The sequence below is a fragment of the Streptomyces sp. NPDC052040 genome (assembly GCF_044548405.1).
Lineage (GTDB): Bacteria > Actinomycetota > Actinomycetes > Streptomycetales > Streptomycetaceae > Streptomyces.
The window spans coordinates 57672-114586 of the sequence record NZ_JBIUBV010000007.1; the positions used below are offsets into that span (position 1 = coordinate 57672).

The 56915-nt window shown below is 71.4% G+C and carries 49 protein-coding genes and 3 pseudogenes (2 of these 52 cut by a window edge); 13 read left to right on the forward strand and 39 right to left on the reverse strand.

The features are described from left to right. A protein-coding gene (locus ACIHAA_RS16420) for an SCO5717 family growth-regulating ATPase (RefSeq protein ID WP_399817541.1) crosses the window boundary here: on the forward strand, window positions 1-851 show its end. It extends 2392 nt beyond the left edge of the window; 851 of the gene's 3243 nt are visible here — the last part of the coding sequence; its start codon lies off the left edge, out of view; it ends in the stop codon at window positions 849-851. A 105-nt stretch (window positions 852-956) separates the two neighbouring features. Here ACIHAA_RS16420 and ACIHAA_RS16425 read toward each other — a convergent pair whose 3' ends face one another. The 9 genes from ACIHAA_RS16425 to rimP all read right to left on the reverse strand — a co-directional run bounded on the left by ACIHAA_RS16425 (window position 957) and on the right by rimP (window position 9940). Further along, entirely contained in the window at window positions 957-1187 is a 231-nt protein-coding gene (locus ACIHAA_RS16425; protein WP_399817543.1) for a DUF397 domain-containing protein, read from the reverse strand. Between the two features lie 189 nt (window positions 1188-1376). Further along, on the reverse strand, window positions 1377-2333 hold the full coding sequence (locus tag ACIHAA_RS16430) for a bifunctional riboflavin kinase/FAD synthetase (RefSeq protein WP_399817545.1): 957 nt from the start codon (window positions 2331-2333) through the stop codon (window positions 1377-1379). 379 nt (window positions 2334-2712) lie between these two features. Continuing rightward, the gene (gene truB, locus ACIHAA_RS16435) at window positions 2713-3618 is read right to left on the reverse strand and encodes a tRNA pseudouridine(55) synthase TruB (RefSeq protein WP_399817548.1); all 906 of its coding nucleotides are present in this window, start codon (window positions 3616-3618) and stop codon (window positions 2713-2715) included. Continuing rightward, a complete protein-coding gene (gene rbfA, locus ACIHAA_RS16440; RefSeq protein WP_399817551.1) occupies window positions 3615-4067 on the reverse strand; it encodes a 30S ribosome-binding factor RbfA in 453 nt (150 codons plus the stop codon). The genes truB and rbfA overlap by 4 nt, the downstream gene beginning before the upstream one ends. A 38-nt stretch (window positions 4068-4105) precedes the next feature. Then, window positions 4106-4399 carry a DUF503 domain-containing protein gene (locus tag ACIHAA_RS16445; protein ID WP_399817552.1) on the reverse strand — a complete coding sequence of 98 codons (294 nt, stop codon included), beginning with the start codon at window positions 4397-4399 and terminating at the stop codon, window positions 4106-4108. Between the two features lie 221 nt (window positions 4400-4620). Next, window positions 4621-7767: a translation initiation factor IF-2 gene (gene infB, locus ACIHAA_RS16450; RefSeq protein ID WP_399817554.1), complete on the reverse strand. Its 3147-nt coding sequence runs from the start codon at window positions 7765-7767 to the stop codon at window positions 4621-4623. 148 nt (window positions 7768-7915) lie between these two features. Further along, on the reverse strand, window positions 7916-8227 hold the full coding sequence (locus ACIHAA_RS16455; RefSeq protein WP_399817556.1) for a YlxR family protein: 312 nt from the start codon (window positions 8225-8227) through the stop codon (window positions 7916-7918). Between the two features lie 178 nt (window positions 8228-8405). Then, entirely contained in the window at window positions 8406-9428 is a 1023-nt protein-coding gene (gene nusA, locus ACIHAA_RS16460) for a transcription termination factor NusA (RefSeq protein WP_399817559.1), read from the reverse strand. A 2-nt stretch (window positions 9429-9430) separates the two neighbouring features. Next, a complete protein-coding gene (rimP, locus tag ACIHAA_RS16465) occupies window positions 9431-9940 on the reverse strand; it encodes a ribosome maturation factor RimP (protein ID WP_399817561.1) in 510 nt (169 codons plus the stop codon). A gap of 245 nt (window positions 9941-10185) precedes the next feature. Between rimP and ACIHAA_RS16470 the strand changes: the two genes are divergently transcribed. From ACIHAA_RS16470 to ACIHAA_RS16480, 3 genes are all read left to right on the forward strand, one after another. Continuing rightward, window positions 10186-10866, forward strand: a complete 681-nt coding sequence (locus ACIHAA_RS16470; RefSeq protein WP_399817563.1) for a hypothetical protein — start codon at window positions 10186-10188, stop codon at window positions 10864-10866. Continuing rightward, window positions 10863-11345 carry a ferritin-like domain-containing protein gene (locus ACIHAA_RS16475; protein ID WP_399817564.1) on the forward strand — a complete coding sequence of 161 codons (483 nt, stop codon included), beginning with the start codon at window positions 10863-10865 and terminating at the stop codon, window positions 11343-11345. Before ACIHAA_RS16470 ends, ACIHAA_RS16475 begins: the two co-directional genes overlap by 4 nt. A gap of 89 nt (window positions 11346-11434) precedes the next feature. After that, entirely contained in the window at window positions 11435-12337 is a 903-nt protein-coding gene (locus ACIHAA_RS16480; RefSeq protein ID WP_399817567.1) for an aminoglycoside phosphotransferase family protein, read from the forward strand. Between the two features lie 74 nt (window positions 12338-12411). On the opposite strand, the gene ACIHAA_RS16485 is transcribed toward ACIHAA_RS16480, so the two are convergent. The 5 genes from ACIHAA_RS16485 to ACIHAA_RS16505 form a co-directional block, all read right to left on the reverse strand. After that, window positions 12412-14112, reverse strand: a complete 1701-nt coding sequence (locus ACIHAA_RS16485) for a proline--tRNA ligase (RefSeq protein ID WP_399817570.1) — start codon at window positions 14110-14112, stop codon at window positions 12412-12414. A 108-nt stretch (window positions 14113-14220) separates the two neighbouring features. Further along, the gene (locus ACIHAA_RS16490) at window positions 14221-14769 is read right to left on the reverse strand and encodes a GNAT family N-acetyltransferase (protein WP_399817572.1); all 549 of its coding nucleotides are present in this window, start codon (window positions 14767-14769) and stop codon (window positions 14221-14223) included. A 51-nt stretch (window positions 14770-14820) separates the two neighbouring features. Further along, window positions 14821-15669, reverse strand: a complete 849-nt coding sequence (locus tag ACIHAA_RS16495) for a GNAT family N-acetyltransferase (RefSeq protein WP_399817574.1) — start codon at window positions 15667-15669, stop codon at window positions 14821-14823. A 93-nt stretch (window positions 15670-15762) separates the two neighbouring features. Continuing rightward, window positions 15763-16005, reverse strand: a complete 243-nt coding sequence (locus tag ACIHAA_RS16500) for a DUF397 domain-containing protein (protein WP_399817576.1) — start codon at window positions 16003-16005, stop codon at window positions 15763-15765. Next, entirely contained in the window at window positions 16002-16817 is an 816-nt protein-coding gene (locus ACIHAA_RS16505; protein ID WP_399817579.1) for a helix-turn-helix domain-containing protein, read from the reverse strand. Before ACIHAA_RS16505 ends, ACIHAA_RS16500 begins: the two co-directional genes overlap by 4 nt. Window positions 16818-16953: 136 nt before the next feature. Here ACIHAA_RS16505 and ACIHAA_RS16510 point away from each other — a divergent pair, with 136 nt between their 5' ends. Beyond that, window positions 16954-17418, forward strand: coding sequence for an ATP-binding protein (locus ACIHAA_RS16510; protein WP_399817581.1), 465 nt, complete (start codon window positions 16954-16956; stop codon window positions 17416-17418). A 32-nt stretch (window positions 17419-17450) separates the two neighbouring features. Here the strand turns inward: ACIHAA_RS16510 and ispG are convergent, their stop codons facing one another. The 4 genes from ispG to ACIHAA_RS16530 all read right to left on the reverse strand — a co-directional run bounded on the left by ispG (window position 17451) and on the right by ACIHAA_RS16530 (window position 23415). Next, entirely contained in the window at window positions 17451-18608 is a 1158-nt protein-coding gene (gene ispG / locus ACIHAA_RS16515) for a flavodoxin-dependent (E)-4-hydroxy-3-methylbut-2-enyl-diphosphate synthase (RefSeq protein WP_399817583.1), read from the reverse strand. A 170-nt stretch (window positions 18609-18778) separates the two neighbouring features. After that, a complete protein-coding gene (locus ACIHAA_RS16520) occupies window positions 18779-20083 on the reverse strand; it encodes a M50 family metallopeptidase (RefSeq protein ID WP_399817585.1) in 1305 nt (434 codons plus the stop codon). Then, entirely contained in the window at window positions 20080-21336 is a 1257-nt protein-coding gene (gene dxr, locus ACIHAA_RS16525; protein ID WP_399817589.1) for a 1-deoxy-D-xylulose-5-phosphate reductoisomerase, read from the reverse strand. The genes ACIHAA_RS16520 and dxr overlap by 4 nt, the downstream gene beginning before the upstream one ends. 129 nt (window positions 21337-21465) lie before the next feature. Then, the gene (locus ACIHAA_RS16530) at window positions 21466-23415 is read right to left on the reverse strand and encodes an acyl-CoA dehydrogenase family protein (RefSeq protein WP_399817590.1); all 1950 of its coding nucleotides are present in this window, start codon (window positions 23413-23415) and stop codon (window positions 21466-21468) included. Window positions 23416-23853: 438 nt separating this feature from the next. Here ACIHAA_RS16530 and ACIHAA_RS16535 point away from each other — a divergent pair, with 438 nt between their 5' ends. After that, entirely contained in the window at window positions 23854-24726 is an 873-nt protein-coding gene (locus ACIHAA_RS16535) for a methylenetetrahydrofolate reductase (protein ID WP_399817592.1), read from the forward strand. Window positions 24727-26034: 1308 nt separating this feature from the next. On the opposite strand, the gene ACIHAA_RS16540 is transcribed toward ACIHAA_RS16535, so the two are convergent. From ACIHAA_RS16540 to ACIHAA_RS16565, 6 genes are all read right to left on the reverse strand, one after another. Beyond that, window positions 26035-26397 carry a hypothetical protein gene (locus ACIHAA_RS16540; protein WP_399817595.1) on the reverse strand — a complete coding sequence of 121 codons (363 nt, stop codon included), beginning with the start codon at window positions 26395-26397 and terminating at the stop codon, window positions 26035-26037. Between the two features lie 843 nt (window positions 26398-27240). Further along, window positions 27241-27645, reverse strand: a complete 405-nt coding sequence (coaD, locus tag ACIHAA_RS16545; protein WP_399817597.1) for a pantetheine-phosphate adenylyltransferase — start codon at window positions 27643-27645, stop codon at window positions 27241-27243. A 109-nt stretch (window positions 27646-27754) separates the two neighbouring features. After that, a complete protein-coding gene (locus ACIHAA_RS16550; protein ID WP_399817599.1) occupies window positions 27755-28237 on the reverse strand; it encodes a hypothetical protein in 483 nt (160 codons plus the stop codon). A 163-nt stretch (window positions 28238-28400) separates the two neighbouring features. Then, a complete protein-coding gene (locus ACIHAA_RS16555; RefSeq protein ID WP_399817601.1) occupies window positions 28401-29846 on the reverse strand; it encodes an aldehyde dehydrogenase family protein in 1446 nt (481 codons plus the stop codon). A 192-nt stretch (window positions 29847-30038) separates the two neighbouring features. After that, window positions 30039-31706: a PucR family transcriptional regulator gene (locus tag ACIHAA_RS16560; RefSeq protein WP_399817603.1), complete on the reverse strand. Its 1668-nt coding sequence runs from the start codon at window positions 31704-31706 to the stop codon at window positions 30039-30041. Window positions 31707-32032: 326 nt separating this feature from the next. Further along, a complete protein-coding gene (locus tag ACIHAA_RS16565; protein WP_399817605.1) occupies window positions 32033-34237 on the reverse strand; it encodes an ATP-binding protein in 2205 nt (734 codons plus the stop codon). Window positions 34238-34542: 305 nt separating this feature from the next. Between ACIHAA_RS16565 and gabT the strand changes: the two genes are divergently transcribed. Next, a complete protein-coding gene (gene gabT / locus ACIHAA_RS16570) occupies window positions 34543-35877 on the forward strand; it encodes a 4-aminobutyrate--2-oxoglutarate transaminase (RefSeq protein WP_399817606.1) in 1335 nt (444 codons plus the stop codon). Between the two features lie 439 nt (window positions 35878-36316). Next, a complete protein-coding gene (locus tag ACIHAA_RS16575) occupies window positions 36317-37042 on the forward strand; it encodes a phosphatase PAP2 family protein (protein WP_399817608.1) in 726 nt (241 codons plus the stop codon). 56 nt (window positions 37043-37098) lie between these two features. On the opposite strand, the gene ACIHAA_RS16580 is transcribed toward ACIHAA_RS16575, so the two are convergent. Genes ACIHAA_RS16580 through ACIHAA_RS16605 form a run of 6 tightly spaced genes read right to left on the reverse strand, consistent with a single transcriptional unit; the run spans window position 37099 to window position 44294 of the window. After that, window positions 37099-38517 (reverse strand): NAD(P)/FAD-dependent oxidoreductase, encoded by a 1419-nt coding sequence (locus tag ACIHAA_RS16580; protein ID WP_399817610.1) that lies wholly within the window; start codon window positions 38515-38517, stop codon window positions 37099-37101. A 37-nt stretch (window positions 38518-38554) separates the two neighbouring features. Then, window positions 38555-39355 (reverse strand): ABC transporter permease, encoded by an 801-nt coding sequence (locus ACIHAA_RS16585; protein ID WP_399817611.1) that lies wholly within the window; start codon window positions 39353-39355, stop codon window positions 38555-38557. Continuing rightward, on the reverse strand, window positions 39356-40285 hold the full coding sequence (locus ACIHAA_RS16590) for an ABC transporter permease (RefSeq protein ID WP_399817613.1): 930 nt from the start codon (window positions 40283-40285) through the stop codon (window positions 39356-39358). Beyond that, entirely contained in the window at window positions 40285-41436 is a 1152-nt protein-coding gene (locus tag ACIHAA_RS16595) for an ABC transporter ATP-binding protein (protein ID WP_399817615.1), read from the reverse strand. The genes ACIHAA_RS16590 and ACIHAA_RS16595 overlap by 1 nt, the downstream gene beginning before the upstream one ends. A gap of 5 nt (window positions 41437-41441) precedes the next feature. Continuing rightward, the gene (locus ACIHAA_RS16600; RefSeq protein WP_399817617.1) at window positions 41442-42689 is read right to left on the reverse strand and encodes a spermidine/putrescine ABC transporter substrate-binding protein; all 1248 of its coding nucleotides are present in this window, start codon (window positions 42687-42689) and stop codon (window positions 41442-41444) included. Window positions 42690-42740: 51 nt separating this feature from the next. Beyond that, a complete protein-coding gene (locus tag ACIHAA_RS16605) occupies window positions 42741-44294 on the reverse strand; it encodes a gamma-aminobutyraldehyde dehydrogenase (protein WP_399817619.1) in 1554 nt (517 codons plus the stop codon). A 211-nt stretch (window positions 44295-44505) separates the two neighbouring features. On the opposite strand from ACIHAA_RS16605, the pseudogene ACIHAA_RS16610 reads away from it, so the two are divergent. Further along, window positions 44506-45048 (forward strand): annotated as a pseudogene (locus ACIHAA_RS16610) (NADAR family protein); the annotation flags it as partial. A gap of 229 nt (window positions 45049-45277) precedes the next feature. On the opposite strand, the gene ACIHAA_RS16615 reads toward ACIHAA_RS16610, so the two are convergent. Continuing rightward, window positions 45278-45763, reverse strand: a complete 486-nt coding sequence (locus tag ACIHAA_RS16615) for a DUF4190 domain-containing protein (RefSeq protein WP_399817621.1) — start codon at window positions 45761-45763, stop codon at window positions 45278-45280. 125 nt (window positions 45764-45888) lie between these two features. Beyond that, window positions 45889-46461, reverse strand: a complete 573-nt coding sequence (locus ACIHAA_RS16620; RefSeq protein WP_399817623.1) for a DUF4190 domain-containing protein — start codon at window positions 46459-46461, stop codon at window positions 45889-45891. A 399-nt stretch (window positions 46462-46860) separates the two neighbouring features. Here ACIHAA_RS16620 and ACIHAA_RS16625 point away from each other — a divergent pair. Next, window positions 46861-47986, forward strand: a pseudogene (locus ACIHAA_RS16625) (adenosine deaminase). Window positions 47987-48008: 22 nt separating this feature from the next. Next, on the forward strand, window positions 48009-48728 hold the full coding sequence (locus ACIHAA_RS16630; protein ID WP_399817625.1) for a glycerophosphodiester phosphodiesterase: 720 nt from the start codon (window positions 48009-48011) through the stop codon (window positions 48726-48728). Window positions 48729-48821: 93 nt separating this feature from the next. Here ACIHAA_RS16630 and ACIHAA_RS16635 read toward each other — a convergent pair whose 3' ends face one another. Further along, window positions 48822-49403, reverse strand: coding sequence for a hypothetical protein (locus ACIHAA_RS16635; protein ID WP_399817627.1), 582 nt, complete (start codon window positions 49401-49403; stop codon window positions 48822-48824). A gap of 201 nt (window positions 49404-49604) precedes the next feature. Between ACIHAA_RS16635 and ACIHAA_RS16640 the strand changes: the two genes are divergently transcribed. Then, window positions 49605-51134 carry an LCP family protein gene (locus ACIHAA_RS16640; protein ID WP_399818012.1) on the forward strand — a complete coding sequence of 510 codons (1530 nt, stop codon included), beginning with the start codon at window positions 49605-49607 and terminating at the stop codon, window positions 51132-51134. A gap of 280 nt (window positions 51135-51414) precedes the next feature. Continuing rightward, window positions 51415-51945, forward strand: coding sequence for a chloramphenicol phosphotransferase CPT (cpt, locus tag ACIHAA_RS16645; protein ID WP_399817629.1), 531 nt, complete (start codon window positions 51415-51417; stop codon window positions 51943-51945). A gap of 45 nt (window positions 51946-51990) precedes the next feature. Here cpt and ACIHAA_RS16650 read toward each other — a convergent pair. From ACIHAA_RS16650 to ACIHAA_RS16675, 6 genes and pseudogenes are all read right to left on the reverse strand, one after another. Beyond that, window positions 51991-52896: pseudogene (locus ACIHAA_RS16650) on the reverse strand (IS630 family transposase); the annotation flags it as partial. A 130-nt stretch (window positions 52897-53026) separates the two neighbouring features. Then, window positions 53027-53551, reverse strand: coding sequence for a hypothetical protein (locus tag ACIHAA_RS16655; RefSeq protein WP_399817631.1), 525 nt, complete (start codon window positions 53549-53551; stop codon window positions 53027-53029). After that, window positions 53535-54026, reverse strand: a complete 492-nt coding sequence (locus ACIHAA_RS16660; RefSeq protein ID WP_399817633.1) for an RNA polymerase sigma factor — start codon at window positions 54024-54026, stop codon at window positions 53535-53537. The genes ACIHAA_RS16655 and ACIHAA_RS16660 overlap by 17 nt, the downstream gene beginning before the upstream one ends. An 89-nt stretch (window positions 54027-54115) precedes the next feature. After that, on the reverse strand, window positions 54116-54739 hold the full coding sequence (locus ACIHAA_RS16665; protein WP_399817635.1) for a class F sortase: 624 nt from the start codon (window positions 54737-54739) through the stop codon (window positions 54116-54118). After that, entirely contained in the window at window positions 54736-55140 is a 405-nt protein-coding gene (locus ACIHAA_RS16670; protein ID WP_399817637.1) for a sortase-dependent protein, read from the reverse strand. The genes ACIHAA_RS16665 and ACIHAA_RS16670 overlap by 4 nt, the downstream gene beginning before the upstream one ends. Window positions 55141-56023: 883 nt before the next feature. Next, window positions 56024-56915, reverse strand: partial view of a PotD/PotF family extracellular solute-binding protein gene (locus ACIHAA_RS16675; protein ID WP_399817639.1) — the 3' portion only. Its footprint extends 299 nt past the window's final position; the window shows 892 of its 1191 coding nt (coding positions 300-1191); its start codon lies off the right edge, out of view — the gene reads right to left on this strand; it ends in the stop codon at window positions 56024-56026.

Here is a 56915-nt window from a genome sequence, read left to right on the forward strand (position 1 = left end):
TGGTGCAGGCGATCCCGCAGCTGAACAGCTATATGGACATCCGCCGCTTCACCTCGCAGGCGCCCTCGGGTCTGGAGATCATCGCCAACGACGTGGACCCGGCGGTCTCGACCACCTTCAACGACCAGGACTACCGCAGCGCGCTGGAGGTGCTGGGCAGGCAGTATCCGATCATCCTCACGGACTCGGGTACCGGTCTTCTCTACAGCGCGATGCGCGGAGTACTGGACCTGGCCGATCAGTTGATCGTCATCTCCACACCCTCGGTGGACGGTGCGAGCAGCGCCTCGACCACGCTGGACTGGCTGTCGGCGAACGGTTTCGCGGATCTGGTCCAGCGGTCGGTCACCGTGATCTCCGGGGTCCGCGAGACCGGCAAGATGATCAAGGTGGAGGACATCGTCGCGCACTTCGAGACCCGCTGCCGCGGTGTTGTCGTGGTGCCCTTCGACGAGCACCTCGCGGCGGGTGCGGAGGTGGACCTCAACATGATGCGGCCCAAGACCCGCGAGGCCTACTTCGACCTCGCCGCGCTGATCGCCGAGGACATCACCCGTACCCAGCAGGGCTTCGGCAATCCGAACCTCCAGTACCAGCAGCCCCCGCAGGGCTACGGGCACCCGCACCAGCCCCCGCAGGCCTACGGTCAGCCCGGCGGCTCCCCCCAGCCGGGTGAGGGCTGGCCGCAGGGGGCTCCCGGCCAGGGGTGGCAGCAGCCCCCGGCGCCGGGGCAGAGCTGGCAGCAGCAGCCCGCGCCGGGCCAGGGCTGGCAGCAGCCCCCGGCTCCGCCCGCCCCGCAGCAGGAGCAGCCCCCGCAGGGCCCGGTACCGCCGGGCTGGACCCAGCAGTGAGACCGGGCGCCGCGTAGGTGCCTGCCCGACCCGCAACGCCTGAGGGCCGACACGTTCATCGTGTCGGCCCTCAGGCATGTGCGCGGCTGTGGCCGCCCGTCGTCGTTACCGCAGGTCGAACTCCCCGTCGCGGGCCCCGAGTACGAACGCCCGCCACTCCGCCTCGGTGTAGCGCAGGACCGTGTCGGGGTCCGCCGAGTTGCGCATGGCCACCGCGCCGCCCTCCAGGTAGGCGATTTCCACCCGCTCGTCCTGGGGACCGTCGGGGGAACCGACCCACTCGACGCCACTGATGTCCATGGCGTACAGCGCTTCCTTCTCCTGCTCGGTCGCCACCCGTTCACTCCGTTCCACCGAACTCACCGGCCTTGCCGACCTTACGGACAGCGAGGATTCTACAACTCAGCGCGGCGGCACGGAGCTTGGACAGCGAGAACGGCACAGGCGGGACGAACCGGGCACGCTCGGATCGGACGCGGACCGGACGCGCATCACGCCCGGATCGGGCCCGGCCTCAGGCCCGGCTCAGACGCCGCTCTCCGCGGCCGCGATCAGCTCCCGGCAGCGCTTGACGTCCTCCGCCATCTGCTCCAACAGGGCGTCCAGCGACTCGAATCGGGCCTGGCCGCGGACGTAGACGAGGAAGTCCACGGCGACATGGAGACCGTAGAGATCGAGGCCCACGCGGTCGATGGCGTACGCCTCCACGGTCCGCTCGGTGCCGTCGAACTGAGGGTTGGTGCCGACGGAGATCGCGGCCGGCATCACCTCGCCCTGGGCGTGCAGCCACCCGGCGTAGACGCCGTCCGCGGGGATCGCGGTGTGCGGCAGGGTCTCCACGTTGGCGGTCGGGAAGCCGAGGTCACGGCCGCGCTGGGCGCCGCGTACGACCACGCCCTCGACCCGGTGCGGACGGCCGAGGATCTCTCCGGCGCCCTCCACGTCGCCCTCGGCGATCAGCCGCCGGGTCAGGGTGGAGGAGAAGGGTGCGCCGCCGCCCGCGTCACCGGACACATACAGGTCCACGACCTCGACCTCGAAGTCGTAGGTCTTGCCCTGCTCGGCGAGGAACTCCACGTTTCCGGCGGCCTTGTGGCCGAAGCGGAAGTTGGGGCCCTCGACCACGGCCCTGGCGTGCAACTTGTCGACCAGGACCTTCACCACGAAGTCGGCGGGCGAGAGCCGGGAGAACTCGGTGGTGAAGGGCAGGATCAGGACCGCGTCGACGCCCAGCTCCGCGCAGAGTTCGGCGCGGCGGTGGTGGGCGGCGAGCAGGGGCGGGTGGCTGCCGGGGCGCACGACCTCGCTGGGGTGCGGGTCGAAGGTGACGACGACCGAGGGGACGCCCAGCTCGCGGGCGCGGGCCACAGCGTGCCGGATGATCAGCTGGTGCCCGCGGTGGACACCGTCGTAGGAGCCGATGGTGACGACGCTGCGCCCCCAGTCCTCGGGGATGTCCTCCAAGCCACGCCAGCGCTGCACTGTGACCGCTCCTCGTCGAACCCGTGTCCGTGTTTGCCTTGTACGCAGGTCTAAGGGTGCCATGCCGGGGCCCTGCGCTCCGCATCGGCGTGGTGGCTGTGACGGGCGGCACGTGCGGCGGCGGCACCGCTCCGATGATCGAGGGAACAGGGCGCGCGGCGAACGCGCCCCCTTCCACTCCCTCGGTTCACTCCGAGCGCCTGCCCATTGGGGTGAATGGACGGGGGGTGATGGACAGACCTCTGGAGGGGGAACGAGGGGGGACCGTGGAGCGGCGGCAGGTACCCCGTGACCGCCGCTCCACGGGCGACTGCCCGAAGGTCATCGACCACGGCCCGGCCCCCTCACAGCAGGCGCACCGGGGCGCCCCGGGTCGGCCTCAGCCGAACACCGCCACGCTCTTGGCCTTCCCCTTGTGCGCCTCGACCAGCGCGAGGAGCTGCCCCTCCGGGTCGAAGACGGCGACAGGACCGGCGCCCGCGTACTCGTCGGGCATCTCCAGCCGGACGCCGTTCGTCAGCAGCCGGGCCCGCTTGGTGTCCACGTCCCAGCGGGGGAACGCGGCCGCGGCGGCCTCGGCGACCGGCATCACGGTCAGCTCCTGCTGGAGCTCGTCCAGGGTGCGCGCGGAGTCGAGCTTGTACGGGCCGACGCGGGTGCGCCGCAGGGCGGTGAGGTGGCCGCCGACCCCGAGATCGGCGCCGAGGTCGCGGGCGAGGGCCCGGATGTAGGTCCCGGAGGAGCACACCACGGAGACCACCAGGTCCAGCACCGGGGTGCCGTCCTCGGCGACCGCGTCCCGGACGTCGTAGACCGCGAAGGAGGAGACGGTGACCGGGCGGGCGGGGATCTCGAAGTCCTCGCCGTCCCGGGCGCGCTTGTAGGAGCGCACCCCGTTGATCTTGATGGCGCTGACCTTGGACGGGACCTGGAGGATGTCGCCGGTCAGCTTGGCGATGCCCGTGTCGACGGCCTCGCGGGTGATGCCGGAGGCGTCGGCGGCGGAGGTGATCTCCCCCTCGGCGTCGTCCGTGACGGTGTTCTGCCCGAGCCGGATGGTGCCCAGGTACTCCTTCTCCGTCAGGGCGAGGTGCCCGAGGAGCTTGGTGGCCCGCTCCACGCCCAGGACGAGCACGCCCGTAGCCATCGGGTCCAGGGTCCCGGCGTGGCCGACGCGCCGTGTCCTCGCGATCCCGCGCATCTTGGCGACGACGTCGTGCGAGGTGAAGCCCGACGGCTTGTCGACGATGACCAGGCCGTCGGGCGTGCTGTGCTGCTGGGTCATGCGGAGGTGTCGTCCGTCTCGTCGTCGGAGCCGGGCTTGCGGTACGGGTCGGCCTCACCGGCGTACGCGGCGCCGGTGGCGCTCTCGCGCACCTTCGCGTCGGAGGCACGCGCCTGGTCGAGGAGGTCCTCGATGGTCCGGGCGGTGTCCGGCAGGGCGTCCGCGACGAAGGTGAGGGTGGGGGTGAACTTCACGCCCGCGGCCCGTCCGACCTCGGAGCGCAGGATGCCCTTGGCGCTCTCCAGGCCCGCGGCAGCGGCCTGCCGCTCCTCGTCGTCCCCGTACACCGTGTAGAAGACGGTCGCCTCCCGCAGGTCACCCGTCACCCGGGTGTCCGTGATGGTGACGTGTGTACCGAGCCGCGGGTCCTTGATCCCGCGCTGGAGCTTCTGGGCCACCACCTCTCGGATGAGGTCCGCCAGCCTCTTGGCACGCGCGTTGTCGGCCACTGGTCCGTCTCCCGTTCTTTCCTGTCTGTGTTCATTGCTCAGTCGTCGTCGCCGTGGAAGCGCCGTCTCGTGGACAGCAGCTCCACCTCGGGGCGCCCGGCGACCAGCCGCTCGCAGCGGTCCAGTACGTCGGTCACGTGCCCCGCGTCGCCGGACACCACCGCGAGGCCGATGACGGCCCGCCGGTGGAGATCCTGGTGCCCGACCTCCGCCGCGCTCACCGCGTACTTCCGCTGGAGCTCGGCGACGATCGGCCGGACGACGGAGCGCTTCTCCTTCAGCGACCGCACGTCGCCCAGAAGGAGGTCGAAGGACAGCGTCCCCACATACATCTGTGATTCCGGATGACCCGCCGGTACGGGATCGATGGCCCCGCCGCCGGAAGGGGCGGGGACACGAAAACCGTACAACGAACACCCGAGGCGGCTCGACGGGGTTTTCCCCGGGGAGCCGCCGGGCCCGGGGAAAACCCCGGGAAGACGGCGCGCTGGCCGACGGGACCAGGTCCCGTCGGCCAGCGGCGCTCGTCCGGCGTGACACCCGCTGCCGGGTGTCAGACGCGCGGCTTCTCGCGCATCTCGTACGTCGCGATGACGTCGTCGACCTTGATGTCGTTGAAGTTTCCGAGGTTGATACCACCCTCGAAGCCTTCGCGGATCTCGGTGACGTCGTCCTTGAAGCGACGCAGACCCTCGATGTTGAGGTTCTCCGCGACCACCTTGCCGTCGCGGATGAGGCGCGCCTTGGTGTTGCGCTTGACCTCGCCGGAGCGGATGAGAACACCCGCGATGTTGCCCAGCTTGGACGACTTGAAGACCTCGCGGATCTCCGCCGTACCGAGCTCGACCTCCTCGAACTCCGGCTTCAGCATGCCCTTCAGGGCCGCCTCGATCTCCTCGATCGCCTGGTAGATGACCGAGTAGTACCGGACGTCCACGCCTTCGCGCTCGGCCATCTGCGCCGCGCGGCCGGCCGCGCGGACGTTGAAGCCGATCACGATGGCGTCGGAGCCCATCGCCAGGTCGATGTCCGACTCCGTGACCGCACCGACGCCGCGGTGCAGGACGCGGATGTCGACCTCTTCGCCGACGTCGAGCTGGAGCAGGGAGGACTCGAGGGCCTCGACGGATCCGGAAGCGTCACCCTTGATGATCAGGTTCAGCTGCTGGACCTCGCCGGCCTTGAGCACCTTGTCCAGGTCCTCCAGCGAGACACGGCGCGTGCGCTTGGCGAACGCCGCGTTCCGCTCGCGGGCGGCGCGCTTCTCCGCGATCTGACGGGCCGTACGGTCCTCGTCCACCACGATGAAGTTGTCGCCCGCACCCGGGACGTTGGTGAGGCCCAGGACCTGCACCGGCGTCGACGGGCCCGCCTCGGACACGTTGTTGCCGTTGTCGTCGAGCATCGCCCGGACACGGCCGTACGCGTCGCCGACCACCATCGTGTCGCCGACCCGCAGGGTGCCTCGCTGAACGAGGACCGTCGCCACGGCACCGCGGCCGCGGTCGAGACGGGACTCGATCGAGATGCCCTGCGCGTCCTGGTGCGGGTTGGCCCGAAGGTCCAGGGCGGCGTCGGCGGTGAGGACGACGGCCTCCAGGAGGCTGTCGATGTGCAGACCCTGCTTGGCGGAGATGTCGACGAACATGGTCTCGCCGCCGTACTCCTCGGCCACCAGGCCGTACTCGGTCAGCTGACCGCGCACCTTGGTCGGGTCGGCACCCTCGACGTCGATCTTGTTGACCGCGACCACGATCGGCACCTCGGCCGCCTTGGCGTGGTTCAGGGCCTCGATCGTCTGAGGCATCACACCGTCGTTGGCCGCGACCACGAGGATCGCGATGTCCGTCGACTTCGCACCGCGGGCACGCATGGCGGTGAACGCCTCGTGACCCGGGGTGTCGATGAAGGTGATCGCCCGGTCCTGGCCGTTGACCTCGGTCGCGACCTGGTAGGCACCGATGTGCTGGGTGATGCCACCGGCCTCGCCCGCGATGACGTTCGTCTTGCGGATGGCGTCGAGGAGGCGGGTCTTACCGTGGTCGACGTGACCCATGACGGTCACGACCGGCGGACGGACGACCAGGTCTTCCTCGGTGCCCTCGTCCTCGCCGAACTCCAGGTCGAAGGACTCGAGCAGCTCGCGGTCCTCCTCCTCGGGGCTGACGATCTGAAGCGTGTAGTTCATCTCGTCGGCGAGGAGCTGGAGCGTCTCGTCGGAGACGGACTGCGTGGCCGTGACCATCTCGCCGAGGTTCAGCATGACCGCGACGAGGGAGGCCGGGTTGGCGTTGATCTTCTCCGCGAAGTCGGTGAGCGAGGCACCGCGCGACAGGCGAATGGCTTCGCCGCCGCCGCGGGGCAGCATCACGCCGCCGACCGACGGGGCCTGCATGGCCTCGTACTCCTGACGGCGCTGCCGCTTCGACTTGCGGCCGCGACGCGCCGGACCGCCGGGACGGCCGAAGGCACCCTGCGTGCCACCGCGGCCACCCGGACCACCGGGACGACCGCCGAAGCCGGGACGGCCACCGCCGCCACCGCCGAAGCCGCCGCCACCGCCCGGGGCACCGCCACCGGGACGACCGGCGAAGCCGCCACCGCCACCGGGACGACCGCCGCCGCCACCGGGACGACCGGCGAAGCCGCCGCCACCACCGGGACGACCGCCGCCGCCACCGGGACGACCGGCACCGGCCGGGCCGCGGCCGCCGGGGCCGCCGCCGGGACGAGGACCGGCAGCGGGACGCTGCGGCATCATGCCGGGGTTCGGACGCGGACCCGCGGGACCGCCGCCGGGACGAGGACCGCCCTGCGGACGGGGCATCCCACCCGGCGTCGGACGGGGACCGCCCGGAGCCTGCGGACGCGGACCGCCGCCCGCACCCTGGGGACGGGGACCACGGTCAGCACCCTGGGGACGCGGACCGCCCTGGCCCGCACCCTGCGGACGCGGGGCGCCGGGGGCACCGCCGGGACCGCCGGGACGGGGGCCGCCCTGCGGACGGGGCGCCTGCGGGCGCGCCATGCCGGTGGAGCCACCGGAGGTGAAGGGGTTGTTGCCCGGGCGGGGACCCGAGGGACGGGCCCCGGGACGCGCTCCCGGAGCGGCCGGACGCGAACCGCCGGGACGCGCGGACTGACCGCCCTGACCCTGACCCTGGCCCTGACCCTGGCCCTGACCCTGGCTCTGGCCGGGCGTGGCCGGACGTGCGCCGGGCTTCGGACCGCCGGGACGGGCACCCTGACGCGGCGCCTGGGCGGCCGGAGCCGCCGGGGGTGCCGTGAATTCGGGGGTGCTCGGAGCCGGGGCCGCCGGGGCGGGCCGCGGCGCGGGCTTCGGGCCGGGCGTCGGCCGCGGACCCGGGGCGGGAGCCGCCTGGCGCTCGGCCGCGGGGGCCTCGGCCGCGGGGCGCTCGGCCGCCGGGGGCTTGGGCGCCGCCGGGCGCGGGGCAGCCGGACGGGCGGCCTGCGCCGGGGAGGGCGCGGCCGGCCTGGCCGGTGCGGCCTTGCGGGGGGCGGACTTCGCGCCACCGCCGTTGCCCTGCTGCAATGCGTCGGTCAGCTTACGTACTACGGGCGCCTCGATCGTCGAGGACGCCGAACGGACGAATTCACCGAGTTCCTGGAGCTTGGCCATGACGACCTTGCTCTCCACACCGAACTCCTTGGCGAGTTCGTAGACCCGGACCTTAGCCACTTCGCTCCTTTGAGGTCCGGGTTGCGTCCGGACCGTCGCTAGTTCATGGGCGTACTCATCGCGTACTCATCGAGTGCTCATCGCAATCTCGACCTGCTTTCGACTCGCGAGGTACCAGGGCCGCGCAGGGATTCCGCGCGGCGCTTTCTTACGGTGCTGCCTGCTCAGCCGGGGGCTGGGGGCAACTGTCGGTCTGCTCGACGTACTGGCGCAACGCCTTTATGTCGAGCGGCCCCGGGACGCGGAGCGCCCTGGGGAAGGCCCGGCGGCGGACCGCCAGGTCGATACATGCCGACGCGGGGTGCACATACGCACCCCGGCCGGGCAGCGTACCGCGCGGATCGGGGACGCATGCGTCCTCGATCACCACGGTGCGCAGCAGTTCGATCTTGGCCGCTCGCTCCCGGCACCCCACACAGGTGCGCTCAGGGCATGCGCGGGCATGCGTCCGGCCAGACACGCTTAAGTCTACCTCCCCGCAACGACCTCACCCCTTTGGGGCAAGAATCGAACACTTGCTGCGCAGAAAACTGTCGTGATCTCGGCGACGCCCGGCCGGGATACGGTCCCCGACGGGGGTCGAGGGGCCTGTCCCGGCCGGGGCCCGAGGGCCTCAGCCGGGCTGGAGCCGAGGGGCCTCAGGCGGACCGGTCGGTGGTCGGCCGGTCGGTGGACCGGTCGGCGGGCTGCTCGGTGTCCGGACGGATGTCGATCCGCCAGCCGGTGAGCCGTGCGGCCAGACGGGCGTTCTGCCCCTCCTTGCCGATCGCCAGCGACAGCTGGTAGTCGGGCACGGTCACCCGGGCGGAGCGGGCCGCGAGGTCCACGACCTCGACCTTGGAGACCCGGGCCGGGGAGAGGGCGTTCGCCACCATCTCGGCCGGGTCGTCCGACCAGTCCACGATGTCGATCTTCTCGCCGTTCAGCTCGCCCATGACGTTGCGCACCCGGCCGCCCATGGGGCCGATGCAGGCGCCCTTGGCGTTCAGGCCCGATCGGGTGGACCGGACGGCGATCTTCGTGCGATGACCGGCCTCACGGGCGATCGCGGCGATCTCGACGGACCCGTCGGCGATCTCCGGCACCTCAAGGGCGAAGAGCTTCTTCACCAGATTGGGGTGGGTACGCGAAAGAGTGACGGACGGACCGCGCACACCCTTCGCCACCCGAACGACGTACGAGCGGATCCGCTTGCCGTGCTCGTAGACCTCGCCGGGCACCTGCTCCTGCACCGGCAGGATGGCCTCCAGCTTGCCGATGTCCACGAGCACGTTCTTCGGGTCGCGGCCCTGCTGGACCACACCGGTGACGATGTCGCCCTCGCGGCCCGCGTACTCGCCGAGCGTGGCGTCGTCCTCCGCGTCGCGCAGCCGCTGGAGGATGACCTGCTTGGCGGTGGTGGCGGCGATCCGCCCGAAGCCCGACGGGGTGTCGTCGAACTCGCGCGCCTCCTGCCCCTCCTCCAGGTCCTCGGGGTCCTCCTTCGCCCACACGGTCACATGGCCGGTCTCCCGGTTCAGTTCCACGCGCGCGTGGCGGCGGCTTCCCTCGGTGCGGTGGTACGCGATGAGGAGGGCCGACTCGATCGCCTCGACCAGCAGGTCGAAGGAGATCTCCTTCTCCCGAACCAAGCCCCGCAGGGCACTCATGTCGATGTCCACGGCTACGCCTCCTCTTCTTCCTTCATGTCCTTCATGTCCTTGCGGTTGAACTCGACCTGCACACGCGCCCGGTCGATCTCCGGGAACGCGAGTCTGCGGGTGGTGGCCTTGCGGCCCTTCACACCGGGCACCTCCAGGTCGACGCCCTCGTCGTCGACCCCCAGGATCCTCGCGACCAGCTCGCCGCCCTCGGCCAGCTGGAACCGCACCAGGCGGCCTTCGGCGCGCAGGTAGTGGCGGTGTTCGGTGAGGAGGCGCTCCGCGCCCGGGGTACCGACCTCGAGGGTGTACTCGCCCTCGCCCATCGCGTCCGTCTCGTCGAGCTTCGCCGAGAGCTCACGGCTCACATCGGCGATCTGATCCAGGTCCGCCCCGGTGTCGGAGTCGACGACGACGCGCAGCACACGCTTGCGTCCGACCGAGTCCACCGCGATCTCTTCGAGATCAAGGCCCTGGGAGCCGACGAGCGGTTCCAGAAGTTCTCGCAGCCTCTCGCTCTGGGTGGTGCTCATCCGGGTGACTCCTCGGCCGCGTGTGCTGTTGTGGGATGGTCGCGTGTCAGGTCAAAGGGTATCCGGTCCCGAAGGGTGTTGCCGTCCACCGGCACCGCGACCGCTCCCCTGGAGTGCCCGCGGCGCGTGCCGAGCCGATGGCGGGTGGCGGGGCGGCGCGCGGGTACGGTGATCACGGGCAGCCGCCCACCAGTTCGTACGAGGCCCTCGACGGCGTCGACCCCCAGGATCCGAGGACGTCCCCCGTGCCCATCCCCCCGCATCCGCGCACCCGTCTGCGCAGAAGGAGCCTGCTCGTGTCGGCGGCGGGTGCCGCGCTGGCCGCGGGCTGTTCCGGTGCCTCCGACACCGGCGGTCCGGGCGGCTCCGCGGCCGCCGACCGGGTCCGGGCGCGGGCCGCCCGCGACAGCGCGGAGCTGGCGCAGCGGTACGCCGCCGTGATCGCGGCCCATCCGGCGCTGGCCGCCCGGCTCGGACCACTGCACGAGGAAACGGTCCGGCACGTACAGGCGTTCGGCGGCCGCGCCGGTGCCTCCGCGTCCGCCTCCCCCGGTGCCTCCGCGTCCGCGTCCGCGGGGGTGTCCCCGGCGGCGGCGCCGTCGGCGGACGCGTCCGCATCGGCGTCCCCGTCCGCTTCCGGCACGGCTACGGCTACGGCTACGGCTTCCGCCCCCGGCTCTGCGTCTGCGTCTGCCCCTGACTCCGCCTCGGGTTCTCCTTCCGCGTCGGCGTCGGCGTCGGCGTCGGCTTCGGCTTCGGCGGATCCCGCGACGGCTCTTGCCGGGCTGGCCGCCGCCGAACGCACGCTCGCCGACCGGCGGGCCGCGGCGCTGCTGGACGTGCCGGGCGAGCTGGCGCGGCTGCTGGCGTCCGTGGCGGCGGCCGGTGCCGCCCATGTGTATCTGCTGACGGAGGGCGCACGGTGAGCACCAGCGACAGCACGCCGACGGCCGACGGCGAACTCGCGGCCCTCCAGGCCGCCCTGCGCGCCGAGCACGCGGCGGTCTACGGCTACGGCGTCGTCGGCGGCCATGTCGCACCGGCCCGGCGGGCCGACGCCCGGGCCGCCTACGACGCCCATCGCGCCCGCCGCGACGAGCTGGCCCGGGCCGTACGGGACCTGGGCGGCACACCGGAGGCCGCCGCGGCCGCGTATACGCTGCCCTTCACCGTTGCCGACCCGGCCGCCGCCGTACGGCTGGCCGCCGAGCTCGAGGAGCGGGTGGCCGGGGTGTACTCGGACCTGGTCCGGGCCTCGACGGGCGCGCGGCGGCGGTCCGCGGCCCAGGCGCTGCGGGAGGCGGCGGTCCGGGCGGTGCGCTGGAGCGGCGGGAGCGTAGCCTTCCCTGGTCTCGCCGAGCGGGCGGCGGCCGCCCCTGCCGCGTCGTCGGCCCCGCGGACCTGAGCGGTACCGCCGGAGACCTACCGCCGGAGACAGGCGCACACGCATCTTTCCGCGCGTGCGAAGCAGACCTGGAAGGGAACATCTCGCGCATGGCTTTCGAACCGCCGCAGCGTCTCGTGCGGGCACTCGGCGAGACGCACCCGGACGGCGGCGCCGAGTGGCTGGCCCTGCTGCCCGGGCTGGTCGAACGGGCCGTGGAACTGCGCGGGCTGACCGTGGAGCGGGTGCAGGCGCCGGGCGGCCGCAGCAGTGTCGCGCTGCTGGTGCGGCAGGCGGACGGTACGCCCGCGGTGCTGAAGGTGGCGCCGCCGAGGGCGCGTCCGGAGAGCGAGCGGGCCGCGCTGGCGCACTGGAACGGTTCGGGCGCGGTACGGCTGCTGGACGCGGACACCGAGCAGGGTGTGCTGCTCCTTGAGCGGCTCCACCCGGAGATGTCGGTACGGTCCCTGCCGGAGGCGAAGGCCCTGCTGGAGGCGGCGGGCACGCTGCGGCGGCTGTGGGTGGCACCGCCCGCCGGGCACTCCTTCGAGACGGTGGCCGGACGCACCGGGCGGCAGGCCGAGGCGATGCGGGAGGGCGCCCGGACGGACTCCGAGGCGGCCCCGCTGATCGAGTCGGCGCTCGCGGCGCGCGAGGAGCTGCTGAGCGGTGCGCCCGAGGAGCGGCTGCTGCACGGCACCCTGCGGCAGAGCAAGATCCTGGCCGGGGAGCGGATGCCGTGGCTGGCGGTGGGTCCGGATCCGGTGGTCGGCGAGTGCGCCTTCGATCTGGCGCGCCTGGTGCGCGACCGGGTGGAGGACCTGATCGCTTCGCCCTCCGGCGCGGCGATCACCCGGCGCCGGGTGAAGCGGCTCGCGGAGTCCCTGGACCTGGACCAGGAACGGCTGCGCGGCTGGACCCTGTTCCGCGCGGTGGAGTCCGGCGTACGGGCCCGCCGGGTGGGCCGCACCCAGGACGCGGAACTGCTCCTGGAATTCGCCACCTGGCTGTAGCGGCTGCCGCGTCTCCGCACAGCGCACGCAGACGGCCCGCACCGCCACGGCGGTGCGGGCCGTCTCGTCGTGTGTCAGGCGGTGAGGCGGGCGATGGCCTCGGCCACCGTCAGCTCCTCGCGCTCGCCGGTCCGGCGGTCCTTCAGCTCCAGGACGCCTTCGGCGGAGCGGCGGCCCGCGACCAGGATCTTCGGGACGCCGATCAGCTCCGCGTCGGTGAACTTCACGCCCGGGGAGACCCCGGCCCGGTCGTCCACCAGCACGCGGAGCCCGGCCTCGGCCAGCTGCCCGGAGACATCGAGGGCCAGCTCGGTCTGGAGCGCCTTGCCCGCGGCCACCACGTGCACATGGGCCGGGGCGACCTCGGCGGGCCAGCACAGGCCCTGCTCGTCGGCGGTCTGCTCGGCGAGCGCGGCGACCGCGCGGGAGACGCCGATGCCGTAGGAGCCCATGGTGACGCGGACCGGCTTGCCGTTGGGGCCGAGGACGTCGAGCTTGAGGGCGTCGGCGTACTTGCGGCCCAGCTGGAAGATGTGGCCGATCTCGATGGCGCGGTCGAGCTTGAGGCCGGTGCCGCACTTGGGGCACGGGTCGCCCTCGCGGACCACCACGACGTCGACATAGGCGTCGACCTCGAAGTCACGGCCCGCGACCACGTTCTTCGCGTGCATGCCCTCCTTGTTGGCGCCGGTGATCCAGGAGGTGCCGGGGGCGATGCGCGGGTCCGCGAGGTAGGTGACCTTCTCAAGGCCCTGGGGGCCGACGTAACCGCGGACCAGGTCGGGGCGGTTGATGAAGTCCTCGACGGTGACCAGTTCGACGGCGGCCGGGGCGAAGTGCGCCTCGACCTTGTCCATGTCCACCTCGCGGTCACCGGGCACGCCGACGGCGACGATCTCGCCGTCGACCTTGACCAGCAGGTTCTTCAGGGTGGCGGAGGCCGGGACGCCCAGGGAGGCGGCGAGGGTCTCGATGGTCGGGGTGTCGGGGGTGGGGATCTCCTCGAGCGCGGGCACGTCCGCGGCGTCGGCGGGCTTCAGCTCGTAGGCGATCGCCTCGGTGTTCGCGGCGAAGTCGCAGTTCGGGCAGTCGGCGAAGGTGTCCTCACCGGCTCCGGCCGGGGCGAGGAACTCCTCGGACTTGGAGCCGCCCATGGCGCCCGCGGTGGCGGCGACGATCCGGTAGTCCAGGCCGAGGCGCTCGAAGACCCGCTGGTAGGCCTGGCGGTGCAGGGCGTAGGAGTGGGCGAGGCCCTCGTCCTCCAGGTCGAAGGAGTACGAGTCCTTCATCAGGAACTCGCGGCCGCGCAGGATGCCCGCGCGGGGCCGGGCCTCGTCGCGGAACTTGGTCTGGATCTGGTAGAGCATGACCGGCAGGTCCTTGTACGAGGACGCCTGGTCCTTCACCAGCAGGGTGAAGATCTCCTCGTGGGTCGGGCCCAGCAGATAGTCGCCGCCCTTGCGGTCCTGGAGGCGGAACAGCTCGGCGCCGTACTCGTCCCAGCGGCCGGTGGCCTCGTAGGGCTCGCGCGGCAGCAGGGCGGGGAGCAGGACCTCCTGGGCCCCGATGGCGTCCATCTCCTCGCGGACGATCCGCTCCACATTGGCGAGGACCCTCCTGCCGAGCGGCAGCCAGGTCCACACCCCGGCGGCGGTGCGGCGCACATAACCGGCCCGGACCAGCAGCTTGTGGCTGAGGACCTCGGCGTCCGCCGGGTCGTCGCGCAGCGTCTTCGCCATCAACTGGGACATGCGCTGGACCGGTGCGTTCGCCATGGTGTCTCGTACTCCTGCCGCTGGGGTCCCCCTGCCCTCGCGAAGCCGGGAATGGGGGAAGCTGATGGCTAGGAGGTTAGCCGGGCTTGCTGTTCGGGTGGAAATCCGTTATCGGCGGCGGAGCGGCAGGGGGGCGCCCATCACGGCGTACGGCCTCGGCGCGCTGGGGAAGACCACCCGGCGGGCGAGGTCCACATAGCCCAGGGAGTGGTAGAGGCCGCGGGCGGGGCTGTCGGTGTCGATCGCGGACAGGATGGAGCGCGGCTGCTCGGCGGCGTCGGTGATGGTGGTGATCAGGGTCCGGCCGATGCCGCGGTTCTGGTAGCCGGGGTGGACGTGCAGTTCGGTGATCACGAAGGAGCTGTCCAGCCAGTCGTCGCGGCCCTGGGCGCGGAGATAGGGCTCGACGACGGTGGACCACCAGTGCAGGCGGTCGTTGGGCATGCCGTAGACGAATCCGGCGAGCCGTCCGTCGGCGGCGACGGCCCCGAGGGCGCGGGCGCCCGGGTAGGTCATGTGCCGCAGCACGATCTGGCGGCGTACGGCGATCTCCTCGGCGCCGAGCCCGAAGGCGACGGCCTGCACGGCGAGCGCCTCGTCGACGCGGCCGGACAGGTCCAGGGAGCCGATCACTACGTCGTCGGGGGTACGCGGCATGGCTGGAGCCTACCGGGGCGGCGGGCCCGGCTCAGAACAGAATGCTCCCTCTCAGAACAGAATGCTCATGAACGCACCGATCTCCTGGAAGCCCACCCGGAGGTAGGTGCGCCGGGCGGCCGTGTTGAAGTCGTTGACGTAGAGGCTGGCTACGGGCGCCACATCGGTGAGGGCGTAGCGCAGTACGGCCGCCATGCCGGGCGCGGCGAGGCCCTGCCCGCGGTACTCGGGGGCCACCCAGACCCCCTGGATCTGACAGGCCCCCGGGGTGGCAGCGCCGATCTCCGCCTTGAACATCACCCGGCCCTGGTCGTCGAGACGGGCGAACGAGCGGCCCGCGCCGACGAGTTCCGCGACCCGGGCCTGGTAGAGCAGCCCGCCGTCCCCGGCCATCGGGGAGATGCCGACCTCCTCGGTGAACATCGCCACGCAGGCCGGCATGATCGTCTCCAGCTCGTCCTTGCGGACGCGGCGGACATACGGGTCCGGGGCGATGTCGGGGGGCATCCGGTCGGTGACCATGAGCGGCTGGTGGGCGCGGACCTCGCGGGCCGGTCCCCAGCCGGGCTCAAGGAGCCGCCACAGCTGGGCGGTGGGCTCGGCGGGGCCGACGATCGAGGAGCAGCGGCGGCCCGCCCGCCGGGCCCGGTCCGCGAAGGCGCGCACCGCGCGGGGGGTCGCGCAGATCGGTACGAGGTTGGCGCCCGCATAGCACAGCGAGGTCAGCATGCCACCCTCGTACCAGCCCCACATCTCGCCGCCGAGGCGCCACGGGTCGAGGCCGGCGACCTGGACCCGTGACATCACGAAGGCGTTCACGACCGGCTCGCGGTCGAGAACGGCGAGCGCGGCCTCCAGGTCACTCGGTGCGAGGACCCGGGTGGTGGTCTGCGTCAACACGTGCGGAAGCCTCACCCCTGGGGTCTGCTGATCTCCGCACTGTACCTGCCGTGCGGTGGGGCTGCCGCCCGGTAGCAACCGGTATACCCTCCGTCACCGGACGGCGAACCCCACGAACGCCTCCCAGGCCGTGGGCGGGAGGGTGAGCGCGGGCCCGCCCTCCGAGATCCGCTTCGAATCACGGATGTGGACGGCGGTGGGGCAGGGGGCAACTTCCAGACACTGGCCCCCCTCGCCACTGCTGTAGCTGGACTTGTGCCAGGCGAGGGCGACTTCGAGGCATTCGCCTCCTTCGCCGCTGCTGTAGCTGCTCTTGAACCACGTCAGCTCGTTCATGTCTCTCCCAGCAACTTCTCTACATAAGCTAGCGATTCGCGCGGTGTCAGGGCTTGGGCGCGCAGAAGGCCGTACTGCTCCTCCAACTCCCTGACGGTTCGCCGGTCGGAGAAGAGGCGGCTGTACGCATGCACCTCCGCGTAGGCGATCCTGCGCCCTTCCTCCGTTTCGATCAAGGTGAATGGGCCAGCAAGCGCCGCGTGCTCCTCACGGTGATTCGGCATCACCTGGATCTCGACGTTTCGCTGCTGCCCGGCGAGCAGGATCTGCTCCAACTGCCCCCGCATGACAGCCTTTCCGCCCAGACGCCTGTGCAGGATCATCTCCTCCATCACAAAGCTGATGATGGGCGCAGGCTTCCTGGAGAAGATCGCCTGTCGGGCCAATCGAGCCGTCACGCGCTGGTCCACCACCTCCTCGTCCAACAGTGGGCGCCTCATGGTGAACACCGCCCGGGCATACTCCCCCGTCTGCAACAGACCGGGGACTGCCTGGACGGCAAACAAGTGCAGCGCAACCGCCTCCTTCTCCAGCTTCGCGGCGTCCTGGAAGAAGGGCGGGTACTGTGCCCGCTCCATCTCGTCGACCATCTCCAGCAACACCCCGTGCGCGTCCAGCACTTCGTCCGACTGCACGATGAAGTTCCGGGGTGGGATCCGCCTCCCCTGCTCGTAGGAGGCGATGGTCGACTCGGAGTAGCCGGTCCGTGCCCCCAGTTCCGCGCGGCCCATCCCCGACCAGGTCCGCAACCTCTTCAACTGCCGCCCGAAAAGCTGCGGCACACCCGTTCCCATGGCCTGCTCGTCGCTCATACACCCCTCACCGCTTCTGGTGCAGCACCGGTTACGGCTCGCCCCGCGTACAGATACGCCCCGGCCGCGTACAACGCTCGGCGGTCCCGGCTCAGCTGCTGTTCAACGCTACGCAGGGTGCGCGACGGTAAGCCCCATGAAGTCAGCAACTCCCTCCGACTGGCATATGCCCAAGCGCACCGCGCCCGCGCACACATTCGAGATGCGGTTCACGTCCAGCCCCCGGGGCGCCCGGCTCGCCCGGCGGCTGGTCGCGCACCGGCTGGACGAGTGGGGGCATCCCTACGACAGTGCCCTCAACGAGACCGTGACGCTGATCGCCGCCGAGCTGGCCGCCAACGCCGTACGGCACGGGCATGTGCCCGGCCGTGACTTCCAGCTGCGGCTGCTCGCGGCGGCGGAGGGCGTACGGCTGGAGGTGTCCGACACACGGACCGAGCGGCTGCCGGAGAAGCGGCCCCCGGCGGACCCGGCGGCCGAGGAGGGCGGCCGGGGGCTGCTGCTGGTGGAGGCGCTGGCGGAGCGGTGGGGGGTGGATCCGCGCTGTCCGGGGAAGTGCGTCTGGGCGGAGGTACGGCGACGTCCCGCCACCCGGGGGTGACGGGACGTCCGTGAGCGGGTGCCGGGGGCTTGTCAGCCCGCGACCGAGATGGACGGTTCGCCCGAGGCGATGCCGTCCTTCTCCATCTGCTCGGCCAGCTTCATGGCCTCCTCGATCAGGGTCTCCACGATCTTCGACTCCGGCACGGTCTTGATGACCTCGCCCTTGACGAAGATCTGGCCCTTGCCGTTGCCGGAGGCCACGCCGAGGTCGGCCTCGCGGGCCTCGCCCGGGCCGTTCACGACACAGCCCATGACCGCGACCCGCAGCGGGACCTCCATGCCGGTCAGGCCCGCCGTGACCTCTTCGGCCAGCTTGTAGACGTCGACCTGGGCGCGGCCGCAGGAGGGGCAGGAGACGATCTCCAGGCCGCGCTGGCGCAGGTTGAGGGACTCCAGGATCTGGATGCCGACCTTGACCTCCTCCGCGGGCGGGGCGGAGAGGGAGACGCGGATGGTGTCGCCGATGCCCCGGGAGAGCAGCGCGCCGAAGGCGACGGCGGACTTGATGGTGCCCTGGAAGGCGGGACCCGCCTCGGTGACACCGAGGTGGAGGGGGTAGTCGCACTGCTCGGCGAGCTGGCGGTAGGCCTCGATCATCACGACCGGGTCGTTGTGCTTCACCGAGATCTTGATGTCGCGGAAGTCGTGCTCCTCGAAGAGGGACGCCTCCCACAGCGCCGACTCCACCAGGGCCTCCGGGGTGGCCTTGCCGTACTTCTGGAGCAGCCGCCGGTCCAGCGAGCCCGCATTCACCCCGATCCGGATCGGCGTGCCGTGGTCCTTGGCCGCCGTCGCGATCTCCCGGACCTTGTCGTCGAACTGCTTGATGTTGCCCGGATTCACCCGGACCGCCGCACAGCCCGCCTCGATCGCCGCGAAGACGTACTTCGGCTGGAAGTGGATGTCCGCGATCACCGGGATCTGCGACTTCCGCGCGATCACCGCCAGCGCGTCCGCGTCGTCCTGCGTCGGACACGCCACCCGCACGATCTGGCAGCCCGACGCCGTCAGCTCCGCGATCTGCTGCAACGTCGCACCGATATCCGACGTCCGCGTCGTCGTCATCGACTGCACCGACACCGGCGCCCCGCCCCCGACCGCCACGGATCCGACCTGGATCTGCCGGCTCTTCCGGCGCTCGGCGACCTTGGTCGGAACGGACGGCATGCCGAGTGAAATCGCAGTCATCTGCTGTGCAACCCCAACGTTGTGGATCAAGATCCGGTCCCGAATCGGCGGGCTCCAAGCCCCGAGATTACGCCACACGCCCGGGCCGGAGCACATCACGGCCCGTTAAACCCACCCAAAGGGCGGCGGCCGGGACGTCAGTCTTCCCGGCCGCCGACAACACCGTGTGGCTAGGAGATTTTGACCGGGTTGACCACGTCCGCGATCAGCACCAGCAGGGTGAAGCAGACGAAGATCCCGGCCACCACATAGGCCACCGGCATCAGCTTCGCGACATCGAAAGGACCCGGGTCGGGGCGGCGCAGCACCCTGGCCAGGCCCCGGCGCAGCGACTCCCACAGGGCACCCGCGATGTGTCCGCCGTCCAGGGGCAGCAGCGGCAGCATGTTGAACAGGAACAGCGACAGATTGAAGCCCGCGACCAGCAGCAGCATCATCGCGATCTGCTGGGACGGCGGGATGTCCAGGGTGAACACCTCGCCGCCGACGCGGGCGGCGCCGACGACGCCCATCGGGGAGTCCGGCTGGCGCGGGGCGTCACCGAAGGTCGCGTTCCACAGGGCGGGGATCTTGCCGGGCAGGGAGACCAGCGACGCCACGCCGTTCTCCATCATGTCGCCCATGCGCCCCACGGACTGGCCGAGGGACTGCGGCACGATCCCGGTGGCGGGGGTGAAGCCGAGGAAGCCCGCGTAGACGTACTTGCCCTCGACATAGCCGCCGTTGCCGTCGGTCTTGCTCACCTGGTTCTTGATCAGGTGGGTGGGCAGGTCGAGCCGCTTGCCCTGGCGTTCGACGGTGAGGGTGACGTTCTTGCCGGGGTTGGCGCGGATGTCGGACTGGAGGACGGACCAGTCCGTCACCTTGCGGCCGTCGAAGGCGACGATCCGGTCCCCCGGCTTCAGGCCCGCGGCCTGGGCGGGGGTGGGCGCGTCGCCCTTCTCGCATTTGCTGCGGTTCTCGCTCTGCTGGATGACGCAGTCGGAGACCTTGGAGACCGTGGTGGTCTGGGTCTGGACGCCGAAGGTCATCATCACGCCGAGGAACACCGCCACGGCGAGCACCAGGTTCATGAAGGGGCCCGCGAACATGACGATGACCCGCTTCCACGGCTTGCGCGTGTAGAAGAGGCGGTCCTCGTCACCGGGCTGGAGCTCCTCGAAGGACTGCGCCCGGGCGTCCTCGATCATCCCGCGCCACGGGGAGGTGGAGCGGGCCTCGATCCGGCCGTCCGGGCCCGGCGGGAACATGCCGATCATGCGGATGTAGCCGCCGAGCGGGACCGCCTTGACGCCGTACTCGGTCTCGCCCTTCTTGCGCGACCAGATGGTGGGGCCGAAGCCCACCATGTACTGCGGCACGCGGATCCCGAAGAGCTTGGCCGTCGACAGATGCCCCAGCTCGTGCCAGGCGATCGAGATCAGCAGTCCGAGCACAAAGACGACTATGCCGAGGATCATCATCAAAGTCGTCATGCACGAGCCTCCGCGGTTGCCGTCTGCGCCGTCAGTTCTCTCGCCCGGGCTCGTGCCCAGGCCTCCGCTTCGAGGACGTCCGCGACGGTCAGGGAAGTTCCCGTTTGGGGGATGCCGTGCTCCTCCACCACCCGCGTCACCGTCTCCATGATCCCGAGGAACGGCAGTGCGCCGTTCAGGAACGCGTCGACGCACTCCTCATTGGCCGCATTGAACACCGCCGGGGCCGTGCCCGCGAGCTCTCCCACGTGCCGGGCGAGTCCGACGGAGGGGAAGGCCTCCGTGTCCAGGGGGAAGAATTCCCAGGTCGAGGCCTTGGTCCAGTCGAATGCCGGGGCGGCGTCGGGCACCCGCTCGGGCCAGCCGATCCCGACGGCAATCGGCCCCCGCATATCGGGGGGCGTCGCCTGCGCCAGCGTTGATCCATCCGTGAATTCCACCATCGAATGGACATACGACTGGGGATGCACGACGACCTCAATGCGGTCGAAGGGAATGTCGTAGAGCAGATGGGCCTCGATCACTTCCAGGCCCTTGTTCACCAGGGTCGCGGAGTTGACCGTGATCACCGGGCCCATGGCCCAGGTGGGGTGGGCGAGCGCGTCCTCGGGCGTGACCCGCGCCAGCTCGGCCCGGCTCCGGCCGCGGAAGGGACCTCCGGAGGCGGTGACCACGAGCTTGCGGACGTCCGCGCGGGTGCCGCAGGCGAGGGCCTGGAAGAGCGCGGCGTGCTCGGAGTCCACCGGGATGATCTGCCCGGGCTTGGCCAGGGCCTTCACCAGCGGGCCGCCGACGATGAGCGACTCCTTGTTGGCGAGCGCGAGGGTGCGGCCCGCCTCCAGGGCGGCGAGGGTGGGCGCGAGGCCGATGGAACCGGTGATGCCGTTGAGGACGGTGTGGCAGTCGGACGCGGCCAGGCGGGTGGCCGCGTCGGGCCCGGCGAGGATCTCGGGCAGCGGCTCCCCGGGGCCGTACTGGGCGGCGAGGGCCTCCCGCAGGGCCGGTACGACGTCCTCGCGCGCGACCCCGACCGTGCGGACGCGCAGGCTCCGGGCCTGCTCGGCGAGCAGTCCGACCCGGCCGCCGTTGGCGGAGAGGCCGGTGACGCGGAAGCGGTCGGGGTTGCGCAGCACGAGGTCGACGGCCTGGGTGCCGATCGAGCCGGTGGAGCCGAGGATCACCACATCCCGTACTCCGTCCGCGGGATCGAAGACGAGATGGGGGTCGGCAAGAGGGGCTGGACTGTCGCTCATCCCCCCATTGTTGCCGCACCGGGTGGCGGGAAGGACACGGTGTCCCGACATCGGGCCACCGCCCGGGCCGCGCACGGTGCGCACGGCCCGGACGACGAGACCTTCGTACGGGACCCTCGTACGGGCGGGTCAGCTCTTCGGGATCTTCCTTCGTACATCCTTGCGGGAGGATTCACCCGGATGGGCGTCCGCGATCCACGGGCCGTCGCCGGACGGATCCACGATGCCCTCCTCCAGCCAGGCGTACGTACCGGACAGCACGCCCTTGACCACCTTGTGGTCCAGGTCGTCGGTGTTGCTCCACAGCCGCCCGAACAGCTCTTCGACGCGGATGCGGGACTGGCGGCAGAAGGCGTCGGCCAGCTGGTACGCCTCCTGGCCGTGCTGCCCGCTCCGGCGCAGATGCTCGGCACGGACACAGGCCGCGCTCATCGCGAACAGCTCGGCCCCGATGTCGACCACCCGGCCCAGGAAGCCCTGCTTGGTCTCCATCCGGCCCTGCCAGCGGGACATGCCGTAGAAGGTGGACCGGGCGAGCTTGCGGGCGCTGCGCTCGACGAACCGCAGATGCCCGGAGAGGTCGATGCCCTGGCGGAACTCGCCGTAGGCGCCCGGGACCTGGCCCTGTCCGGCGACCAGCCTGGGCAGCCACTTGGCGTAGAAGACACCGGCGTTCGCGCCCGCCTTCGCCTTGTCGGCGAGGGTCTTCTCCGGGTCGATCAGATCCCCGGCCACCGACAGATGGGCGTCCACCGCCTCCCGCGCGATCAGCAGGTGCATGATCTCCGTGGAGCCCTCGAAGATGCGGTTGATGCGCAGGTCGCGCAGCATCTGCTCGGTGGGGACCGCCCGTTCGCCGCGGGCCTTGAGGGACTCCGCGGTCTCGAAGCCGCGGCCGCCGCGGATCTGGACCAGTTCGTCGGCCATCAGCCAGGACATCTCGGAGCCGTAGAGCTTGGCGAGGGCGGCCTCGATCCGGATGTCGTTGCGGTTCTCGTCGGCCATCTGCGAGGACAGGTCGACGACCGCCTCCAGGGCGAAGGTGGTGGCCGCGATGAAGGAGATCTTCGCGCCGACCGCCTCGTGCAGGGCGACCGGCTTGCCCCACTGCTCACGGGCGGCCGACCACTCACGGGCGATCTTCAGACACCACTTGCCCGCGCCGACGCACATCGCGGGCAACGACAGACGGCCGGTGTTCAGGGTGGTGAGCGCGATCTTCAGACCCGCGCCCTCCGGGCCGATCCGGTGGGAGGCGGGGACCCGGACGCGGTGGAAGCGGGTGACGCCGTTCTCCAGGCCGCGCAGGCCCATGAAGGCGTTGCGGTTCTCCACGGTGATGCCCTCGGAGGCGGCCTCCACGACGAAGGCCGTGATGCCGCCCTTGTGGCCGTCCGAGCGCGGCACCCGCGCCATGACCACGAGCAGGTCGGCGACCACACCGTTGGTGGTCCACAGCTTCACCCCGTCGAGGACGTAGTCGTCGCCGTCCGGCACGGCCGTGGTGGCCAGGCGGGCCGGGTCGGAGCCGACGTCCGGCTCGGTGAGCAGGAAGGCGGAGATGTCGGTGCGGGCGCAGCGCGGCAGGAACGTCTCCTTCTGTTCCCGAGTGCCGAACAGTTTCAGCGGCTGCGGTACGCCGATCGACTGATGCGCGGAGAGCAGCGCGCCGATGGCGGGGCTGGCGGTGCCGGCCAGGGCGAGTGCCCGGTTGTAGTACACCTGGGTGAGGCCGAGACCACCGTACTTCGTGTCGATCTTCATGCCGAGGGCGCCGAGTTCCTTGAGACCGTTGATCGTCTCGTCGGGGATGCGCGCCTCGCGTTCGATGCGGGCGGAGTCGACCTGGGTCTCGCAGAAGTCGCGCAGCTTGGCGAGGAACTCCTCACCGCGCTGGACGTCGTCCTCGGCGGGCAGCGGGTGCGGGTGGATCAGGTCGAGCCGCAGGCGGCCGAGGAACAGCTCCTTGGCGAAGCTGGGCTTGTGCCAGTCCTGCTCCCGCGCGGCCTCCGCGACCTGGCGGGCCTCGCGTTCGGTGACAGCGGGCTTGGGAGTGGGGGCGTCGGTTGGTGCGGTCATGAGGCTCACCTCGCCGCGAATCGGGGCTGATGGGTCGCACACCGTACGGCGGCCCGAGGGGGCCGTACGGCGGTATTGCGGGCGGTGCGTTACTGACCGGTGCTACTCGATCGTTGGTACCCCAATACGGGGGCCGTAGCCAGTCCTCGCGCGGGGTCGTCGTCGCGGAACATGGGTCGGCGGCGAGGGGGCGGGGGTGCGGGGGTGTCAAGTGGGGGGCGGGGGCGCCCGGGGCGGGGCGCGCTCCGCCGCTGGGGTTGCCCGGGGGCGGGGGCCTGTGCGCCGGGCATGCGCCCGGGGCCCACGCCACCGGGGGCGTGGCGGGGCCGCGTCGCCGGGGTGGGCGCCCGGGTGTGGGGGCTGTGGCGGAGCCCCCGTATCCTCGCCCGAGGTCGCGGCACATCCAGTGCCGTGGGCGTCGTGCGAACGAGGAGCACCATGGATTCCGGCCCCGCGGCCCCGGCCGTAGCACCCCTGCTGGAGGACTTCTCCCTGGAGATGACCGGCAAGGACGTCGTGAAGCTGGAGGAGGCCCGTGCCGTCGTTCCGCCCGGGACACGGATCAATGTGACCTTCCTGGGCACCGAGGACCTCACCACCCGGCTGGCGGCCGCCCGCGCGGTCAAGCGGCTGGGCTTCCTGCCCGTGCCGCACATATCGGCCCGGCGGCTGGCCTCCCGGGCGGACCTGGACGCCTTCCTGTCGGCGCTGCGGGCGGAGGGTCTCGCGGAGCGGGTGCTCGTGATCGGCGGCGACCCGGCCACCCCGCACGGCCCCTACGAGGACGCCCTGACCGTGATCCGCTCCGGCCTGCTGAACACCCACGGCGTACGGCACGTCGGGCTCGGCGGCTATCCCGAGGGGCATCCCGCCATCCCGGACGAGGTCCTGTGGTCGGCGATCGAGGAGAAGGCGAAGGCCCTGGAGGAACAGGAGCTGGACGGCGAGGTCGTCACGCAGTTCGGTTTCGACGCCGGATCCGTGCTCCGCTGGGTCGAGGCGGCCCGCGACCGGGGCATCGGACTGCCGGTGCGGGTCGGCGTGCCGGGCCCGGCCGGAGTACGGCGGCTGCTGACGTACGCCACCCGCTTCGGGGTCGGCACCAGCGCCTCCGTCGTCCGCAAGTACGGCTTCTCCCTCACCCAGCTGATGGGCACCGCCGGCCCCGACCGCTTCCTCCACACCCTCGCCGAGCACTACACCCCCGCCCGCCACGGCCAACTCAAGGTCCACTTCTACACATTCGGCGGCCTGCGCGCGGCCTCGGAGTGGGTGGCGGGGTTCCGGGCGGAGACGGTGGGACGGGGCTGAGCGGAGGCGGCTGCGGGGACGGCGCGGCCACTCGTCCTTGAGGTCGTCCGGCAGCAGGTGCCGCGCCACCTGGAGAAGCCGCTCCAGCCTGGCGGGATCCGTTTCCACGTCCGTCAGGATCCAGTAGGCGTAGCCGGCACTGCCCCTGGCTCTGCCCGAGAGCACTTCCTCGTAGAACGTCCAGATCCCGTTCCGTGCCGCCTCCCGGCATGCCTCGGCCAGACCCTCGTCGTCCAGTTGGACGAACCCTGCCAGCAGGTCCAGAAACTGATGCCGGGCCTCCCTGGAGAGGGACCGCCCGGCCAGACCGGCCATCAGCGCCCGGGCCACCGGCACCACCGTCGTCCTCCCCCAGGACTCCTGAAAGACATGGCCGTCAATACCGAGCGGCTGGGCCTCCTTCGACGTCCGCGCAGCGGCGAGCCGCAACAGGTCCCGGGGAACGTGCTCCGCGGACTTGCAGCTGCGGCACGGGAGCGTGGACCAGTCGTACAGGCTCAGCTCCATCTCCAAGGGCTTGGTGGAACTACGGCCGAACCTGTTCGGAAGCCACTTCAGCGCGGTGAGAGTGCTGAACGCCCGCACGATGGACCGGAAGGAGGAGCGGTACGTTGACCAGAACTCGTCCTGCTCGGCGACCGTACCCACCTGGCGGGCGGGAGCCGGAACCAGGTCTCGCGCTCCCACCCCGGCGCCGTCGCAGCACCGTGGGGCGCCCTGCTTCTCGGTCGGCAGCAGATGCCGCGCCACCTGAAGGAGTCGCTCCACCCTGGCGGGAGCCGTCTCCACCTCCTTCAGGAGGCAGTAGGCGAGAAGGGCACTGCCTTCTGACGCGCCGGACAGGACTTCCTCGTACAGCGCCCAGGTCCCGGACCGCACCACGTCCTTGCACGCCTCGGCGAGAGTCTCGTCGTCCACGACGACCAACGACGAGAGCAGCTCCAGAAACCGGTGCCGGGCGGCGTACGAGATGCCCGGGTCCGCCAGACCGGCCATCAGCACCCGGGCCACGGGAACGACGGTCGGCGTCGCCCGACCACCCTGGAGCACATGGGACTCGACGTCCCTCGTCCCGGCCTCCTCCCGCGTCTGCGCACGAGCCATCCGCAGCAGGTCACCCGGGACGTGCTCCGCCGACTCGCAGCCGCGGCAGGGGAGTGCGGACCAGTCGTAGAGACCGATCTCCAACTCCATGAGGTCCATGCCCTTCATTCCTCCGGTGCGCCTGCCTCTTCCGTCGGAATTCAGCGAAATGGGCCGTGTCACCGGATTTACGTCCGGTGGCACGGCCCATTTACCGTCCGAATGTCAGCCGTTGTGCTGCGGGGCGGGTTCGGGCTGCGGGGTGTTCATCGGCTTCGGGGTGGTCACCGGCTGCCGGATCGCAGCCACTGCCTTCCGGCGCGAAAGCGACCGGAAGAAGTTGACGACGACCATGACGGGGAGAATGAACGCCTTGAAGAACAGGATGTACGAGCCACCCTGGAAGATGAACCCCAGGTAGATGCCGTAGCCCATGAATCCGAGCCCGGCAATCGCGTTGAACGCCCGCCAACCATTGCTGAGACCACCGGAGTTGATGATGCCCAGGACCAGCATCGTGGCACCGCTGAGGAAGAGCAGCACGACGTACCAGGAAAAGAGGGGCTCAGCACTGAAGTCGAGGTTCACAAAAATCCCTTGAAGAAAATGTGGATGCCCGGTGAATGCGGACGGCGCAGACTACCCAGATCGCACGCACTTTCGCCACACACTTTGGAACGGGAGCACCGGCACTCCCGCCCCGCCTCCACGGCGAACCGCCCCTGCCAAAGCGGGCCGAAGTACCGCATGACACCGCCGGATTCGCCCCCACCGAACCCTCCGGCGCTCTCCGAAACTCTCCGGCGCTCACGGCCGGTGATCCAATCGTTGCCCGTTCGTGGCCTGTTCGGCTTCGAGTACAACGACCTGGGTCAGCCGTCCCCCGTCGGCCTCAACCGCCCGCCACGGGCCTGGAGCCGATGGCTGCGCAGGCCGCCTTCTCTGTGGGGTAGCCGTCCGCCGGGAAGATCACCGGGGCTCCGAGTGCCCCACCGTCGCCGGTGACCGCGGAATCGCCGCTGTCAGGCTGTGCGTTGGGGAAATAGCAGGCCGCGAACCGGGGCGGCTTGGCCGTCCGCGGCGCTGTGCCCTGTGCGGGCTGATTCCACATGCCGTATAGAGCACCTCCAGGGCCCGGTGTCCGGCCGGGTCGCCATGTTCCCCGGCGGTTGTTCGTCGTCGTCTCACAGCACCTCCATGTTCCGCCCGTCGATGGCCGCCAACGGCCGTCGACGGCCCTCAACCGGGAGAAGTACGGCCGGGCCGGATCTCCTACAGGGCCGAGGAGACGGTCTGAAAGACGAGGAAGGGGTCTGCACAACCAGCGGCAGCACCAGCACGGATGTAGCCGCGGTCCATACGGTGTGCTCGACGGGTCGAAGACGCCGTACAGACAGATGCGCTGCCTCACGCTTCGGGGGCATGGTCCGGTCAACTCATCGCGGTGACAAGGGTGGAGGAGATGTGGGCCAGGGTGGGGTCGGCGGCGATGAAGAACGCCTCGACTCCCGCCAGTTCGCGGTTCATGCGGGCCATCGGCATTTCGTAGTCCAGGTCGTGGGTGTTGCGGACTCCGCGGATGACGATGTCGATTCCGGCGTGGCGGCAGTAGTCGACCAGCAGGCCGCCGGTGTGGGAGTCGACCGTGACGTTGCTCAAGTCGGTTGCTGCCGCGCGGAGTCGTTCCAGCCGTTCCGCGACGGGGAGGCGGCCGGTCTTGTTCGCGTTGAACATCACGCACACGACGACCTCGTCGAACAGCAGGGCAGCGCGCCGTAGTACGTCCTGATGCCCCTGCGTGACCGGGTCGAAGGATCCTGGGAAGAGGGCTCGCATGATCGGAGGGTAACAAGCGGTCGCCCCGGCGGTGGAGATGCTGCGACGCCACGGCTGGGGCCGCCAGGTCTCCGCGGAGCGTGCCGTCGAGCGGGACGCGGCCGGTGTTTTACGTTTCGCTTGGCCGGGCTGTCCTGCGGAACCTGCTTGCGAGCCTTGCCAGTGGAGCCACGGGGCTGAGGGCCCTCAGGGTGGAACGGGTGGAGGACGAACGGTACTTGGCCCAGAAGGCCTCCTGCTCGGCCACCGAGCTCACTTGGTCGGCGAGAGCCGGGGCGAGCAGCGGGACCAGGTCCGCCGGTCCCGGATTTCTGAGGGAGGGCAGCAGATACACCATGCCGCCTCCGACCGCGCTCGCCTGAGGTGAGGGGCGGGCGTTGGCCCTGGCGCCATTGCAGCACAGCCGTACGCCCTGCTTCTCGGCCTCCCTTCGCACCTGCTGGAGCGCGTGGAAAAGATCGGCACCGACGGCCTCGAACGACCGCCCGTCGGGAGCCATCGCCCGGATTGTCCATGGCTCTTCCTCGGAGGAATGGACCATCCATTCCTCCGGGCCGACCGGCGTCCGGGCCGGGATCGCAGTCTTGGTCACTTCGCTCCCTACCGTGGGTTCTCGATCATCTCGCCGGTGGGCCGTGCCCATTCCCGGCGTCCCGCCCTCACGATCATGAGGGGTCGTCACGTCCCGTGCCAGGGCTGAACGCAAACGGCCGGAGCCCCCGCACAGCGGGCTCCGGCCGTTGGGGTGGGGTGGGTCAGAGGGCGAGGCCCGTCAGGACGAGGACGCGCTCGTAGGTGTAGTCGTCCATCGCGAACTTCACGCCCTCGCGGCCCACTCCGGACTGCTTGGCGCCGCCGTAGGGCATCTGGTCGGCGCGGTAGGAGGGGACGTCGCCGATGACGACGCCGCCGACCTCCAGGGCGCGGTGGGCGCGGAAGGCGGACTGGAGGTCGTGGGTGAACACGCCTGCCTGGAGGCCGTACTTGGAGTCGTTGACGGCCGCGAAGGCCGCCGCCTCGCCGTCCGCCTTCTGTACGGTGAGGACGGGTCCGAAGACCTCCTCGCAGGAGAGGTTCGTACCGGCCGGGACGTCGGTCAGCACGGTCGGCGCGTAGGAGGCGCCGTCGCGCTTGCCGCCGGTGAGCAGGGTGGCGCCCGCCTCCACGGCCTCGTCGACCCAGGACTCCACGCGCCGGGCGGCGTCCTCGCTGACCAGCGGGCCGACGTCGGTCGCGGAGTCGGCGGGGTCGCCGGTGACCTGGGCCTCGACGGCGGCGACGATACGCGGCAGCAGGCGGTCGTAGACCGAGGCGTCGGCGATCACCCGCTGCACGGAGATACAGGACTGGCCGCCCTGGTAGTTGGAGAAGGTGGCGATGCGGGTGGCGGCCCAGTCCAGGTCCGTGTCGCCGGCGTAGTCGCCGAGGACCACGGCCGCGCCGTTGCCGCCCAGTTCCAGGGTGCAGTGCTTGCGCGGCACCGAGTCCATGATCGCGTAGCCGACCTTCTCGGAGCCCGTGAAGGAGATCACCGGCAGGCGCTCGTCCTGGACCAGGGCGGGCATCCGGTCGTTGGTGACCGGCAGGATCGACCAGGAACCGGCGGGCAGGTCGGTCTCGGCGAGCAGCTCGCCGAGGATCAGGCCGGACAGCGGGGTGGCCGGGGCCGGCTTGAGGATGATCGGGGCACCGGCGGCGATCGCGGGGGCGACCTTGTGGGCGCACAGGTTCAGCGGGAAGTTGAACGGCGCGATACCGAGGACGACGCCCTTGGGGAAGCGGCGGGTCAGCGCGAGGCGGCCCTGGCCGCCCGCGTCGGTGTCCAGGCGCTGGGCCTCGCCGCCGTTGAAGCGGCGGGCCTCCTCGGCCGCGAAGCGGAAGACGGAGACGGCGCGGCCGACCTCGCCCCGGGCCCACTTGACCGGCTTGCCGTTCTCGGCGGAGATCAGCTGCGCGATCTCCTCGGTCCGCTCCGCCAGGCGCTTGGAGACATGGTCGAGGGCGGCGGCGCGCACATGGGCCGGGGTGGCGGCGAACTCGTCACGCACGGCGTACGCGGCGGCCACGGCCTCCTCGACCTGGGCCTCGGTGGGCACGCTGACCTGGGCGACCAGCCGGTTGTCCCACGGGGAGGTGACGTCGAAAGCGGACTCACCGGTGGCCTGGCGGCCGGCGAGCCAGAAGGCGTGGGTGGAGGTCATGGTCGGTCCCGGCCCTTCGGTGGTGGGTTGTTCCTGGTACTGCCTGGTGCTGCTTGGTACTGCCTGGTACTACGGGGACCACGGTAGGGCCGGGGCGGCGCCGGGTCGTTTGTCCGGGGAGTAGCAGTACGGGGGCGCGGTTCTACGTGGTGTACAGCGAGAGCCCGCCGGGGCCGCCGGGGCTCCCGGGTGTCACTCCCCCGCGGCGGCCGTGGCCTTGAGGGCGAGCCACAGCTCCATCCGGACGTCCGGGTCGTCGAGGGAGCGCCCGAGGATCTCCTCCACGCGCCGCATCCGGTAGCGCAGGGTGTGGCGGTGGACGCCGAGGTCGGCGGCCGCCGCGTCCCACTGGCCGTGGCGGGACAGCCAGGCCCGCAGCGAGGCCACCAGGTCGCCGCGGCCCGTCGCGTCGTGCTCGCGCAGCGCGCGCAGCAGACCGTCGGCGAAGGCGCGCACCGCGTCGTCCTGGAGCAGCGGCAGCACCGATCCGGCGCCCAGTTCGTCGTGCTCGACCAGCGAGCGGCCGCGCCGCCGGGCCACCGACAGCGCCTGTTCGGCCTGCTTGTAGGCGGACGCGGCGGCGATCGGCCCGGCCGGGGCGGAGACCCCCACCACCAGCTCGTTCCCGTCGGCGGCGGCCTGCTCCCGGGCCGCGGCCCGGGCCGCCTGGACCGCGAGCGCGTAGTCCTGGCAGGCGGCGAAGGCCGCGCCGCCGTCCCCGGCGAGCACCACCAGCCGCTCCCCGTCGGGCACCACCAGTACCGATTCCCCGGCGCGGGCGGCGGCGGACTCCACGATCTCCGCGAGGCCGTCCAGCGGATCGCCGGCCGCCTCGGCCGCGGCGAGGGCGGCGGCGGTCGGCGGTGCGGGGACCGTGCGGGCGTGCCCGTCGGCGTGGGCCCGGGCCGCGGACGCGGACGCCGACTCGGCGAGGATCAGCCGGAACGGGGCGTCCAGCAGGTCGCCGTAGAGATCACCTGCCACGGCTCGCGCATGGTGGGGCTCACCGGCGAGCAGCATGCGCAGGACGGCGGTGCCGACGCGCTGTTCGGCGGCGTGCAGGGAGCGGGACCGCTCGGTGGTCAGGGTCAGCAGGGCGATGGCGGAGTGCACCGCGTACCGCTCGGCGGTGCCGAGGGGGGCGGCGGTGCCCACGGCGAGGGCGGCCCGCGGGCGCCGTCCGGTGCCCAGGGAGTGCAGTTCGACCCGGTCCTCGCCGCTCGGGCCGCCGGCCACGGAGCTGGCGGGGGCGGGGCGCTCGCGGAGCCGCTCCACATCGGCGGTCAGCCGGGCGGCGCGCCGTCCGGCCCACTCGGGGGCGGCCGCGACGACGGCGCCGGACGCGTCGTAGAGCGCGGCCCAGCCGTCCACCTGCTGGGCGAGCGCGGCGAGCAGCCCCTCGGGGCCGTCGCTGAGGGCCTGCCGGGTCAGCTCGCGCTGGGCGGCGAAGCCCGCGGTCACCGAGCGGTACTGGTCGGCGGCGATGGCGGCGGAGACGGCCTTGCTTATGGCGAGGAAGGGGGTCCGGCGGGGCACCTCCAGAAGGGGCAGCCCCTCCTCCTGCGCGGCGGTCACCAGTGCCTCGGGGATCTCGTCGTAGTTGACGCCGACGGCGAAGCCGAGGCCGACGACGCCCGCGCCCGCGAGCCGCTTCACATAGCGCCGCATGGCCACCGGATCCTCGGCGTCCAGTTTCAGCGCGGTGATCAGCAGCAGCTCGCCGCCCTCCATATAGGGCACGGGGTCGGCGAGTTCGCTGACGTGGGCCCAGCGGACGGGGACGTCGAGGCGGTCCTCGCCCGCGCGCACGGTCAGCTTGAGCGCGGAGTGGTGGACGAGCGAGGCGAGGGTGGGGGGCATGTGGCCTTCGGTCTGCACGGGAACCGTGGGACATCACGGACGGTGTGAACTTTGTGATGCTTTGGCCGCCGCGTATGAACGACCTATGTCGATTCTGCCTCACCGTACGGTCGGGGCGAGCCCGGATATACGTTCCTGCCGGTTCCTTCTGGCCATTATTTTTCGGACACCGACAGAACACCGGTTACCGGACAGCAGACACCCGTCGGCGGACGCGGTGTCCGCTTTGTCTGGCGCACGGTTCCCGTGGAGGCTCCGCCCCGCACGGTCCCGCACGGTCCCGCACCGAACGCCCCGCAGCGCCCCGCAGCGCCCCGCGGCGCCCCTCAGCCGCGCAGATTCACCAGCAGCGGCGGCGCGTGCTCGCCCTGCACGGTCGTCAGCGACAGCACCGCGTGACCCGGGGGCACCGCATGGGCCAGCTCGGAGGCGGACCAGCGCTCCCGCTCCACCTGGCGCACGGTGACGGCGCGCGCGGTCGGCGCCCGGCCGGTGATCATCCGGCGCAGCATGTGCAGGGCCTTGCCCGCGGGGGTCTCCGCGATGATCTGCCGGTCGGTGACGTCCCGGGCCTCGATCCACTCCTTGCCCCAGACCTCGGCGAAGTCCTGGCCGTCCCAGGGGGTGAGCCCGGACAGCGCCATCCGGCACCCGGCGGCGCCGAGCAGCGGCCCGCGCAGCGGCCGGGGCACGTCGTCGAGGGTGCGCAGGGTGAGCACGGTCCCGGCGTTCGCGGACCGCAGCCGCTGGATGGACCGCACGGCCTCGGGGGTGACCGCCCCGGTCGCGTCGTCCAGCACCAGGCAGGCGAAGAGCGAGCGGTCCTCGCGCGCCGAGACCGCGGCCGTGAACTGGGCGAGCACCAGCCGCGCCAGGATGCGGGAGGCATCGGCGTGGCCGCGCTCGGGGAGGTCGATACGGACGCGGACCGGGTGGTCCAGCGCCCGCAGCGAGAAGGGCCGGGACTGCCCGGAGGTGTCGAAGAAGGAGGCGAAGGCGGGCCGGTCGAGCAGCGCCACCCGGTCGGCGAGGACGCCGCCCACGTCGCCGGGGTGCCCGGACTGCCGCTCCCGCGCGTCCAGCTCCCGCAGCAGCGAGTCCCGGCCCGCGTCCACCAGCGCCTTGCGCAGCGCGGCGAGCGGGCCGGGCGCGCCCTCCAGGAGCTGCCGCAGCTCGGGCACCGAGGGGAAGCGGCCGTGAACGGCCAGATAGGGGCCGAGGAGCTGGGCGAGCACGGTGGCGGCCCGGCGGCCGTCCCCGCCGTGCTGCGGATCGGTGAGGTCGCCCACCAGGGCCTCGGCCAGTACGGCCGCGGCCTCGTCGGGGTCGGTGGTGCCGCCGTAGAGGTCCAGGTCGTACACCGATTCGGGGTGGCCGATGCGGACGACGACGTCGTAGGCGTCCGCCGGGCCGAGTCCGGCACCGGCCGCGCCGACGACGACCACGGCGGCCCGCCCGGACAGCGCGTGCAGGCACAGCGACTCGACGAGCGGCCACACCAGCGAGCCGGTCTTGCCGGAGCCGGAGGGCCCGACGGCGACCAGGGAGGTGCCCAGCAGCTCGGGGGCGAGCGCGAGTCCGCTGCCGCGGTAGCCGTAGGGGTTCCGGGGGTCGTCGAGCGCGGTGCCGAGCCGCACCTGCCCGGTCATGAGGTCGTGCCGGGCCAGCCGGGCGGGCAGGTCGCGCTCCCCCGAGGGGTGCAGACAGGCGGCGGCGCCGTCCTTGAGGACCGTCCCGGTGAACGCGGCCAGGCTGTGGCGGCCGGTGAGCACGCCCTGCCAGGCGCGGGCGATCCGGGCGTGGTCGACGTCCCGCATCAGTCCGGCGCGCGCCTCGGCGGCGAGCCGGTCGGCGGCGTCGTGGGCGCCCGCGGCCCGGAGCTGGTTCCACTGGGCGGGGTCGTCCTCGGGGGCCGGCGGGGGCGCCTGCCGGGGTTCGGGACGCCGCAGCCGGGACGCCCCGAACCGGCGCCACACCTCGCCCCAGCGGCCCAGCCTGCCCACCACCAGCGCGATCCCGAGCACGACGAGCAGGTCGTAGCCGTCCCAGAGGACGAGGTTGAAGACATCGCCGTGGTCGCTGCTCTGCCGCCAGGAGTCCGGCGTCAGCAGATACAGGGGCAGGATCCACCAGTCGCCGAGGTAGCCGTGGGAGAGCAGGGACCACAGCAGCCAGCCCACCAGGAAGGCGATCAGCGCGCCGCTCAGCAGCTGCCGGGCCGGGATCTGCTCCGGCTCCTGGTCCGGGCGGGGGCGGTGCCCGAAGCGCCAGACGCCCGGCGCGGCCTGGGGCCGTGGCGCCCGCAGCCAGGTGAGGAAGGCGGTACCGTCGGGCAGTGGGGGCACCCCCGGCGCCCCCGACACCCCTGACACATCCGACACCCCGGGCATGCCCGGTGCCTCGGTCGGCATGGGGGGCAGGGCGGGCGTCCCGGAGTGCCCCGGGACTGCCGGGCGTTCCGGCGGCCCCGCCGGACGCGGCACGGGTGTGGCCCGTGTGCTCCGCGCGTCCTGCGTCCCGTCGCTGTCCATCGCCGTTGCCCCCTGACCAGCCGCTCCGTCCACCGTCAGCGAGTCAATCTAACGCGCTCCACGGGGAGTTCACCGCATACGCCGCCGGGCCTGCGGCGATACCGCGCCGCTCCGCTATGTCCACCGCGGACAAGCGGCGGCGCGCAAGGCGCCCACATGGAGCATGCCCACCCTCCGCCGCCGCCTCTAGCCTGCGAGAAAAGCAGGCTAGCGTCCGAAAAGACACCCCCGCCCGGACCCCCGTCCGCCGGACCACCGGCACCGGGATTCCCGGTTCGGTTCGCACGATCATCAGGGAGCCCCCCATGAGCGCCATTCCGCAGGAGCGCCGCGTCGTCACCGCCATCCCCGGCCCGAAGTCGCAGGAGCTTCAGGCCCGCCGTACCGCTGTGGTCGCGCAGGGCGTGGGCTCCACGCTGCCGGTCTTCACCCAGCGTGCGGGCGGCGGGATCATCGAGGACGTCGACGGCAACCGCCTGATCGACTTCGGCTCGGGCATCGCCGTGACCTCGGTCGGCGCCTCCGCCGAGGCCGTGGTGCGCCGTGCCTCGGCGCAGCTCCAGGACTTCACCCACACCTGCTTCATGGTCACGCCGTACGAGGGCTACGTGGCCGTCGCGGAGGCGCTGGCCGAGCTGACGCCGGGCGACCACGCCAAGAAGTCCGCGCTGTTCAACTCGGGCGCCGAGGCCGTGGAGAACGCCGTCAAGATCGCCCGCGCGTACACCAAGCGCCAGGCCGTCGTCGTCTTCGACCACGGCTACCACGGCCGGACCAACCTGACGATGGCGCTGACGGCGAAGAACATGCCGTACAAGCACGGCTTCGGCCCGTTCGCGCCCGAGGTCTACCGCATGCCGCTGGCCTACGGCTACCGCTGGCCGACCGGTCCGGAGAACTGCGGCCCCGAGGCCGCCGCCCAGGCCATCGACCAGATCACCAAGCAGGTCGGCGCCGACAACGTGGCCGCGATCATCATCGAGCCGGTGCTCGGCGAGGGCGGCTTCATCGAGCCGGCCAAGGGCTTCCTGCCCGCGCTGCGCCAGTTCGCCTCCGACAACGGCATCGTCTTCGTCGCCGACGAGATCCAGTCGGGCTTCTGCCGCACCGGCCAGTGGTTCGCCTGTGAGGACGAGGGCATCGTCCCGGACCTGATCACCACCGCCAAGGGCATCGCGGGCGGTCTGCCGCTGGCCGCCGTGACGGGCCGCGCCGAGATCATGGACGCCGCGCACGCGGGCGGCCTGGGCGGCACCTACGGCGGCAACCCGGTCGCCTGCGCCGGTGCGCTCGGCGCGATCGAGACGATGAAGGAACTCGACCTCAACGCCCGGGCGAAGGAGATCGAGGAGACCATGAAGGCCCGCCTGGCGGCGATGGCCGAGAAGTTCGACGTGATCGGCGACATCCGCGGCCGCGGCGCGATGATCGCGATCGAGCTGGTCAAGGACCGGGCCACCAAGGAGCCGAACGCGGAGGCGACCGCCGCGCTGGCCAAGGCCTGCCACCAGGAGGGCCTGCTGATCCTGACCTGCGGCACCTACGGCAACGTGCTGCGCTTCCTTCCCCCGCTGGTGATCGGCCAGGACCTGCTGAACGAGGGCCTGGACATCATCGAGCAGGCGCTCGCCCGGGTCTGACCCGGCCCGCGCCCGCCCGGCGCACCATCCGCCGCCCCGGCCCCCTGCGCCCCACGCGCCCCAGGGCCGGGGCGGCGGCGGTCGGAGGGTGTGAAGAAGGTGTGGGGGGTGGATGGCGGGACGCGATTCCGGCTGTCGGAGCGGTTTTTCCTGCCGTAGGTTTCTCGGCAGATGAGAGATACACCCGCCCGCAGGGGACTGCGGACGGTACCGGGCGTGGCTTCCTCGGCTTCGGCCCGGTCGTGCCTCGCGCACACACCCGGAGTATCCGGCTCCGGATCTCCTCACCGATCGGACGGCCGCACGCCCCACACCCCCCGGGGCGCGCGGCACCCCGATCCGGCCGGCCGCCTCGGAACCGCCCCCCTGTTCCGGGGCGGCCGACCCGCGTCCTGCCCCGGATCCCTCTCCGTCGGCCGTTTCCTGCGAAGCTGTTCCGGTGACGTCCACCGCCAAACAGGCCCCCGGAGCCGCACCGCCCGCCGCACTCCGCAGCCGTCCGGCCCTCACGCTGGCCGCCTCGGCGCTGCTGCTGTTCCTCCTGATCACCTGGCAGGTCGTCACCCATGGGCCGCTCACCCGGGCGGACCGGCACCTCAGCGCGGACGTCACCGCTCCGGACCGTGTCTCGGGGCTCCTCGCCGACCTGGGAAGCATCGCGGTCGCCGTCCCCGTCCTGGCCCTCGCCCTCGGTTGTGCGGCCCGGCGCGCCCACCGCGCGGGGGCACCCGGCTGGTGGCTGCCGTCGCTCGCAGCGGCCGCCCTGATGGCGGTGCTGCCGGGCGTGGTCCTGCCGCTGAAGGACCTGATCGCCCGGCCGGGGCCGCCGGTCATGGGCGCGACGACGGGCTTCTTCCCCTCGGGGCACACCGCCACGGCCACGATCGCCTACGGCGCGGCGGCCCTGGTCCTGTGGCCCTGGCTCACCACACCCCGCGCCCGCCGCGCCCTCCTCACGGCGGCCGCGTCCCTCAACCTGGCCGTCGCCTACGGCCTGATCCGCCACGGCTACCACTGGCCCCTGGACGTCCTGGGCAGCTGGTGCCTGTGCGGGGCGCTGCTGTGCGGGCTGCGGGTCCTGCTCGGGACGGTCACGGCGATGAGTGCCGGGACGCTCACGGCGGTGGACGACGGCGCGGAGGCCGCTCCCCCGCCCGCCCGCTGACCGCCACCCCGCCGGACCCGGCGGGCGGGGGCCGGGCCGACGGGGGTGTCCCGGGGTCAGCTGTCGAAGCCCAGGCCCAAGCGGTCCATGGTGCGCAGCCAGAGGTTGCGGCGGCCGCCGTGGGCGTCGGCGCGGGCCAGGGACCACTTGGTGAGGGCGATGCCCGTCCAGGCGAACGGCTCGGGCGGGAAGGGCAGCGGCTTTCTGCGGACCATCTCCAGCTCGGTCCGCTCGGTGCGCTCCCCCGCCAGCAGGTCCAGCATCACATCGGCGCCGAAGCGGGTGGCCCCGACGCCGAGTCCGGTGTACCCGGCCGCGTAGGCCACCTTGCCCTGGTGGGCGGTGCCGAAGAACGCCGAGAAGCGGGAGCAGGTGTCGATCGCGCCGCCCCACGCATGGGTGAAGCGGACGCCCTCCAGCTGCGGGAAGCAGGTGAAGAAGTGCCCGGCGAGCTTGGCGTAGGTCTCCGGGCGGTCGTCGAACTCGGCGCGCACCCGCTTGCCGTAGGGGTAGATCGCGTCGTAGCCGCCCCACAGGATGCGGTTGTCGGCGGAGAGCCGGAAGTAGTGGAACTGGTTCGCCGAGTCCCCGAGGCCCTGGCGGTTGCGCCAGCCGACCGAGGCCAGCTGCTCGTCGGTGAGCGGCTCGGTCATCAGCGCGTAGTCGTAGACCGGGACGGTGTACGAGCGCACGCGCCGCACCAGGCTCGGGAAGATGTTCGTGCCGAGCGCGACCCGGCGGGCGCGGACCTGGCCGTAGGGGGTGCGGACGGCCATGCCCCCGCCGTACGGGCGCAGGGTGAGGGCGGGTGTGTGCTCGTAGATCCTGACGCCGAGGCGCAGACAGGCGCGCTTGAGGCCCCAGGCGAGCCTGGCCGGGTTGACCATGGCCACGCCCCGGCGGTCCCAGAGCCCGGCGAGGAAGGTCGGCGAGTCGACCTGTTCGCGTACCGCCTCCGCGTCCAGGAACTCGGTGCCCCCCGCGAGGCCCCGCCTCTCCATCTCGTCGTACCAGTCGCGCAGTTCCCACGCCTGGTAGGTCTCGGTCGCCACATCGATCTCGCCGGTGCGCTCGAAGTCGCAGTCCAGGCCGTGGCGGGCGACCGCCTTCTCGATCTCGTCCAGATTGCGGTCGCCCAGCTCCTGGAGTTTGTGGATGTCGTCCGGCCAGCGGGCCAGGCCGTTGGCCAGGCCGTGGGTGAGGGAGGCGGCGCAGAAGCCGCCGTTGCGGCCCGAGGCGGCCCAGCCCGCCTCGCGGCCCTCCACCAGCACCACATCCCGCTGCGGGTCGCGCTCCTTGGCGATCAGCGCGGTCCACAGTCCGCTGTAGCCGCCGCCGACGACCAGCAGGTCGCAGGTCTCGGTGCCGGTGAGGGCGGGCTCGGGGTGGGGCTTGCCGGGGTCTTCCAGCCAGTACGGGACCGGCTGTGCGTCGGAAAGAGATGTGGTCCAACGGGTCATGGCGCTTGGGGCCATGATTTCAACTCCCTACCAGTGCCTTACGCGGAGCGGCTTACGCCTTCTGACGGTTTCGGCGATTGCCGAGGACCATGGAAACCAGGACGAACAGTACGGCGACGATGAACATCGTCGTGCCGATGACATTGATCTGAACGGGCGTTCCGCGCTGGGCCGATCCCCATACGAACATGGGGAAGGTGACGGTGGAACCCGCGTTGAAATTGGTGATGATGAAATCGTCGAAGGAGAGCGCGAAGGCGAGCAGCGCGCCCGCGGCGATTCCGGGGGCCGCGATGGGCAGGGTGACGCGCAGAAACGTCTGCACGGGCCCGGCGTAGAGGTCCTGGGCCGCCTGCTCCAGGCGCGGGTCCATCGACATCACACGCGCTTTGACCGCGGTGACGACGAAGCTGAGGCAGAACATGATGTGGGCGATCAGGATCGTCCAGAAGCCGAGCTGTGCGCCCATGTTGAGGAAGAGGGTGAGCAGCGAGGCGGCCATGACCACCTCGGGCATCGCCATCGGCAGGAAGATCAGCGAGTTCACGGCACCCCGGGCGCGGAAGCGGTAACGCACCAGGGCGAAGGCGATCATCGTGCCCAGAGCGGTGGCGCCGAGCGTCGCCCAGACCGCGATCTGAAGGCTGAGGGACAGCGAGCCGCACATGTCGGCGACCCCGCACGGATCCTTCCAGGCGTCCGTGGAGAACTGCTGCCACTCGTAATTGAAGCGCCCCTTCGGTTTGTTGAAGGAGAACACCGTGACAATGACGTTCGGCAGCAGCAGATATCCGAGCGTCAGAAGTCCCGCGATGACGACGAGATGGCGCTTGAGCCAGTGCACGAAGGGCATTTAGACCAGATCCTCCGTCCCGGACCGGCGAATGTAGACCGTGACCATGGTGAGGATCGCGGCCATGAGGATGAAGGAGAGCGCCGCGGCCGTCGGATAGTCGAGGATCCTCAGGAACTGCGTCTGGATGACGTTTCCGACCATGCGGGTGTCGGTGGAGCCGAGCAGGTCGGCGTTGACGTAGTCACCGGCCGCCGGGATGAAGGTCAGCAGGGTGCCGGAGACCACGCCCGGCATCGACAGCGGGAAGGTGACCTTGCGGAAGGTGGTGAAGGGGCGGGCGTAGAGGTCGCCCGCGGCCTCGTGGAGGCGCCCGTCGATCCGCTCCAGCGAGGTGTACAGCGGCAGGATCATGAACGGCAGGAAGTTGTACGTCAGACCGCACACCACCGCGAGCGGGGTGGCGAGGACGCGGTCACCGGCGGTCCAGCCGAGCCAGTTGGTGACGTCCAGGACGTGCAGTTTTCCGAGGACGGCGACGACCGGGCCGTTGTCGGCGAGGATCGTCTTCCAGGCCAGGGTGCGGATCAGGAAGCTGGTGAAGAACGGGGCGATCACCAGGATCATGATCAGGTTGCGCCAGCGTCCCGCGCGGAAGGCGATGAGATACGCGAGCGGGTAGCCGAGCAGCAGGCACAGCACGGTCGCGGCGGCCGCGTAGAGGACGGAGCGGACGAACTGCGGCCAGTACTCGCTGAGCGCGTTCCAGTAGGTCGCGAAGTGCCAGGTGACCTTGTAGCCCTGCTCCAGGGAGCCCGTCTGCACGGAGGTGGAGGCCTGGTAGATCATCGGCAGGGCGAAGAAGACGACCAGCCAGAGGATGCCGGGCAGCAGCAGCCAGTACGGGGTGAGGCGGCCCCGTTTGCGCGGGGGCTTCGCGGCGGGCTCGGCGGGGGCGAGGGGCGGGGGCGCCTCGGTGGCGGCGGACATCAGGCGGACTCCTCCTCGACGCTCTTCACACCGGCGTCGATGTCCTGCGCCGCGTCCAGTCCGAAGGTGTGCGCCGGGTTCCAGTGCAGGACGACCTCGGCGCCGGGCACCAGGCGGGGATCGCGGTCGATGTTCTGGGCGTAGACCTCGAACTCGGGGCAGACCGGGCTGTCGACGACGTACTGGGTGGAGACGCCGATGAAGCTGGAGTCGGCGATGGTGCCGGTGATGCGGTTGCGGCCCCCGGGGATCTCACCCGCGTCGTCGGCGTGGGTGAGGGAGATCTTCTCCGGGCGGACCCCGACCAGCACCTTTCCGCCGGGCGCCGTGGGGGCGGAACATCGGGCCCCGGGCAGCGTGAGCTTGCCGCCGCCCGCCTTCAGGACGATCTCGTCGCCGCTTCTGGCGTCCACCTCGGCCTCGATCAGATTGGAGGTGCCGAGGAAGTTGGCGACAAAGGTGGTCCCCGGGTTCTCGTAGAGGTCGGTGGGCGACCCCAGCTGCTCCACCCGGCCCGCGTTCATCACGGCGACCGTGTCGGCCATGGTCATGGCCTCCTCCTGGTCGTGGGTGACATGGACGAAGGTGATGCCGACCTCCGTCTGGATGCGCTTGAGCTCCAGCTGCATCTGGCGGCGCAGCTTGAGGTCCAGGGCGCCCAGGGGCTCGTCGAGGAGGAGCACCTTGGGGTGGTTGATCAGGGCGCGGGCCACGGCCACGCGCTGCTGCTGGCCGCCGGAGAGCTGGTGCGGCTTCTTGCGCGCCTGCTCGCCGAGCTGCACCAGGTCGAGCATGTCCTCGACCTGCTTCTTCACCGACTTGATGCCGCGCCTGCGCAGTCCGAAGGCGACGTTCTCGAAGATGTCGAGGTGCGGGAAGAGGGCGTAGGACTGGAAGACCGTGTTCACCGGCCGCTTGTACGGCGGAAGGTGCGTCACGTCCTGGTCGCCGAGGCGCACGGTGCCCGAGCTGGGCTCCTCCAGGCCCGCGATCATGCGCAGGGTGGTGGTCTTGCCGCAGCCGGAGGCGCCGAGCAGGGCGAAGAAGGAGCCCTGCGGCACGGTCAGGTCCAGCGGGTGTACGGCCGTGAAGGCGCCGTAGGTCTTGCTGATCCCGGAGAGGCGGACGTCGCCGCTGTTGTCTGTCGTCATCTTCGTCACGCCCCTGTGAGCTTCGCGAACTTCTCTTCGTAGGCCGTCTCTTCCTTCTGCGTCAGTGAGCGGAAGGCGTGCGACTTCGCGGCCATGGCCTTGTCGGGAATGATCAGCGGGTTGTCCGCCGCGGTCCGGTCGATCTTCGCGAGATACGGCTTCACTCCGTCGACGGGGGAGACGTAGTTGATGTATGCGGCGAGCGCGGCGGCCTGGTCGGGCTCGTAGTAGAAGTCGATGAGCCGCTCGGCGTTCGTCTTGTGGCGGGCCTTGTTGGGGATCAGCATGTTGTCGCTGGACGACATGTAGCCGCTGTCCGGGATGACGAAGCCGACGTCCGGGCTGTCCGCCTTGAGCTGGACGATGTCGCCGCCCCAGGCCACACAGGCGGCCAGGTCGCCCTTGGCGAGGTCGGAGGTGTAGTCGTTGCCGGTGAAGCGGCGGATCTGGCCCTTGTCGACGGCCTTCTGGAGCCGGGCGATCACCGCGTCGAAGTCGTCGTCGGTGAAGCGCGCCGGGTCCTTGCCCATGTCGAGCAGGGTCATCCCGATGGTGTCGCGCATCTCGGAGAGAAAGCCCACCCGGCCCTTGAGCCGGGGGTTGTCGAGCAGGTCGGAGACCGACTTCACCTCGATGCCGTCGAGTGCCTTCTTGTTGTAGGCGATGACGGTCGCGATGCCCTGCCAGGGGTAGGAGTACGCGCGTCCCGGGTCCCAGTCGGGGCTGCGGAACTGCGCCGACAGACCGGCGTAGGCGTGGGGCAGGTTGGCGGGGTCCAGCTTCTGCGCCCAGCCCAGCCGGATCACCCGGGCGGCCAGCCAGTCGGTGAGGACGATGATGTCGCGGCCGGTGTCCTGGCCCGCGGCGAGCTGCGGCTTGATCTTGCCGAAGAACTCGTTGTTGTCGTTGATGTCCTCGGTGTACTTGACCTGTATGCCGGTCCGCCGGGTGAAGGTGTCCAGCGTCGGATGGTGCTTGCCGCCGGAGTCGACGTCGATGTACTCGGGCCAGTTGGAGAAGTTGACCACCTTCTCCTTGGCCGAGTGGTCGTCCGCGGACACACTGCCCGGGGCCTTGCCGGCCGCGGGGATCCCGCAGGCGCTCAGCGCCCCGAGGCCCCCGGCCGCGAGCGCGCCGCCCGCGGTGGCACGCAGCAGCGACCGGCGGGTGAGGGAGGCCCTGCCGTCGCGGAAACTGCGCCGCATGGCGGCCACTTGGACCGGGGAGAGGCGTTCGGGCTCGTACTGCTCCATGCGCTGGTGCCCTTTCGGGAGGATGGGCCGTGGTGGGCGGCCGGGTCTGGTCTATCGGTCCCCGAAGATCGTGCGGTGCCAGTCCTTGCGGGCCACCGCAGTGTTGTCGAACATTACGTGCTTGATCTGCGTGTACTCCTCGAACGAATACGAGGACATATCCTTGCCGAAGCCGGACGCCCGGTAACCGCCGTGCGGCATCTCGCTGATGATCGGGATGTGGTCGTTCACCCAGACACAGCCCGCCCGCAGTTCGCGGGTGGCGCGGTTGGCCCGGTAGACGTCCCGGCTCCAGGCGGAGGCGGCGAGCCCGTAGGGGGTGTCGTTGGCGAGCCGGATGCCGTCGTCGTCGGAGTCGAAGGGCAGCACCACCAGGACCGGGCCGAAGATCTCGGACTGGACCACCTCACTGTCCTGCGCGGCACCGGCAATCAGGGTGGGCCGGTAGTAGGCGCCCCCGGCGAGGTCGCCGCCGGGGGCCTCGCCGCCGGTCACCACACGCGCGTAGGCACGGGCCCGGTCGACGAAGGCGGCCACCCGGTCCCGCTGGAGGTGCGAGATCAGCGGGCCCAGGTCGGTGTCCGGGGCGAAGGGGTCCCCGAGCCGGACGCTCTCCATGAGCGCGGCCGTCCGGGAGACGAACTCCTCGTAGAGGGGCCGCTGCACATAGGCGCGGGTGGCGGCCGTGCAGTCCTGGCCGGTGTTGATGAGGGCGCCCGCGACGGCGCCGTGCACGGCCGCCTCCAGGTCGGCGTCGTCGAAGACGACGAAGGGCGCCTTGCCGCCCAGTTCCAGATGGAGCCGCTTGACGGTGGCGGTGGCGATCTCGGCCACCCGGCGGCCTACGGCGGTGGAGCCGGTGAAGGAGGTCATGGCGACGTCCGGATGGCCGACCAGCCGCTCACCGGCCTCCCGGCCGGTCCCGCTGACGACGTTGACGACACCGTCGGGCAGTCCCGCCTCGGTGGCGGCCCGGGCGAACAGCAGCGAGGTCAGTGGGGTCAGCTCGGCGGGCTTCAGCACGATGGTGTTGCCCGCGGCGATCGCCGGGAGGATCTTCCAGGCGGCCATCTGGAGCGGGTAGTTCCAGGGCGCGATGGAGCCGACGACGCCGATGGCCTCCCGGCGTACGTAGGAGGTGTGGTCGCCGGAGTACTCCCCGGCGGACTGGCCCTGGAGATGGCGGGCGGCCCCGGCGAAGAAGGCGGTGTTGTCGACCGTGCCCGGGACGTCGAACTCCCGGGTGAGCTTCAGCGGCTTGCCGCACTGGAGCGACTCGAAGCGGGCGAAGTCCTCGGCCTGCCCGGCGAGGACGGCGGCGAAGCGGTGCAGCGCGTCGGAACGCTCCCCCGGGGTCGCACCGGCCCACTCGGGGAAGGCGGCACGCGCGGCGGCCACGGCACGGTCGACGTCCTCGGCACCGGCCAGCTCATAGGTGTACACCTCGTCGCCGGTCGACGGGTCGACCACCGTGTGCGTACGGCCCGACGTGCCCCTGGCCGGCTTGCCCCCGATGTGCTGCGCGCCCTCCGCGAAACGCGTCCGGACGTCCTCGCGCGTGGTGCGGCGGACATCGGTGCCGTCGGCGTTGCCCGGGTTCTGCATGTCGCTCTCCTCCGCCCCCGGCCCGCGTTCGACGCGGGGGCTGGCGTGGCTCTGGCTCGATTTGAGTGCCGATCCTGACAGAGCAAGTGGACTCCAACAAGTGATTCCGTTGTTGCCTTTTGGTTACGCGACGGAATCTGTCGACCAGATGTCGAGTGCCAGGGAAAAAGGGAGGACGGAGTGTCAGTGGTGCCTGCCAGACTCCGGTGGCATGGAGAAGATCGATTCTCGGGAGGCCCTGGTCAGGGCCGTCCACGCGGGGGCGAGGGTCAAGTACCTGCACTTCTGGGGCCACCGGCCGCGCCGGGACGGGCAGCCGGGGGCCAGCTGTCTGAGCCAGTGGTGGCCGTCGCCGTTCACCGTGGACGGGCGGGAATACGCCACGGCGGAGCACTGGATGATGGCGTCCAAGGCCCGCCTCTTCGGTGACACGGACGCGGAGCGCAGCGCGCTTCAGGCGCCGAACCCGGCGCTCGCCAAGCGCGCGGGCCGCCTGGTGCGCGGCTTCGACGAGGCGGTGTGGGCGCGGGAGCGGTTCGCGATCGTGGTCGAGGGCAGCGTCCACAAGTTCGCGGCCCACCCGGATCTGCGGACGTTCCTGCTGGGCACGGGCGAACGGATCCTGGTCGAGGCGAGCCCGCTGGACCGGGTGTGGGGCATAGGCCTGGCCGCGGACCACGAGGCGGCGGCGGACCCGGAGCGCTGGCGGGGGTCGAACCTGCTGGGCTTCGCGCTGATGGAGGCCCGGGAGCGGTGGGGGCGGGGGTTTGAGGGGGCCCGGGGGTCCGGGGTCCGGGGGTCCGGCGTGCTGAGGGGGAGCTACGGCGGGCGGCCGCCCATGGGAAGGGGCCGCCCCGATGGGACGGCCCCTTTGCACGGCTCCTTTGCACGGCTCCTTTGCACGGCTCCTTGGGACGGCTCGGCCCGGTCGAGGGCCCGGCCCGTTCAGAGGGTGCCGGATTGAGGACCCGGCCCCGCGCCGGTCAGAAGGTGCCGGACGAGCCCACGACACTCGCGAAGAGTGCGAGGCCGAGCAGCGGCAGCACCACCGTGGCCACGATTCCGCAGACCAGTCCGGCGGTCGCCGCCCCCTTGTTGGTGGCCTCGCCGCGCTTGGCCTTCCCCCGGCCGACCGCGCCGAAGATGATGGCGAGCACGCCCAGGATGACGCCGAAGAACCACAGGAAGATCGTCAGGCTGCACACCACGCCGATGATGCCGAGCACCAGCCCCGTGGTGCCCATGCCATTGCTGGGCTGGGCGGCCATGCCGTAGCCGGGCCCCTGGGGGTACGCCACGGGCGGCGCCGCCGGATAGGACGGGGCGGAGCCGGGGTGGCCGTACTCGGGTCCGGACTGCGGGTGGCCGTAGCCGGGGGCCGACTGCGGATAGCCGTAGCCGGGTGCCGACTGCGGCGGCTGCGGCGGCGGTGGTCCGAAGCCACCGGCTCCCGGGCTGGCGTTGGACATGTGTGGTCTCCCCTCCATGGACGGTCAAGGCATCGTAATGGCCCCGTTCGCCACGGTGCGCGCCGTTTGCCACACCGGTCCCCGCACGGTGGCCCCCGCCCGTGCGGAGCGGGGGCCGGCCGGAGTCAGCCGGGGTAGTGCGCGGGCGCCGAGATCCCGAGGGCGTTCCCGACGGAGGGCTCGTGGGAGGAGGAGGGATCGTCGTGGATCGCGGCTGTGAGGCCGATGACCACCAGCACGATCACCGCCACCCCGAGCACGATGCCGACGATGCCGAGGACGAAGCCCGCGACGGCCTGGCCGCGGTTGTCGGCCTCCCCGGCCTCCGCCCGCTTGCGGCCCTTGATGCCGAAGACCAGCGCGAGGATGCCGAGGATCAGCGAGACCACGCCGTAGAGGCAGAAGAGGCACACCGAGAGGATGCCCAGCACCATGGCGGCGACCCCGAGCCCGTTGCGCGGGGGCGCGGGCATCCCGGGCCAGCCGTAGCCCGCGTAGCCCGGGGGCGACGGGTAGCCGTAGCCGGGCGGGGGCGCGTATGCGGCGGTCGCGGGGTCCGGGGGCGCGATCGGCGGGGGCGGCACGGGGAAGCCCTCGCCCGGCCCCGGGGCACCGCCCGCCGGGCCGGTGGCGGCCGGACCGGACCCCGGTGGGGCATAAGGGTCCGGGGCCGCCGGGGGCACCGCGCCCGTGGTCATACGGTCATGGAAGGGCGGCGGGTACCCACCCGGGCCCGCGGACCCGGCGGGTGGTCTGTCCGCCTTGTCCATCGACACCTTCCGCTCCGGCGGCGCCCATGGATCGTCCGCCCCCGCCGCGGCGTCCTGTCCGGGATGTGCTTCGTCGGCCACGTCGTGCCCCCCCTGGTCTCTCGAACCGTCATGCTACGGCCAGCCCCGCACGCCCACTCGAACCCCCCTGCCCGGCCACCCGGTCCGGCACGGGTCCCGCGGACCGGCCTGCGCGCACCGGCCTGCGCCCGCTCCCGTACCCCTGCGCTCCCGGCGCAGCGGGCCCCTGCTCCCCCGGCGCAGCCGGACCCGACGTGCCCGCCCGACACGGCCGCCCGGCCGTATGCCTAGGATCGTTCCCGAGTCATCGATCAGCCGATCACCCGCGTCCCGCCCTCACCCGGCGCCGGGACGCCGTTCCCGGGGAGGAACCTTGACCGACCACCGCGACACCGGTGCCGTGCACGACCTGCACACCTTCATCGCCGGACTGCCCAAGGCCGAGCTGCATGTGCACCATGTGGGCTCCGCCTCCCCCCGGATCGTCGCGGAACTGGCCGCGCGCCACCCCGACTCCAAGGTGCCCTCCGACCCCGAGGCGCTGGCCGACTACTTCACCTTCACGGACTTCGCCCACTTCATCGACGTGTATCTGTCCGTCGTCGACCTCATCCGGACCCCCGAGGACATCCGCCTGCTGACCTACGAGGTCGCCCGCGACATGGCCCGGCAGCAGATCCGCTACGCCGAGCTGACCCTCACCCCGTTCTCCTCCACCCGGCGCGGCATCGACGAGCGTGCCTTCATGGACGCGATCGAGGACGCCCGCAAGGCGGCGGAGGCCGAGTTCGGGACCGTACTGCGCTGGTGCTTCGACATCCCCGGCGAAGCGGGCCTGGAGTCCGCGGAGGAGACGGCCCGGCTGGCCACCGACGACCGGATCCGCCCCGAGGGACTCATCTCCTTCGGGCTCGGCGGACCCGAGATCGGCGTTCCCCGGCCGCAGTTCAAGCCGTACTTCGACCGCGCCATCGCGGCCGGCCTGCGGTCCGTGCCGCACGCGGGCGAGACCACGGGACCGCAGACGGTCTGGGACGCCCTGGTCGACCTGCGCGCCGAGCGCATCGGGCACGGCACCAGTTCCGCCCGGGATCCCGAGCTGCTCGCGCATCTCGCCGAGCACCGCATCGCGCTGGAGGTCTGCCCGACCTCCAACATCGCCACGCGCGCCGTCGCCACGCTCGACGAGCACCCCCTCAAGACGTTCGCGGATGCCGGGGTCCTCGTCACCATCAACTCGGACGACCCGCCGATGTTCGGCACCGACCTCAACAACGAGTACGCGGTCGCCGCACGGCTGCTCGACCTCGACGAGCGGGGGCTCGCCGCTCTCGCCAAGAACGCGGTGGAGGCGTCCTTCCTCGACGACACGGGCAAGAAGAGGCTGGCGGCCGAGATCGACACCTACACCGCCGGTTGGCTCACGCCCTGACGGCACCCCCACAATGAGCCGCATGAGCAGCATGAGCCCGACGGGCCCCGTCAGTCCCCCGCGCACCGTGACCGCCGTGGCCCATCGCGGCGACCCCTATCTCCACCGCGAGAACACCGTCGGCTCACTGTGTTCCGCGCTCCGCCGGGGTGCGGACGCGGTGGAGATCGACGTACGACTGACCCGGGACGGTGTGCCGGTGCTGCTGCACGACGCCACCCTGAAGCGGCTGTGGGACCAGGACCGGCCGCTCGCCGGGCTCTCCGCCGCCGAGGTGCACGGGCTCACGGCGGGCGGGGTGCCGACCCTGGCGGAGGCGCTGGCCGCGACCGGGGGAAGCCGGGTGATGATCGACCTGCCGGGCGCTCCCCCGGTCCGGGCCGTGCGCCGGGTGGTGGACGTGGTCCGGGAGTGCGGCGCGCAGGAACGGGTGTACTACTGCGCGGGGGCCGAGGCCATGCTGGCGGTCCGGTCCGCCGACCCCGCCGCGGAGATCGCCCTGACCTGGACCACCCTCGCCCCGCCCCGGCCCGCCCTGCTGGAGGCGGTGCGGCCGCGCTGGCTCAACTACCGCTTCTCACTGGTGACCGCGGAACTCGCGGCCCAGGTGCACCGGGACGGCAGGCTGCTGTCCGTCTGGACCCCCGACACCCGCCGCGCGATGCGGCGCCTGCTCGCGCTGGGCGTGGACTCGATCACGACCAACCGCCTCGACGCACTGCACGCGGTACGCGACCACTGAGCTACGCGCGGTCCCACCGGGCCGGTGGCCACATACCCGGCCAGTGACCAAGTGCCCCGACGGTGGCCAAGCACCCGGCCCGGCGGGAGGAGTTCACTCTCCCGCGGCCGTGGCGGGGGCCACCCGCGGAACCGGCGCCGCCGGTCGTCCCGCCCGCTGCAACTGCTCCAGTTGCTCCAACTGCTCCAACTGCTCCAGCCGTTTGATCTTCTTCCGCAGCACGTACAGCGGGATGACGCCGAAGACCCCGAAGGACATGTCGATCACCGACCACCAGAAGGGGATGCCGCGGATCGGCCCGCAGATCAGGGCCAGCGGCACGATGCCCGCGCAGGCGATCATCCCGAACTCCACGACCCAGATGTTGCGTACGGGATCGCGGTAGGGCCCGTAGAACGCCACCGCGATCACGAGATGGGCGAAGGCCAGCCAGTCCGTGCCGTAGAGCAGGAACGGATAGCGGGCGTCGGCGGCGTCCAGGCCCTGGCGTACGTGGGTGATCCAGTCCGCGAGGGCGGGGAGGTACCGGGGCACGGACAGGGAGGCGAGCAGGTCTTCGGCCCAGCGCAGCTCGTGCACCAGAGGGAAGGCCGTGGCGCCGCTCAGCACGAGGCAGACGACGAAGAGGAACAACCAGGCGCGGATGCCCTTCAGCAGGGCGGCTCTGTCGCTCATGGCAGGAGCGTACCCATTTTTTGAACACGTTCAAAAGGGGGGTCCCCAAAGCCGCGGACGACGCCGGTGCGACAGGTCCGGCCCCCTTCCCGCCCAGTCGGAATGCTTGCGAAATTGCGCAACCGTACAACCAAGAGGCCGGATCGATCGTCCTTCCGTATGAGCACGACCCGTACGAGCACGACGGACAAGGGCGCAGCCATGCCGACGAACGACCAGGACTCCCCGCACCGCGAGGGGGGCGGCTCCCGACGCGAGGGGGCGGGGGGCCGCCGTACCCGCGGGCCGCTGCGGACGACGCTGCTGGTCGCCCTGTCCGTGACGGTGCTCGGCGCGGCGGGCCTGGGGTGGATCTATGTGAAGCTCAACGGGAACATCGACACCTTCGACGCGGGCGGAATCTCCGGGACCCGGCCCCCGGCGGACTCCTCCGAGGGCGAGAACGTCCTCGTCATCGGTTCGGACGCACGCAACGACGGCAACAGCGCGCTCGGCGGCGGCGACAAGGACGACGTGGGCCGCTCCGACACCGCGTTCCTGATGCACATCTACGCCGACCACCAGCACGCCGTGGCCGTGTCGATCCCGCGGGACACCCTGGTGACGATCCCGCCCTGCCGACTGCCCGACGGCAACTGGACCAAGCCGCAGGCCGACACGATGTTCAACGAGGCCTATTCCGTCGGCAACACCGCCAAGGGCAATCCCGCCTGCACCCAGAACACCGTCGAGAGCCTGACCGGGCTGCGCGTCGACCACACCGTCGTGGTGGACTTCAAGGGCTTCGCGGCGCTCACGGACGTGGTCGGCGGAGTGCCGGTGTGCCTCCCGCAGGACATCTACGCGCGGGACCTCGACCCCCATCTCACCACCCGCGGCAAGCAGTTGTTCACGAAGGGCGAGCAGACCGTCTCGGGGCAGAAGGCGCTGGACTACGTGCGTATACGGCACGGTATCGGCGACGGTTCCGACATAGGGCGGATCAAGCGTCAACAGGCCTTTGTGGCCGGCCTGATCAAGAAGGTGAAGAGCGACGGGCTGACCCCCTCGAAGCTGCTGCCGCTCGCCGACGCCGCGACCAAGTCGATGACCGTGGACCCCGGGCTGGGCTCGGCCGAGAAACTGATCACGTTCGCCATGTCCTTGCAGAACATCGATCTGCACAACACCAAGTTCGTCACCGTCCCCTGGCGCTACCAGGGCTCCCGGGTCGCGATCGTCGAGCCGGACGCCTCCGAACTGTGGGCGGCGCTCAAGGCCGACCGGACCATCGACGGCAAGAACGCGAGCGGCGGCCGGGCCACGGCGAGCGCCTCCGCCGCACCGGACCCCGGCAGCGGCACGTTCGGCAAGGGCATCGCGGTGGCCGTCTACAACGGCACCACGACCCGGGGCCTGGCCGCCCGCGCCGCGTCGGCGCTCACCGCGCACGGTTTCTCGGTCACCGGCACCGCCAACGCGAGCAGCCAGGACCACAGCACCACGGTCGTCCAGTACGGCCCCGGTCTGAAGGACCGGGCCGAGACCGTCGCCGCCCTCTTCCCCGGCGCCCGGCTCGAATCCTCCACCAGCCCGGGCGTCGGCGTCGTCCTCGGCCAGGGCTACGACCCGGACGCCACCCCGGCCCCCGCCCCCACGGCCCCAGCCGCAGTCCCCTCCTCGGTGGCCCAGGACGCCCGCTCGGCGGACGACAACCCGTGCGCGAACCTGACGTACGGCTCGGGGGGTTGAGAAACCGCTCCGCGCCCAGGGCCTCTCGTTTGGATCGGGCCGGATCAGGGAGCGGGGTCTGGTGCCGTGCATCGCAAGGCGGAGGAGGGCGTCATGGCGGAGCCATGGCAACCGAAGACAACGCCACGAGGGCCGGTGCCAGGGCCCGCGAGCCCGACATGATCACACGAGAGGCCCTAGCTGTGCTCCGACCGGCAAGGTTCACCGGGTTGAGGTAGCGGCCCGCGTTCGGGGAAATCCGTTTCGAGTGTTGCTGCGCTGCCTCTACTGTGGCGCGGTGATGACTGAGGTGATCGTTCTCAACGGTGGTTCCAGCTCGGGGAAGTCCGGGATCGTCCGGTGTCTGCAGGCGGTCCTGCCAGATCCGTGGCTGGCCCTCGGGACGGACACGCTGGTCGACGCGATGCCCGCGTCCATGCAGGCATCGGATGCGGGCATCGAGTTCGGTCCGGACGGACAGGTGATCGTCGGCCCGGAGTTCCGGACGCTGGAAGCCGCGTGGATCGAGGGGGTCGCCGCGATGGCCCGTGCGGGTGCCCGGGTCATCGTCGATGAGGTCTTCCTCGGTGGAGCGGAGTCGCAGAAGCGATGGCAGAAGGCTCTGGGTGAACTGCGGGTGCTGTGGGTCGGCGTGCGGTGTGACAGTGCGGTTGCCGCAGGCCGTGAGGTCGCACGAGGTGACCGGGTCATCGGCATGGCGGCGTCCCAGGCGGACATGGTCCACCGGGGCATGGTCTACGACCTGGAGGTGGATACCACGCATGCCGAGTCGATGGAGTGCGCACGGACCATTGCCGCGCAGGTGAGCTGATCGGCAGCCCGGCTGTCCGCCGTGATGACCACAGCGCCGGGAGGGTCAGGCCGCTGCGGCCAGGGGCCGTCCTCCCCAACGGATGCCCTTCTCGCTGCGGATCCGGGCGCGTTCGCGGCGTTGGGCTGCCAGCACGTCGGGGTGGCGGGCGTTGGTGTTGCGCCGGCGTAGGTAACGCTGCATTTCGCGGGTCTGGACGGTGTGATTGGGGTGGTGGGAGTTGGCGAGGGTGAACTGCCGCAGCGGTCCGAAGTGCGCCTCGATGGGATTGGCCCACGAGGCGTTGGTCGGGGTGAAGCACAACTCGGCCTTGTTCTTCTTCGCCCAGCGGCGGATCTTGGCACCTTTGTGGCCGGAGAGATTGTCCAGGATCACGTAGACCGGGGCGCCGTCCGGGCGGGCGGCCCGGATCGACTTCAGGGCTGCGAGGGTGTCGACCGCACCTTCGCGGCGGCGGTTGATGCCCCACAGGGTGTCGTCACCGACGGAGTAGCAGCCGTGGAAGTAGGTGACGCCGTGGGTGCGGTGGTAGGTCGCCGGCAGCCGGTCGGGCCGGCCCTGTTCGGCCCAGCACGTGCCGCCGGTGGGACGTATGCCCAGCAGATCGAACTCGTCGAAGGCGAACACGCGGTCCGGGAAGTGCTCCAGGACGTGCTCGATCCGGTCGAGCTTGGCATCGCGGTCGGGGTCGGTGGACTCCCTCCACGTCTTGGTGCGCTGGAAGGTGACCCCGCGGCGGGCAAGCAGAGTCCGCAGGGCCTCACGGCCGATGCGAATCACCCTGCCGTGGACTTTGCGCAGGTAGACGGCGAGTTTGCGGATGGATCAGCGGGTGAAGGGCTGGCCGAGTTTACGGGGGCGGGTGGTGGCCGTCTGGACGACGAACTCCTCGTCGTCAGGACTGAGCAGGCGGGGACGGCCTCCCGCACATTGAGGGTCCAGGCAGGCCAGCGGTCAGCCTGCGGACCTTGGCCGGCTCTGCCACCGCACCCCCACGCACCAGGTTGGATGTCACCACATCCAACCGCGCGCACGGCCCCCACCGCGAACAGCAACCCGGTGAACCTTCCCGGCCAGAGCACTAGCGGCTGATGTCGCGGCCGGGTTGCGGGGTTCCCCGGGGGACGCTCGGGGACGGCTCACCACGAGCCGGGGTCGGGGTCGGGGTGGGAGCGGGGATCGCCGTCGGTGTGGCCGAGGGACCCCGACGCGGGTCCGACGAGCGGCCCGGGGTGCGGGAGGCTTCGGGCCGGGGCCCCTTGGCCGGGGTGGGGCGGGCGGGCCCGGGCGGCTCCGACGATGACGCGGAAGGCGACGGAGTGGGGAGCACCGTATGGCCGCTGGCGGGCGGCGGGGCGAGCGGGACCGCGGGCCGGGCGGGGGCGGCGGGCGCCGTCAGCTGGAGCGGCAGCACGATCAGGGCGGCGGCGGCACAGGTCAGGGCCGCTCCGGCGGCGGCGCGGAGGGCTTTGCGGCGGCCCGCGGCCCGGCGGATCGTCTCATAGCGGCCGGGGGGTGGCCCGAGGTGCTCGGCGGGGGGCCGCAGGAGCACCGCGAGCGGGTCGTCCGGGCCGTACTCCGGCTCGTCGTCAAAGCGTGTGGTCAAGGCTTCTCCTCAGATGGACGCGGAGCAGTTCCCGGGCCGTGTGGAGGTCGGCCTTGACGGTTCCTTCCTTGCGTCCGGTCAGCGCGGACACCTCCCGGATCGGCATGTCGGCGTAGTAGTGCAGCAGGATCGGGACCCGCAGTCGCTCCGGCAGCGACTGCACCAGCAGGCGGACCGAGGGGTCGGCCTGCTCGGCGTGGGGGCGGACGGCGACCTCCGAGGTGACCCGGCGCACGGCTCTGCGCTCGCGCTCCATTTTGCGCCAGTGGTCCCGGACGAGGTTGGCCGCGGTGACGTAGAGGAAACCGCGGGGTTCCTCCACCGATGTCCAGCGGGCCCAGAGCCGGGTGAACGCCTCCGAGGCGATCTCGTGCGCCGTCCCGTCGTCGTCGACGAGACGGCGGCACCAGCCTGCCAGGCGCGGGTAGAGGGCGGCGAACAGCTCGGCCGCCTCCCTCTCACGGGACCGTTTCAACACTCTCCAGGGTCGTCGGGGGGGGCTCGTCGGGGAAGACCCGGGCCGACGGGCTTGCGTTCCCGGCGGCCCGGATCTTCCGGACGGGTTCAGGAGCGGGGTGAGGTCTCCGCGGTGCTCAGCGCGGCGAAGACGATCACATTGTCGAGGTACCCGTCGCCGGTGCGGGGGCCGCCGCAGGTGATGAGCCGCAGCTCCGGGCGGTCCGTGTTCCCGTAGACCTCGTCGGCGGGGAAGTCGGCCTTTCTGACCGTGCGTACGGCGTCGACGGCGAACACCGCCGTTGTGCCGTTCTCCAGGCGCGTCTCGATCCGGTCGCCCGGTCGCAGCCCGCCGAGGCGGCGGAAGACGCCGTCCCCGTAGGCGCCGACCGTGACATGGCCGAGGATGACGGATGGGCCGAGCTGACCGGGGGTCGGCGAATTGCGGTACCAGCCCGCCCGGTCGTGCGCGGTGATCGGCGGCACCTGCACGGTGCCGTCCGCCGCCAGACCGAGCTGCATGAGCGGGGTGTCGACCCCGAGCGCCGGGATCCGCAGCCGCACCGGGACCGAACGCGCCAGCGGCCGCGCCGATTTCACGGAAACCGGCGAAGGCGGTGGCACACTTCCGGGGTCCCGGCCCGCGGACCGGTGCGACGGGGAACCGCCGCAGCCCGCGAGCAGCACGGCCGCCGCCGCGGTGGCGAAGGCGCGCCTGGAGAGAGGGCTCATGCCCCGGTCGCCCGCCGACGCCGTACGACAGCGAAGCCCGCGCCGCCCGCGAGCAGTACCGCGGCGGCACCTCCGCCGATCAGCCCCTCCCGGCTGCCGGAGCCGGAGGACGAGGCGGTCACCCCGGTGTCGGGCGCGCCCTTGGGCACCACGGAGACCTGCCCCCGCTCGGACGGCACGGTCGGCACGGCACTGGGGGACGCGGAGCCCCGGGACGGTACGGGGCTGGGAGTCGCGGTGCGGGAGGGGGGCTGGGTGGGCGAAACACCGGGAGCCGGGGCCTTGGTGGGCGAGACGCTGGGGACGGGGGTGGCGCTCGCCCCGTGGGCGAACGCGGGCACGGTGCCCGCCAGGACGGCGGTGCACGCGAGAGCCATACCGCTGAGGACGGTTCGGCGCATGGAGTCGCTCTCTTTCGTCGATCCGCCCGGACCGGGCGGACTGGCGTACGGATCGAGCGAAGAGACGACCCGACCACAACCCGGGTTGCAAAGAACAGGCAAAACCCTCACCCCGACCGCACACGCGGCCGCCGCGGGTGACCCGCGGTCATGTCTCCGGCGAGGCTCGCTCCTCGAACACGCACTTGGCGACCGGACCGAGGGGGACCCACCGTCTCGCACAGCCCCCGTCCAGTGACATTGCCGTCAACTACTGCCGTCAGGAAGTCCGGAAGCCCCACCACGGTAGATTCCACTGCCGAGCAAACTTGAAGCGTCTCGACCTGCCCCAATGACTGTTGGTGTTCCCATTCGAATTGAACCAGTCGGCGATGGATATCCTCTGTGCACTCAAGACGCTGAGCCTGGTCGTGAGCCGGTGGCGGCCGCCCATCAGCGTTCAACCGGCCTGCTCCAGCCGAGGCTTTGTGGTAGCACACCGTCTACCCAGAGCCGATCGAGCCTGGCGAAGAGCCTGTGCAAGCTCACGTCGAACTCCTCCCAGGCCACAGGGTCCAATTCCCGCCAGGGGTCAGAGATGGTCACACCAGGCGGCAAAGGGCCGGTGGAGCCAGACACTTTACGGCAAGCAGCACACCACGTGTAGCTGATCACAGCAGGGCGATGCGCATGTTGCGTTTCCCGGAGGTACGTGCGAACCGCGACCTCCCCACACGCGGGGCAAAGCCACTCCGACTGGTCGCGGAGGAAGTTCCGCTCTCGCCCGAGAGTTTCGATCTCCGATGGCGTGAAACGCCTTATCCGGGTCATCAGCCCGTCCTTCGCCGGAACATGGAAGCCCTCGCGGGCCCGGGTTCAGCCGAGCTGCCCGGACTCCGGGCCGTCACAGGCCCACGATTCTGTTCCAGCGGCGGGCGAAGTCCAGTCGTTCCGTGGAGGTGATGTCGCGGGCGACCGCCAGGCGGCGGCGCATCGTCGGGTCCGGGAAGATCAGCGGGTTCTCGGCGAGGGCGGCGGTGTCCCGGTCCTTGGCGGCCGCCAGGACGTCGCGGGCGGCGGGGACCGGGCAGACGTAGTTCACCCAGGAGGCGAGTGCCGCGGCGACCTCGGGGCGGTAGTAGTGGTCCACCAGCAGCTCGGCGTTGGCCTTGTGGCGGGCGCGGTCGGGGATCATCAGGGAGTCGGCCCACAGTTCGGCGCCCTCCTCCGGGACGACGAAGTGGATGTCCGGGTTGTCGGCCTGGAGCTGGATCACATCGCCCGAGTACGCCTGGCAGGCCAGCACGTCTCCGCTGACCAGGTCCTTGGTGTAGTCGTTCCCGGTGAAGCGGCGGATCTGCCCGCTGCGGATGTGCCGTTGGACCTGGTCGCAGACCCGGTGGAAGTCGTCGGCGGTCCAGCGGGTGATGTCCACCCCGTTGCCCTGCATCAGCAGGGCAAAGGCCTCGTCCAGTCCGGAGAGCAGGGTGACCCGGCCCTTGAGGCCGGGCGCCCACAGATCGCTCACCCGCTGGATCTCCCGGCCGAGCTTGCGCCGGTTGTACGCGATGCCGGTGATGCCGGACTGCCAGGGCACCGTGAACTTCCGTCCCGGGTCGAAGGCGGGCGAGCGCAGCAGGGGGTCGAGATGCTGGGCCACCTGCGGCTGCCGGGCCCGGTCCATCTCCTGCACCCAGCCGAGGCGGACGAACCGCGCGCACATCCAGTCGCTGATGACGATCAGGTCGCGGCCGGTCTGCTGGTGGTTCATCAGGGCCGGGCTGATCTTGCCGAAG

Excerpts from the sequence above, each read along its gene's own strand:
- truB (WP_399817548.1), bottom strand. The coding sequence starts at position 3,618 with ATGACCCAGCAGCACAGCACGCCCGACGGCCTGGTCATCGTCGACAAG.
- ACIHAA_RS16445 (WP_399817552.1), bottom strand. The coding sequence starts at position 4,399 with ATGTATGTGGGGACGCTGTCCTTCGACCTCCTTCTGGGCGACGTGCGG.
- rimP (WP_399817561.1), bottom strand. The coding sequence starts at position 9,940 with ATGAGCACCACCCAGAGCGAGAGGCTGCGAGAACTTCTGGAACCGCTC.
- ACIHAA_RS16480 (WP_399817567.1), top strand. The coding sequence starts at position 11,435 with ATGGCTTTCGAACCGCCGCAGCGTCTCGTGCGGGCACTCGGCGAGACG.
- ACIHAA_RS16485 (WP_399817570.1), bottom strand. The coding sequence starts at position 14,112 with ATGGCGAACGCACCGGTCCAGCGCATGTCCCAGTTGATGGCGAAGACG.
- ACIHAA_RS16490 (WP_399817572.1), bottom strand. The coding sequence starts at position 14,769 with ATGCCGCGTACCCCCGACGACGTAGTGATCGGCTCCCTGGACCTGTCC.
- ACIHAA_RS16500 (WP_399817576.1), bottom strand. The coding sequence starts at position 16,005 with ATGAACGAGCTGACGTGGTTCAAGAGCAGCTACAGCAGCGGCGAAGGA.
- ACIHAA_RS16505 (WP_399817579.1), bottom strand. The coding sequence starts at position 16,817 with ATGAGCGACGAGCAGGCCATGGGAACGGGTGTGCCGCAGCTTTTCGGG.
- ACIHAA_RS16510 (WP_399817581.1), top strand. The coding sequence starts at position 16,954 with ATGAAGTCAGCAACTCCCTCCGACTGGCATATGCCCAAGCGCACCGCG.
- ispG (WP_399817583.1), bottom strand. The coding sequence starts at position 18,608 with ATGACTGCGATTTCACTCGGCATGCCGTCCGTTCCGACCAAGGTCGCC.
- ACIHAA_RS16520 (WP_399817585.1), bottom strand. The coding sequence starts at position 20,083 with ATGACGACTTTGATGATGATCCTCGGCATAGTCGTCTTTGTGCTCGGA.
- dxr (WP_399817589.1), bottom strand. The coding sequence starts at position 21,336 with ATGAGCGACAGTCCAGCCCCTCTTGCCGACCCCCATCTCGTCTTCGAT.
- ACIHAA_RS16530 (WP_399817590.1), bottom strand. The coding sequence starts at position 23,415 with ATGACCGCACCAACCGACGCCCCCACTCCCAAGCCCGCTGTCACCGAA.
- ACIHAA_RS16535 (WP_399817592.1), top strand. The coding sequence starts at position 23,854 with ATGGATTCCGGCCCCGCGGCCCCGGCCGTAGCACCCCTGCTGGAGGAC.
- coaD (WP_399817597.1), bottom strand. The coding sequence starts at position 27,645 with ATGCGAGCCCTCTTCCCAGGATCCTTCGACCCGGTCACGCAGGGGCAT.
- ACIHAA_RS16555 (WP_399817601.1), bottom strand. The coding sequence starts at position 29,846 with ATGACCTCCACCCACGCCTTCTGGCTCGCCGGCCGCCAGGCCACCGGT.
- ACIHAA_RS16560 (WP_399817603.1), bottom strand. The coding sequence starts at position 31,706 with ATGCCCCCCACCCTCGCCTCGCTCGTCCACCACTCCGCGCTCAAGCTG.
- ACIHAA_RS16565 (WP_399817605.1), bottom strand. The coding sequence starts at position 34,237 with ATGGACAGCGACGGGACGCAGGACGCGCGGAGCACACGGGCCACACCC.
- gabT (WP_399817606.1), top strand. The coding sequence starts at position 34,543 with ATGAGCGCCATTCCGCAGGAGCGCCGCGTCGTCACCGCCATCCCCGGC.
- ACIHAA_RS16580 (WP_399817610.1), bottom strand. The coding sequence starts at position 38,517 with ATGGCCCCAAGCGCCATGACCCGTTGGACCACATCTCTTTCCGACGCA.
- ACIHAA_RS16585 (WP_399817611.1), bottom strand. The coding sequence starts at position 39,355 with ATGCCCTTCGTGCACTGGCTCAAGCGCCATCTCGTCGTCATCGCGGGA.
- ACIHAA_RS16590 (WP_399817613.1), bottom strand. The coding sequence starts at position 40,285 with ATGTCCGCCGCCACCGAGGCGCCCCCGCCCCTCGCCCCCGCCGAGCCC.
- ACIHAA_RS16595 (WP_399817615.1), bottom strand. The coding sequence starts at position 41,436 with ATGACGACAGACAACAGCGGCGACGTCCGCCTCTCCGGGATCAGCAAG.
- ACIHAA_RS16600 (WP_399817617.1), bottom strand. The coding sequence starts at position 42,689 with ATGGAGCAGTACGAGCCCGAACGCCTCTCCCCGGTCCAAGTGGCCGCC.
- ACIHAA_RS16605 (WP_399817619.1), bottom strand. The coding sequence starts at position 44,294 with ATGCAGAACCCGGGCAACGCCGACGGCACCGATGTCCGCCGCACCACG.
- ACIHAA_RS16615 (WP_399817621.1), bottom strand. The coding sequence starts at position 45,763 with ATGTCCAACGCCAGCCCGGGAGCCGGTGGCTTCGGACCACCGCCGCCG.
- ACIHAA_RS16620 (WP_399817623.1), bottom strand. The coding sequence starts at position 46,461 with ATGACCACGGGCGCGGTGCCCCCGGCGGCCCCGGACCCTTATGCCCCA.
- ACIHAA_RS16630 (WP_399817625.1), top strand. The coding sequence starts at position 48,009 with ATGAGCAGCATGAGCCCGACGGGCCCCGTCAGTCCCCCGCGCACCGTG.
- ACIHAA_RS16635 (WP_399817627.1), bottom strand. The coding sequence starts at position 49,403 with ATGAGCGACAGAGCCGCCCTGCTGAAGGGCATCCGCGCCTGGTTGTTC.
- ACIHAA_RS16640 (WP_399818012.1), top strand. The coding sequence starts at position 49,605 with ATGCCGACGAACGACCAGGACTCCCCGCACCGCGAGGGGGGCGGCTCC.
- cpt (WP_399817629.1), top strand. The coding sequence starts at position 51,415 with ATGACTGAGGTGATCGTTCTCAACGGTGGTTCCAGCTCGGGGAAGTCC.
- ACIHAA_RS16665 (WP_399817635.1), bottom strand. The coding sequence starts at position 54,739 with ATGAGCCCTCTCTCCAGGCGCGCCTTCGCCACCGCGGCGGCGGCCGTG.
- ACIHAA_RS16670 (WP_399817637.1), bottom strand. The coding sequence starts at position 55,140 with ATGCGCCGAACCGTCCTCAGCGGTATGGCTCTCGCGTGCACCGCCGTC.